The sequence below is a fragment of the Streptomyces sp. T12 genome (assembly GCF_028736035.1).
Taxonomy (GTDB): domain Bacteria; phylum Actinomycetota; class Actinomycetes; order Streptomycetales; family Streptomycetaceae; genus Streptomyces.
Genome location: NZ_CP117866.1, coordinates 9,633,096 through 9,689,008, shown reverse-complemented (window position 1 = coordinate 9,689,008; position 55,913 = coordinate 9,633,096). Strand labels below are relative to the sequence as shown.

The 55,913-nt window shown below is 71.3% G+C and carries 50 protein-coding genes and 2 pseudogenes (1 of these 52 only partly in view); 14 read left to right on the top strand and 38 right to left on the bottom strand.

Going from position 1 to position 55,913, the window contains the following annotated elements; all coding sequences use genetic code 11:
- The first annotated feature begins 292 nt into the window (after positions 1-292).
- The gene (gene gndA, locus PBV52_RS43475) at positions 293-1,732 is read left to right on the top strand and encodes an NADP-dependent phosphogluconate dehydrogenase (protein ID WP_274246744.1); all 1,440 of its coding nucleotides are present in this window, start codon (positions 293-295) and stop codon (positions 1,730-1,732) included.
- A gap of 564 nt (positions 1,733-2,296) precedes the next feature.
- On the opposite strand, the gene PBV52_RS43470 is transcribed toward gndA, so the two are convergent.
- The 5 genes from PBV52_RS43470 to PBV52_RS43450 all read right to left on the bottom strand — a co-directional run bounded on the left by PBV52_RS43470 (position 2,297) and on the right by PBV52_RS43450 (position 10,075).
- Complete coding sequence (locus PBV52_RS43470) at positions 2,297-2,935, bottom strand: aspartate/glutamate racemase family protein (protein ID WP_274246743.1); 639 nt, start codon at positions 2,933-2,935, stop codon at positions 2,297-2,299.
- Positions 2,935-3,279 (bottom strand): GNAT family N-acetyltransferase, encoded by a 345-nt coding sequence (locus tag PBV52_RS43465; protein ID WP_346283483.1) that lies wholly within the window; start codon positions 3,277-3,279, stop codon positions 2,935-2,937. The genes PBV52_RS43470 and PBV52_RS43465 overlap by 1 nt, the downstream gene beginning before the upstream one ends.
- Before the next feature lie 75 nt (positions 3,280-3,354).
- A complete protein-coding gene (gene panD, locus PBV52_RS43460; RefSeq protein ID WP_274246742.1) occupies positions 3,355-3,777 on the bottom strand; it encodes an aspartate 1-decarboxylase in 423 nt (140 codons plus the stop codon).
- A gap of 306 nt (positions 3,778-4,083) precedes the next feature.
- Positions 4,084-8,013 carry a glycoside hydrolase family 2 TIM barrel-domain containing protein gene (locus tag PBV52_RS43455; RefSeq protein ID WP_274246741.1) on the bottom strand — a complete coding sequence of 1,310 codons (3,930 nt, stop codon included), beginning with the start codon at positions 8,011-8,013 and terminating at the stop codon, positions 4,084-4,086.
- A 172-nt stretch (positions 8,014-8,185) separates the two neighbouring features.
- Complete coding sequence (locus tag PBV52_RS43450; RefSeq protein ID WP_274249939.1) at positions 8,186-10,075, bottom strand: ABC transporter ATP-binding protein; 1,890 nt, start codon at positions 10,073-10,075, stop codon at positions 8,186-8,188.
- A 150-nt stretch (positions 10,076-10,225) separates the two neighbouring features.
- Between PBV52_RS43450 and PBV52_RS43445 the strand changes: the two genes are divergently transcribed.
- The 3 genes from PBV52_RS43445 to PBV52_RS43435 all read left to right on the top strand — a co-directional run bounded on the left by PBV52_RS43445 (position 10,226) and on the right by PBV52_RS43435 (position 12,630).
- Complete coding sequence (locus PBV52_RS43445; RefSeq protein WP_274246740.1) at positions 10,226-11,191, top strand: flippase-like domain-containing protein; 966 nt, start codon at positions 10,226-10,228, stop codon at positions 11,189-11,191.
- A gap of 46 nt (positions 11,192-11,237) precedes the next feature.
- Positions 11,238-12,002, top strand: coding sequence for a crotonase/enoyl-CoA hydratase family protein (locus PBV52_RS43440; protein ID WP_274246739.1), 765 nt, complete (start codon positions 11,238-11,240; stop codon positions 12,000-12,002).
- Positions 12,003-12,114: 112 nt separating this feature from the next.
- Complete coding sequence (locus PBV52_RS43435; protein ID WP_274246738.1) at positions 12,115-12,630, top strand: MarR family winged helix-turn-helix transcriptional regulator; 516 nt, start codon at positions 12,115-12,117, stop codon at positions 12,628-12,630.
- A gap of 190 nt (positions 12,631-12,820) precedes the next feature.
- Here PBV52_RS43435 and PBV52_RS43430 read toward each other — a convergent pair whose 3' ends face one another.
- The gene (locus PBV52_RS43430; protein ID WP_274246736.1) at positions 12,821-13,213 is read right to left on the bottom strand and encodes a nuclear transport factor 2 family protein; all 393 of its coding nucleotides are present in this window, start codon (positions 13,211-13,213) and stop codon (positions 12,821-12,823) included.
- A gap of 38 nt (positions 13,214-13,251) precedes the next feature.
- Positions 13,252-14,034: an MBL fold metallo-hydrolase gene (locus PBV52_RS43425; protein WP_274246734.1), complete on the bottom strand. Its 783-nt coding sequence runs from the start codon at positions 14,032-14,034 to the stop codon at positions 13,252-13,254.
- Between the two features lie 418 nt (positions 14,035-14,452).
- Between PBV52_RS43425 and PBV52_RS43420 the strand changes: the two genes are divergently transcribed.
- Entirely contained in the window at positions 14,453-15,334 is an 882-nt protein-coding gene (locus PBV52_RS43420) for a radical SAM protein (RefSeq protein ID WP_274246732.1), read from the top strand.
- Positions 15,335-16,013: 679 nt separating this feature from the next.
- Positions 16,014-17,108 carry a mechanosensitive ion channel family protein gene (locus PBV52_RS43415; protein ID WP_274246731.1) on the top strand — a complete coding sequence of 365 codons (1,095 nt, stop codon included), beginning with the start codon at positions 16,014-16,016 and terminating at the stop codon, positions 17,106-17,108.
- A gap of 15 nt (positions 17,109-17,123) precedes the next feature.
- On the opposite strand, the gene PBV52_RS43410 is transcribed toward PBV52_RS43415, so the two are convergent.
- On the bottom strand, positions 17,124-18,689 hold the full coding sequence (locus PBV52_RS43410) for a M1 family metallopeptidase (protein ID WP_274246729.1): 1,566 nt from the start codon (positions 18,687-18,689) through the stop codon (positions 17,124-17,126).
- A 232-nt stretch (positions 18,690-18,921) separates the two neighbouring features.
- Between PBV52_RS43410 and PBV52_RS43405 the strand changes: the two genes are divergently transcribed.
- Positions 18,922-21,141 carry an NADP-dependent isocitrate dehydrogenase gene (locus PBV52_RS43405; protein WP_274246727.1) on the top strand — a complete coding sequence of 740 codons (2,220 nt, stop codon included), beginning with the start codon at positions 18,922-18,924 and terminating at the stop codon, positions 21,139-21,141.
- Between the two features lie 258 nt (positions 21,142-21,399).
- Here the strand turns inward: PBV52_RS43405 and PBV52_RS43400 are convergent, their stop codons facing one another.
- Both PBV52_RS43400 and PBV52_RS43395 read right to left on the bottom strand, forming a co-directional pair.
- On the bottom strand, positions 21,400-22,515 hold the full coding sequence (locus PBV52_RS43400) for a DNA glycosylase AlkZ-like family protein (protein WP_274246725.1): 1,116 nt from the start codon (positions 22,513-22,515) through the stop codon (positions 21,400-21,402).
- Entirely contained in the window at positions 22,512-22,841 is a 330-nt protein-coding gene (locus PBV52_RS43395; protein WP_274246722.1) for a DUF5713 family protein, read from the bottom strand. Before PBV52_RS43395 ends, PBV52_RS43400 begins: the two co-directional genes overlap by 4 nt.
- A 48-nt stretch (positions 22,842-22,889) precedes the next feature.
- Here PBV52_RS43395 and PBV52_RS43390 point away from each other — a divergent pair, with 48 nt between their 5' ends.
- The gene (locus PBV52_RS43390; RefSeq protein WP_274246720.1) at positions 22,890-23,687 is read left to right on the top strand and encodes an N-formylglutamate amidohydrolase; all 798 of its coding nucleotides are present in this window, start codon (positions 22,890-22,892) and stop codon (positions 23,685-23,687) included.
- 9 nt (positions 23,688-23,696) lie between these two features.
- On the opposite strand, the gene PBV52_RS43385 is transcribed toward PBV52_RS43390, so the two are convergent.
- Genes PBV52_RS43385 through PBV52_RS43375 form a run of 3 tightly spaced genes read right to left on the bottom strand, consistent with a single transcriptional unit; the run spans position 23,697 to position 26,253 of the window.
- Positions 23,697-24,173 (bottom strand): hypothetical protein, encoded by a 477-nt coding sequence (locus PBV52_RS43385; RefSeq protein ID WP_274249937.1) that lies wholly within the window; start codon positions 24,171-24,173, stop codon positions 23,697-23,699.
- Positions 24,174-24,181: 8 nt separating this feature from the next.
- Complete coding sequence (locus PBV52_RS43380) at positions 24,182-24,757, bottom strand: RNA polymerase sigma factor (protein ID WP_062713889.1); 576 nt, start codon at positions 24,755-24,757, stop codon at positions 24,182-24,184.
- A gap of 59 nt (positions 24,758-24,816) precedes the next feature.
- Complete coding sequence (locus tag PBV52_RS43375) at positions 24,817-26,253, bottom strand: S8/S53 family peptidase (protein ID WP_274246717.1); 1,437 nt, start codon at positions 26,251-26,253, stop codon at positions 24,817-24,819.
- Between the two features lie 148 nt (positions 26,254-26,401).
- Here PBV52_RS43375 and PBV52_RS43370 point away from each other — a divergent pair, with 148 nt between their 5' ends.
- Positions 26,402-28,969, top strand: coding sequence for a CHAT domain-containing protein (locus PBV52_RS43370; RefSeq protein ID WP_274249934.1), 2,568 nt, complete (start codon positions 26,402-26,404; stop codon positions 28,967-28,969).
- Positions 28,970-28,994: 25 nt separating this feature from the next.
- Here PBV52_RS43370 and PBV52_RS43365 read toward each other — a convergent pair whose 3' ends face one another.
- A complete protein-coding gene (locus tag PBV52_RS43365) occupies positions 28,995-30,842 on the bottom strand; it encodes a LuxR C-terminal-related transcriptional regulator (RefSeq protein WP_274246715.1) in 1,848 nt (615 codons plus the stop codon).
- Positions 30,843-30,940: 98 nt separating this feature from the next.
- Here PBV52_RS43365 and PBV52_RS43360 point away from each other — a divergent pair, with 98 nt between their 5' ends.
- Positions 30,941-32,026 (top strand): M12 family metallopeptidase, encoded by a 1,086-nt coding sequence (locus PBV52_RS43360; RefSeq protein ID WP_274246713.1) that lies wholly within the window; start codon positions 30,941-30,943, stop codon positions 32,024-32,026.
- Positions 32,027-32,219: 193 nt separating this feature from the next.
- Complete coding sequence (locus tag PBV52_RS43355) at positions 32,220-32,717, top strand: AAA family ATPase (RefSeq protein WP_274246711.1); 498 nt, start codon at positions 32,220-32,222, stop codon at positions 32,715-32,717.
- Positions 32,718-32,723: 6 nt separating this feature from the next.
- Here PBV52_RS43355 and PBV52_RS43350 read toward each other — a convergent pair whose 3' ends face one another.
- Both PBV52_RS43350 and PBV52_RS43345 read right to left on the bottom strand, forming a co-directional pair.
- Entirely contained in the window at positions 32,724-33,164 is a 441-nt protein-coding gene (locus PBV52_RS43350; protein ID WP_274249932.1) for a GNAT family N-acetyltransferase, read from the bottom strand.
- An 8-nt stretch (positions 33,165-33,172) separates the two neighbouring features.
- Entirely contained in the window at positions 33,173-33,721 is a 549-nt protein-coding gene (locus tag PBV52_RS43345; protein WP_274246710.1) for a YafY family protein, read from the bottom strand.
- Here PBV52_RS43345 and PBV52_RS43340 point away from each other — a divergent pair.
- Complete coding sequence (locus PBV52_RS43340) at positions 33,704-34,174, top strand: hypothetical protein (protein ID WP_274246708.1); 471 nt, start codon at positions 33,704-33,706, stop codon at positions 34,172-34,174. The two genes, PBV52_RS43345 and PBV52_RS43340, sit on opposite strands and share 18 nt — an antisense overlap.
- A 143-nt stretch (positions 34,175-34,317) precedes the next feature.
- Here PBV52_RS43340 and PBV52_RS43335 read toward each other — a convergent pair.
- From PBV52_RS43335 to PBV52_RS43310, 6 genes and pseudogenes are all read right to left on the bottom strand, one after another.
- Positions 34,318-34,719: pseudogene (locus PBV52_RS43335) on the bottom strand (LLM class flavin-dependent oxidoreductase); the annotation flags it as partial.
- Complete coding sequence (locus PBV52_RS43330; RefSeq protein ID WP_274246706.1) at positions 34,716-36,089, bottom strand: NtaA/DmoA family FMN-dependent monooxygenase; 1,374 nt, start codon at positions 36,087-36,089, stop codon at positions 34,716-34,718. The gene PBV52_RS43330 and the pseudogene PBV52_RS43335, both read right to left, overlap by 4 nt.
- A gap of 19 nt (positions 36,090-36,108) precedes the next feature.
- Positions 36,109-37,314, bottom strand: coding sequence for an LLM class flavin-dependent oxidoreductase (locus tag PBV52_RS43325; RefSeq protein WP_274246704.1), 1,206 nt, complete (start codon positions 37,312-37,314; stop codon positions 36,109-36,111).
- 75 nt (positions 37,315-37,389) lie between these two features.
- Positions 37,390-37,536: a putative leader peptide gene (locus PBV52_RS43320; RefSeq protein ID WP_274246703.1), complete on the bottom strand. Its 147-nt coding sequence runs from the start codon at positions 37,534-37,536 to the stop codon at positions 37,390-37,392.
- Positions 37,533-38,142: pseudogene (locus PBV52_RS43315) on the bottom strand (GNAT family N-acetyltransferase). Before PBV52_RS43315 ends, PBV52_RS43320 begins: the two are co-directional and overlap by 4 nt.
- A gap of 50 nt (positions 38,143-38,192) precedes the next feature.
- Positions 38,193-39,794 carry an FAD-binding oxidoreductase gene (locus PBV52_RS43310; protein ID WP_274246700.1) on the bottom strand — a complete coding sequence of 534 codons (1,602 nt, stop codon included), beginning with the start codon at positions 39,792-39,794 and terminating at the stop codon, positions 38,193-38,195.
- A 175-nt stretch (positions 39,795-39,969) separates the two neighbouring features.
- On the opposite strand from PBV52_RS43310, the gene PBV52_RS43305 reads away from it, so the two are divergent.
- Positions 39,970-40,722: a class I SAM-dependent methyltransferase gene (locus tag PBV52_RS43305; protein ID WP_274246699.1), complete on the top strand. Its 753-nt coding sequence runs from the start codon at positions 39,970-39,972 to the stop codon at positions 40,720-40,722.
- Here PBV52_RS43305 and PBV52_RS43300 read toward each other — a convergent pair.
- The 10 genes from PBV52_RS43300 to PBV52_RS51940 all read right to left on the bottom strand — a co-directional run bounded on the left by PBV52_RS43300 (position 40,658) and on the right by PBV52_RS51940 (position 49,470).
- Positions 40,658-41,566, bottom strand: a complete 909-nt coding sequence (locus tag PBV52_RS43300; protein WP_274246697.1) for a glutathione S-transferase C-terminal domain-containing protein — start codon at positions 41,564-41,566, stop codon at positions 40,658-40,660. The two genes, PBV52_RS43305 and PBV52_RS43300, sit on opposite strands and share 65 nt — an antisense overlap.
- A 99-nt stretch (positions 41,567-41,665) precedes the next feature.
- Positions 41,666-41,821 carry a hypothetical protein gene (locus PBV52_RS43295; protein WP_274246694.1) on the bottom strand — a complete coding sequence of 52 codons (156 nt, stop codon included), beginning with the start codon at positions 41,819-41,821 and terminating at the stop codon, positions 41,666-41,668.
- 119 nt (positions 41,822-41,940) lie between these two features.
- Entirely contained in the window at positions 41,941-42,399 is a 459-nt protein-coding gene (locus tag PBV52_RS43290; RefSeq protein ID WP_274246692.1) for an Rrf2 family transcriptional regulator, read from the bottom strand.
- A gap of 52 nt (positions 42,400-42,451) precedes the next feature.
- Complete coding sequence (locus PBV52_RS43285) at positions 42,452-43,681, bottom strand: acyl-CoA dehydrogenase family protein (RefSeq protein ID WP_274246690.1); 1,230 nt, start codon at positions 43,679-43,681, stop codon at positions 42,452-42,454.
- Positions 43,682-43,829: 148 nt separating this feature from the next.
- Positions 43,830-44,981, bottom strand: coding sequence for an LLM class flavin-dependent oxidoreductase (locus tag PBV52_RS43280; RefSeq protein WP_274246688.1), 1,152 nt, complete (start codon positions 44,979-44,981; stop codon positions 43,830-43,832).
- A gap of 58 nt (positions 44,982-45,039) precedes the next feature.
- A complete protein-coding gene (locus tag PBV52_RS43275) occupies positions 45,040-46,236 on the bottom strand; it encodes an SfnB family sulfur acquisition oxidoreductase (protein ID WP_274246686.1) in 1,197 nt (398 codons plus the stop codon).
- A complete protein-coding gene (gene ssuE / locus PBV52_RS43270) occupies positions 46,233-46,790 on the bottom strand; it encodes an NADPH-dependent FMN reductase (RefSeq protein ID WP_274246684.1) in 558 nt (185 codons plus the stop codon). The genes PBV52_RS43275 and ssuE overlap by 4 nt, the downstream gene beginning before the upstream one ends.
- 15 nt (positions 46,791-46,805) lie before the next feature.
- A complete protein-coding gene (locus tag PBV52_RS43265) occupies positions 46,806-48,023 on the bottom strand; it encodes an acyl-CoA dehydrogenase family protein (RefSeq protein WP_274246682.1) in 1,218 nt (405 codons plus the stop codon).
- A 36-nt stretch (positions 48,024-48,059) separates the two neighbouring features.
- Positions 48,060-49,190 carry a dimethylsulfone monooxygenase SfnG gene (gene sfnG / locus PBV52_RS43260; RefSeq protein ID WP_274246680.1) on the bottom strand — a complete coding sequence of 377 codons (1,131 nt, stop codon included), beginning with the start codon at positions 49,188-49,190 and terminating at the stop codon, positions 48,060-48,062.
- 199 nt (positions 49,191-49,389) lie between these two features.
- On the bottom strand, positions 49,390-49,470 hold the full coding sequence (locus tag PBV52_RS51940) for a putative leader peptide (protein WP_351078001.1): 81 nt from the start codon (positions 49,468-49,470) through the stop codon (positions 49,390-49,392).
- 137 nt (positions 49,471-49,607) lie between these two features.
- Here PBV52_RS51940 and PBV52_RS43255 point away from each other — a divergent pair, with 137 nt between their 5' ends.
- A complete protein-coding gene (locus tag PBV52_RS43255) occupies positions 49,608-50,516 on the top strand; it encodes a LysR family transcriptional regulator (RefSeq protein ID WP_274246678.1) in 909 nt (302 codons plus the stop codon).
- Between the two features lie 25 nt (positions 50,517-50,541).
- Here PBV52_RS43255 and PBV52_RS43250 read toward each other — a convergent pair whose 3' ends face one another.
- The 6 genes in view from PBV52_RS43250 to PBV52_RS43225 are tightly spaced (at most 55 nt apart) and all read right to left on the bottom strand, a layout consistent with a single transcriptional unit that may run on beyond the window.
- Positions 50,542-51,831: a sulfite oxidase gene (locus tag PBV52_RS43250; RefSeq protein WP_274246676.1), complete on the bottom strand. Its 1,290-nt coding sequence runs from the start codon at positions 51,829-51,831 to the stop codon at positions 50,542-50,544.
- A 55-nt stretch (positions 51,832-51,886) separates the two neighbouring features.
- Positions 51,887-52,873, bottom strand: a complete 987-nt coding sequence (locus PBV52_RS43245; protein ID WP_274246674.1) for an ABC transporter substrate-binding protein — start codon at positions 52,871-52,873, stop codon at positions 51,887-51,889.
- A gap of 52 nt (positions 52,874-52,925) precedes the next feature.
- On the bottom strand, positions 52,926-53,690 hold the full coding sequence (locus tag PBV52_RS43240; protein ID WP_274246672.1) for an amino acid ABC transporter ATP-binding protein: 765 nt from the start codon (positions 53,688-53,690) through the stop codon (positions 52,926-52,928).
- A complete protein-coding gene (locus PBV52_RS43235) occupies positions 53,687-54,619 on the bottom strand; it encodes an amino acid ABC transporter permease (protein ID WP_274246670.1) in 933 nt (310 codons plus the stop codon). The genes PBV52_RS43240 and PBV52_RS43235 overlap by 4 nt, the downstream gene beginning before the upstream one ends.
- Before the next feature lie 3 nt (positions 54,620-54,622).
- Positions 54,623-55,579, bottom strand: a complete 957-nt coding sequence (locus PBV52_RS43230) for an ABC transporter substrate-binding protein (protein ID WP_274246668.1) — start codon at positions 55,577-55,579, stop codon at positions 54,623-54,625.
- Positions 55,576-55,913, bottom strand: partial view of a GNAT family N-acetyltransferase gene (locus PBV52_RS43225; RefSeq protein WP_274246666.1) — the 3' portion only. It continues 178 nt past the right edge of the window; only the last 338 of its 516 coding nucleotides appear in the window; the start codon falls outside the window, past its right edge; it ends in the stop codon at positions 55,576-55,578. Before PBV52_RS43225 ends, PBV52_RS43230 begins: the two co-directional genes overlap by 4 nt.

Sequence of the window (55,913 nt, the reverse complement as noted above, 5' to 3'; positions counted from 1 at the left end):
TCAGGAGGGGCAAAAGTAAGCGCTGCGAACAGGCCATGACAAGACGGCAATTCAGCCGCCTCTTCACGCCAAGTGGCGCGGAACCGGCGCACGTTGCCCGACATCCGAACGGCGCCCGAACGGCGCCCGGGACGGCTGAGTGCGCCGGGGCCTTTCGTGCGTATCTGCCTGCGCGACATCGCGCCACCCCGGATGTGCGGTCGGGATACCGGCACGTCAGGATGGACGATGGGGCAATACTGGCGGGCATGACCGGCACCGCTGATATATCGAGGTCACTAGGAGCCAACGCATGAGCACTTCGGCGCAGATCGGCGTCACGGGTCTCGCGGTCATGGGCCGCAATCTCGCCCGCAACTTCGCCCGCAACGGCTACACGGTCGCGGTGCACAACCGGACGCCGGCGCGTACGCGGTCGCTGGTGGAGGAGTTCGGGAGCGAGGGCGAGTTCATCGCGGCCGAGACCGCCAAGGAGTTCGTGGCGGCACTGGAGCGGCCGCGGCGCCTGGTCATCATGGTCAAGGCCGGTGAGCCGACCGACGCGGTGATCCAGGAGTTCGCACCGCTCCTGGAGCCCGGCGACATGATCATCGACGGTGGCAACGCGCACTTCGCCGACACCCGGCGCCGCGAGCGCGACCTGCGCGAGCAGGGCATCCACTTCGTCGGCATGGGCGTCTCGGGCGGCGAGGAGGGCGCGCTGCACGGGCCCAGCATCATGCCGGGTGGCCCGAAGGAGTCGTACGACTCTCTCGGTCCCATGCTGGAGAAGATCTCCGCGAAGGCGGCGGACGGGGCGCCCTGTGTGACGCACGTGGGTCCGGACGGTGCCGGGCACTTCGTGAAGATGGTCCACAACGGCATCGAGTACGCCGACATGCAGCTCATCGGCGAGGCGTACCAGCTGCTGCGGGACGTCGCCGGGTACGAGCCCGCGCAGATCGCGGAGATCTTCCGGACCTGGAACACGGGCCGGCTGGACTCCTACCTGATCGAGATCACGGCCGAGGTGCTGTCCCACGTGGACGCGGCGACGGGCAAGCCGTTCGTGGACGTGGTGGTCGACCAGGCGGAGCAGAAGGGCACGGGGCGGTGGACCGTGCAGATCGCGCTGGACCTGGGCGTGCCGGTGTCCGGCATCGCGGAGGCCGTCTTCGCCCGCTCCCTGTCCGGGCACGCGGCGCTGCGGGACGCGTCCCGCGGGCTGGCCGGGCCCAAGGCGTCGCCGCTGAGCGAGGCGGAGGCGGGGGCGTTCGCCGACCGGGTGGAGCAGGCGCTGTACGCGTCGAAGATCGTGTCGTACACGCAGGGCTTCCACGAGATCGACGCGGCGCGCGCGGAGTACGACTGGGACATCGACCTGGGCGCCGTCTCCGCCATCTGGCGCGGCGGCTGCATCATTCGAGCGGCATTCCTGGACCGGATCCGCGCGGCGTACGACGCCCGGGCCGATCTGCCGAGCCTGCTGTCCGACGACACGTTCGCGCAGGAGATCGCCGCGGCGCAGGACGACTGGCGTGAGGTGATCATCGCCGCGACCCGCCAGGGTGTGCCGACGCCGGGCTTCGCGGCGGCCCTCGCCTACTACGACGCCCTGCGCGCCGAGCGGCTGCCTGCGGCGCTCACGCAGGGACAGCGGGACTTCTTCGGGGCGCACACGTACCGGCGGACCGACCGGGACGGCTCGTTCCACACGCTGTGGGGCGGGGACCGGTCGGAGGTGGCCGGCTAAGAACTCGGCAGTCGGTCGTATCGCGACTGCGATCGCGACTGACTGCGGGGGCGTGGGGACCGGTCGCACCACGCGGCGGAGCCGCATGTCGACACAGCCCACGCCCCCGGCGGCGTTGCCGTCAGGCCAGGCGGGTCAGGTCAGTGGTGGACCCGGCTCCGGGTTCGGTACCGGCTCCGGTCCTGGAGGGATCGGGGACGGGGAGGGGTCCGGGGGCGGGGTCGGGCTCGGCGGTGACGGTGCGGGCGGGGGTGGCCCCGGCGTGGGAGGCGGGCCCGGCGTGGGGGGTGGTCCCGGGGTCGGAGGCGGGCCCGGGGTCGGAGATGGCCCGGGCGTAGGAGGCGGCTCGGGGGTCGGCGGTGGCTCCGGGGGCGGGACCGGGTGCGGCTTCGGGGGCTCTGGCACCGGGCCCGGTGTCGGGTCCGGGTGGACCGGGTCCTGGTACGGGTTCGTCATGGCGTCCTCCAGCCAATCGGTGCGCGTCGGCTCTGGACTACTCCCCCGCGTACCCGACGGCCGCGCCGCCAGTCACTCACCCGCGTCACGGCGGGCGCCCAGGTGGGCCTACCGCGAGTGCAGAGCCTGAGCTCCCGCCGCCAGCCCCGGGCGCGGGCTGGACAGTACGGGCACCGGTGTCGTGGTCAGTTGCTGGGCCCGGGTGATGGAGACCTGGGCGAGGACGACCGCGTCGGCGTCCGTGACCTCGTCCGCCGCCGATGCCACCAGACGTGCGCAACCGTCGATGTCCCCCGCCTCGAAGCGCTCCCACGCGCCCTCGACGAGGTGGGTCCGCACCTCGACGGAGCGCCCCGCACGGCGGGCCTCCTCCTCGATCAAGGACACCGTCGGACCGAACGTGCTCTCCACCGTGGCCAGGACGACGACACGGGACCCCTCGGCCACCGCGGCCGCCGCCATCGGACGGTCCACACGCACCACCGGCACCCCGGCCTCGGCGGCCGCCGCTTCCGCGATGCCGCCGATGGTCGAGCAGGTGCACAGCACGGCCCGCGCACCGTCGGCGACGGCCTTGCGCAGCGCGTCCCGGACGTCGTCCACGACGGCTTCGGGACCCTCGCGGCGGGCCCGGGCCAGCAGTTCCTCGTCGACGAAGTGCCGTAGCTGCACGCCCTGATGGTCCTCGTCGCGCAGCGCGTCGAAGACGGGGACGTGCAAAGGCGATGTGTGCAGGAGGGCGAGCATCAGAACCTCCCCGGGTGCGCCCGCAGCCAGTCCTGCGCCGCCTCCAGCAGCCCGGGGTCGGCCGCCGGTGCCTCGTCGGGGTGGCGCTCGGCCCACTTCACGACGTACGGGCACAGCGGCGCGACGACGACTCCCTCGCGCGCCGCCGTGCGGTACAGCTCGCGCGCCAGGGAGCCCGCGATGCCCTGCCCCTCGTGGGCCGGCTCCACGATGGTGTGGACGGGGACGAGGGCGCGTGCCGGGGATTCGAGGACGAAGTACTCGATGTGGCCGACCACTTCGTCACCCTGGAGCGCCTCCAGGCGGCCGCCCGGCCGGTCGTCGCGGATCTCGATCTCGCTCATGGCGCGCTCCTGGTCCGTCTTCCGTCTGAAGATGCGTGACGTCTGAAGATGCGTGACGTCTGACGAAGCGTGGCGTCAGGCCGTCGGGACGGCCTGCGGGCTGCGCTCCTGGTCGGAGCCCGGCACCGGCTCGGACGGGTCGGCGCCCAGGGCCACGATCCGGTTGGCGCCGTCCACGTGCACGACCCGCGGCTCGAACTCCCGCGCCTCGGCGTCAGTCATCTGAGCGTAGCTGATGATGATCACCAGGTCGCCGGGGTGGACGAGATGGGCGGCGGCACCGTTGATCCCGACGACCCCCGAGCCGCGCTCGCCCTCGATGACGTAGGTCTCCAGACGGGCGCCGTTGGTGATGTCCACGATGTGGACGAGCTCGCCGGGCAGCAGGTCGGCGGCATCGAGCAGGTCCGCGTCGATGGTCACCGAACCCACGTAATGCAGGTCGGCCTGGGTGACGGTGGCGCGGTGGATCTTGGACTTGAACATTGCACGCAGCACAGAGGTACTCCCGAACCTAGGCTCCCTGCCTGCGTTATTGCAGGTCAAGGGCTGTTTCCGTACTCTACGACGAGTCGCATGTCCGGGCAGCAAGCGCCGGGTCTCCCAGGGCTCATGCTGACCGATTGCTGACTTTCGTGACGACGGTGACCAGCCTACGCACCGGCCTTCTCCGACCTCCGTGACCTTCGCCACTCCAGGCGCCCGCGAGGGCGAGCGGGCACGCCACATGGTGCGGTCGTACGGCGGTACGGCCCTCGCGGCGGCGATGGGACCGGTCTGCGCCGAGACCCCGGTCCCGTCGGATCACTCCATCGCGGTGGGCCTGCGCGACGCCGCCATCGCCTCGTCGACGTCGGTCAGCGGGCGCAGTCGGTAGGTGTAGGAGTAGTCGCGGCTCGCGAACAGTTTGTACTCGTCGTGGGTGTGGGCGCCCCAGCTGTTGTCGCCGCCCAGGCCCATCTGCCGGTGGTTCACGCGGAGGACGACCTCGTCGCGCGGGGTGAGCTGGTAGTCGTGACGCACCCCGGACGACAGGTCCTCGGGGGTGAAGTGCGAGGCGTTGACCTCCAGCAGGGGCTCGCCGGAGACGAGCAGGCCGGTGCCGGTGCCGTCGGTGAGCGCGATCCAGCGGACGTCGGTCTTGTTGCCGTTCTCCTGGGGGCGGATGTAGGGGGTCCACTGGCCGGAGACGGTTCCGGAGTACACGCCGACGTCGGTGGCGTCCTTGCGGTCGCAGTAGTTCTCCTCGGGCCCGCGGCCGTAGTAGCGCAGCCGCTCGAAACGCCCGGGCAGGAGCAGCAACGTGCCGACCTCCGGGATGTACGGCAGGGACGCCGCGCCCGGGCGCAGGGTGTTGTCGACCTTGATCTCGCCGTTGCCGAACACCGTGTAGGTGGTGGTGTACGTCGACTCGACCGTCGTGGGCAGTGTGCCGCTGACCTTGATCTCGACGGCCTTGTCGCCCAGGGCGCGCACGCTCACGTCCGTCACCTTGCGCCGCTCGCCCGCGTCGCGCCAGGTCTGGTTGCGGGTGTGCTGGCCGTTGCCGCGGTCGTTCTCGGTGGGCGCCCGCCAGAAGTTCGGCACGGGCCCGGAGGTGATGAGCCGGGTCCCCCGGGCCTCGTACGACGTGATGACGCCGCTGTTCTTGTCGAGGGTCACGGAGAAGCCCTTGCCCTTCACCGTGACGCCCTTGTCCGCGTCCTCGTACCGCAGTACCGGCACGCTTGCCAGCGGTACGGGGGTCACGGCCGGGCTGTCGGCGGCGACGGGGAGTTGCTGCTTGGCCACCTCGAATCCGGCCTTCGCCCACGGGGTGGGCTCCTTGGTGGTGAAGGACAGCTGGAGGAAGTACTCGGTGCCCGGCGCCGGGTCGTCCGGCAGCTGCACCGGCAGCGTGATGTCCTTGCTGCTGAGCGGAGGGACGTCCAGCTGGCTGCGGCTCAGCCTGCCGCGCCGTACGACATCACCGTCGGCGACCAGGGCCCAACGGCCGTCGAACTCACGGAGGTTGGTGAACAGGTACTCGTTGGTGAGGGTGATCGCCGCCCCGGGAGCCAGTGAATCGCCGGAGGCCGGTGCCGCGCCCACGGCCTGGTAGACCTGCTTGACCTCGGCCGCCTTGCCGGTGAGCCGGCGGTCGGCGGTGACGATGCCGTCCGCGTTGGAGGTCCCGTCGTTGGGGTTGTCGCCCCAGTCACCGCCGTACGGGAAGAAGGTCTTCTCGCGCGGCCGCTTCTCGGCGAGTTCGACGGTGGCCGCGTCGAACCAGAACCGTACGCCTTCGTCACCGGGGCCACGGCTGTCGGAGCCCAGCTCGGCCGCGCTCAGCGCACGGGCGTACACGCGTGCCCGGCGGATCGTGCCGCTGAACTCCCGGGTGGGGTTGTCGACGTCGGTGGCGAGCGCGAGCGGCGCGGTGTTGCTGCTGGGCTTGCGCGTGGTGGTCCGGGTCGCCTTGACCGCGCCGTCGACGTAGAGGGTCAGCGTGCCCGCGTCCGCGTCGAAGACACCGGCGATGTGGTGCTCGCTGCCGGTCCAGTCGTCCGGGAGGGCCCAGTTCGCGGCGATCCACTGGCCGCCGCCGTAGATGAAGAACTCCAGGGTCCGGTCCGACTGTTTGAGGGCGTACTGGGTGTCGCCCTTGGCGAGGATCGGCTGGTGGTAGCCGGTGTAGTGCGGGGTGACCCAGGCCTCCAGGGTGAGCGAGCCCGTGAGGTCGAGCCGCTCGTCGCGGGCGAAGACGGTGGCGCCGGAGACACCTTTGGCACGATCGAAGGTGCCGCTCGCGGTGAGGACCTCACCGCGCACCCCGCCGGGCCCGGACTCGGTGAGGATCTTGCGCGCGGGCACGGGCCAGCTCAGTGACTGGTCGACGAAGTCCCAGATCCAGCCGCCTTGGAGGACGTCGTAGCGGCGGACGAGGTCCCAGTACTTCGTGAGGTTGCCGTTCGAGTTCCCCATCGCGTGGGCGTACTCGATCATGACGTACGGCCGGGTGTCGGCCGTGTCCTTCGCGCGCTGCTCGACGCGGGAGGGGCTGTCGTACATCTCCGAGCGGATGTCGCTGATCGTCGGCCGGTCGTCACCCTCGTACTGGATGACGCGCGTCCGGTCGTACGACTTGATCCAGTCGTGCATGGCGACGAAAGTGCTGCCGCCCCCGGCCTCGTTGCCGAGCGACCAGATGACCACCGAGGCGTGGTTCTTGTCGCGGTGGACCATGCTCTGGGCCCGGGCCACGCATGCCTTGGTCCAGTCCGCGTGGTTGCCCGGGTACTCGCCGCGGATGCCGTGGGTCTCGAGATTGGTCTCGTCCACGAGGTACAGGCCGTACTCGTCGGCGAGTTCGTACCACAGCGGGTTGTTGGGGTAGTGCGAGGTGCGGACGCTGTTCATGTTCATCCGCTTGATGATCTCGATGTCCTTGACCATGTGCGCTCGGGTGAGCGCCATGCCGCTGTCGGGGTGCATCTCGTGCCGGTTGGTGCCGCGGAAGGAGACGGGCCGGCCATTGATCCGCATCAGGCCGTCCTTGAGCGCGAACTCGCGCAGGCCGACGCGGTGCGAGAGCGTCTCGATCACCCTGCCGGCCGGGTCACGGAGGCGGAGGACGGCGGTGTAGAGGTTCGGGTGCTCGGCGGACCACAGCTCGGGCGCGGGCACGGCTCTGCTCGCCTGGACGGTCACGTCCTCACCGGCGGTGGCGGACGCGAGGTCGACGGCCTGCTGGAGCGGGCGAGACCAGACGGCGTGGCCGCGGGCGTCGTACAGCTGGGTCTCGACGGAGTAGCCGCCCTCGCCCCGGTCCCCGTACGAGCGCACGCTCGCGGTGACGGACAGCTCGGCGGCCGTGTAGTCGTCGCTCAGCGGGGTGTCCAGCTTGAAGTCGCGCAGGTGGACTTCGGGCGTGGAGTAGAGGTAGACCGAGCGGAAGATCCCGCTCAGCCGGATCATGTCCTGGTCTTCGAGCCAGTCCCCGTCGGAGAAGCGGTACACCTCCACGGCGATCTGGTTGGTGCCCGGCTTGAGGTGCTCGGTGATGTCGTACTCGGCGGGCGTGAAGGAGTCCTCGGCGTACCCCACCAACTCCCCGTTGATCCACACGTAGTGCGCGGACTTGACCCCTTCGAAGTGCAGGAACGTACGCCGTCCTGCCCAGCCGCGCGGCACGGTGAAGGTCCGCCGGTACTGCCCCACCGGGTTGAACCGGGTGGGCACCGCCGGGGGCTGTGCCTCCTCGCCGAGCCCGTTGGGACCCCACCAGGGGTAGGTGATGTTGACGAAGATCGGGCGGTCGTAGCCGTGCATCTGCCAGACGGAGGGGACGGGGATGCTGTCCCAGTCGCTGTCGTCGACGTCGGTGCGGTAGAAGTCGGTGTCCCGGTCGTCGGGCCGGTCCGCGTAGGCGAACTTCCACTTCCCGTCGAGGCCGAGTCTGTACGGCGAGCGCGTCCGGTCCGCGTCCAGCGCCTGTCTGACGTCCGCGTACGGCATGAGGGTGGTGTGCGGCGGCTGGGTGCCGATCCGGAAGACGTCGATGTGCCCGTTCCACTCCGGGGTGCCGGCCGCCGCCCCGGACCCGTCGGCCGCGTGCACCGTGGCGGCGGACGATCCGGACAGGGCGAGCGCGCCGAGGACGGCGGCTCCTCCCTCCAGGAGGCGGCGCCGGCTGACCGGCACGCCCTGGGGGCGGCTCGGGTGGCCGGCGGGAGACTCGGGAGCGTGCGGCATGACCGTGGCCTTCCTCGGGACGACAGTGCGCTGCGCGGGACTTGAGGGAGCGTCAGATCGTGTGCGGTGCTGTTCGTAAACCGAACGAACCCTAGGATGCGAACAGAAACGAAGCAATGATCCTGTCGGACTTTGTGTGATCCTGCGGGGTTGACGCGCCCTGTAGTTCCGCTTACGCCGCCGTCTCGACCTCCGTGACCTCGCGCTGCCGCTCTTCGAACTGCGTCCGGTACAGCTCCGCGTACCGCCCGCCGGCCATGAGCAGTTCCTCGTGGGTGCCGCGTTCGACGATCCGGCCCGCCTCGACCACCAGGATCTGGTCCGCCGCCCGCACGGTGGACAGCCGGTGGGCGATCACGACCGCGGTCCTGCCCTGCAGCGCCTCGGTGAGCGCCTCCTGGACGGCGGCCTCGGAGGTGTTGTCCAGGTGGGCGGTGGCCTCGTCGAGGATGACGACGCGCTGGCGGGCCAGCAGCAGCCGGGCGATGGTCATCCGCTGGCGTTCGCCGCCGGAGAGCCGGTAGCCGCGCTCGCCGACCACGGTGTCGAGGCCGTCGGGCAGGGACCGGACGAGATCGTCGAGGCGGGAGCGGCGCAGGGCGTCCCAGAGTTCGTCGTCGGTGGCGGCGGGGCGGGCCAGCAGCAGGTTGGCGCGCACGCTGTCGTGGAAGAGGTGGCCGTCCTGGGTGACCATGCCGAGGGTGGCACGCAGGGACTCGGCGCTCAGGTCACGGACGTCGACGCCGCCCACCCGCACGGCGCCCTCGTCGACGTCGTACAGCCGCGGCAGCAACTGGGCGATGGTCGACTTGCCCGCGCCGGACGAGCCGACCAGGGCGACCGTCTGCCCGGGTTCGGCGCGGAAGGAGAGGCCGTGCAGCACCTCGGCGCCGCCGCGCACGTCGAGGGTCGCCACCTCTTCCAGGGAAGCCAGGGAGACCTTGTCGGCGGCGGGGTAGCCGAAGCGGACGTTGTCGAACTCCACCGACACGGGGCCGTCGGGGACCTCCTTCGCGTCCGGCTTCTCTTCGATCAGCGGCTTGAGGTCGAGCACCTCGAAGACCCGCTCGAAGCTGACGAGGGCGCTCATGACCTCGACCCGGGCGCCGGCGAGCGCGGTGAGCGGGGCGTACATGCGGGTCAGGAGCAGGGCCAGCGAGACCACGGCGCCCGGCTCCAGCGTGCCGCGCAGGGCGAACCAGCCGCCGAGGCCGTAGACCAGCGCGAGGGCGAGCGCGGACACCAGGGTGAGCGCGGTGATGAACATCGACTGGGCCGTCGCCGTCCGTACGCCGATGTCCGCGACCCGGCGGGCCCGTGCCGAGAACTCCTGCGACTCCTCCTGCGGACGCCCGAAGAGCTTGACCAGCGTGGCGCCGGGCGCCGAGAAGCGCTCGGTCATGCGGGTGCCCATCGCCGCGTTGAGCGTGGCCGCCTCCCGCTGCATACCGGCCATCCGGTGGCCCATGCGCCGGGCCGGGATCACGAACACCGGGAGCAGGACGAGGGCGAGCAGGGTGATCTGCCAGGACAGGGTGAGCATGACGGCGACGGTGAGCAGCAGCGTGACGAGGTTGCTGACCACTCCGGACAGCGTGTTGCTGAAGGCGCGCTGGGCGCCGATCACGTCGTTGTTGAGACGGGAGACGAGCGCTCCCGTACGAGTGCGTGTGAAGAACGCGACCGGCATGCGCTGCACATGATCGAACACAGCCACCCGCAGATCGAGGATGAGACCCTCGCCGAGCCTCGCCGACAGGCGCCTGGCGAGGATCCCGAGCGCCGCCTCCGCCACCGCGATCAGGGCGATCAGCAGGGCCAGACGGACGACCCTGCCCTCGTCGCCGCCCGTCACGATCGCGTCGACGACCGCGCCGGCCAGTACGGGGGTCGCGACGGCGAGCAGCGCGGTCGCCACCCCGAGCACGACGAAGAGCGCGATCCTACGGCGGTGCGGGCGGGCGAAGGCGACGATACGGCGCAGTGTGGCGCGGGCGAACGGGCGCCGCTCCCGCTGGGCGTTCATGACGCTGTACAGCTGTGTCCAGGCTGTGCTCTCCATACTCATGGGCAGGAAGGTAGAACCTCAAGCAGTGTTGAGGTCAATATCGGCGGCCTCACGAAGATCGACAGCCGTCCGCAGCCGGTCCGTAAGACACCGTCTGCGCCCCCGCAACCCGGCGTTGTCGCAGCGCGGCGAACCTCTGCGAGTGTGACAGCCGTACGACTTCCCGCGGGACGCCTGCTCGGACGCCTCCCGCTGCGCCGGATCCTGTGCCTGCTCCCCCTCGCCCTCGTCGTCGTGGTCGCGGTGCAGCACCGGTCCGTGCTCGCCGAGGGCATCGGCCAGCTGGCGACGGCCAAGTGGCCGTGGCTGCTCGCCGCGGCCTGCGCCACCTGTTTGACCTGGGTCGCGGCGGCGGTGACCCGGCAGGGTGCGGTGATCGACCGGCTGCCCAGACTGCGGCTGCTCGTCACCCAGTTCGCGGCGGGCTCGGCCAACCACCTGCTGCCCACCGGCCTGGGCGCGAGCGCGGTCAACCTGCGCTTCATGACGGTGTGCGGGCTGCCGCTCGCCCGCTCCTCGGCCGCGCTGGCGCTGTATCTGCTCGCCGAGAGCGTGGCCCGCGTCGGCCTGCTGGCCGCGCTGTTGATCGCCTTCCCCGACGCCCTGCGGCTCGGCCCGCTCCTGCCGGAGGGGGCGTGGGGCCCGCTGGTGCTCGTCATCGGGGCGGCCGCTGTCGTGGTCGTGGCCGTCTTCGCACTCGTACGCCGGCTGCGCACCGCCGTGCTCTCGTTCCTGCGCACCGCGCTGGACGAGGCGCGCTCGGTGCACACCCGCCCGTCCCGGGCGCTGGCGCTGTGGGGCGGATCGCTGGCCTTCCCCATGCTGCAGGCGGCCGGTCTGGTCCTGGTCGGACTCGCTCTGGGGCTGGACGTGCCGCCCGCGCACATGGCGCTCGCGTATCTGGCGGCGACCGTCGCCGTCGCCCTGGTGCCCACGCCGGGCGGGCTCGGCTCGGTCGAGGCGGCGCTGGTCGTGGCGCTGGTGGCGGCGGGCGGCCCGGTGGCGGTGGCGACGGCGGTGGTGCTGGCGTACCGGATCATCACGGTGTGGCTGCCGCTGCTGCCGGGGGCGTTGACGCTGGGGGCGCTGGTGCGGTGGAAGGTCATCTGACGGCTCAGTAACGTGCGGGGTCCGACCCACGGAAAGGGGCCCCGCCATGCCGATCCGCGTCGAGCGCGACGGACACGTCAGCACCGTCGTCCTCTCCCGTCCCGAGGTCCGTAACGCGGTCGACGGCCCGACCGCCGCCGAACTCGCCGCCGCCTTCAGGGAGTTCGAGGCGGACGACGAGGCCCGGGCGGCGGTGCTGTGGGGCGAGGGCGGCACGTTCTGCGCGGGCGCCGACCTCAAGGCACTCGGCGGCGACCGGAGCAACCAGGTCACCGAGGAGGGGGACGGTCCGATGGGGCCGACCCGGCTGCGGCTGTCCAAGCCGGTGATCGCCGCGGTCGCCGGGCACGCCGTGGCCGGGGGCCTCGAACTGGCCCTCTGGTGCGATCTGCGGGTCGCCGAGGAGGACGCCGTGTTCGGGGTGTTCTGCCGTCGCTGGGGTGTGCCCCTCATCGACGGCGGCACGGTACGGCTGCCCCGGCTGATCGGCACGAGCCGCGCGCTGGACATGATCCTGACGGGACGGCCGGTGCCGACGAGCGAGGCCTACGAGATGGGGCTCGCCAACCGTGTCGTGCCGACCGGACACGCCCGCGCCGAGGCCGAGGCACTGGCCGCCGCGATCGCCGGGTTCCCGCAGGCGTGTCTGCGCGCCGACCGGGCGTCCGTGCTCGACCAGGAGGGGCTGGACGAGAGGGCGGCCATGCGGGGCGAACTCCGGTACGGCATGGGCGTGTTGACGCAAAGCCTGGAGGGCGCGGCACGGTTCGCCTCCGGCGCCGGGAGGCACGGCTCGTTCACGGACCTGTGATGCCTGACGGCGGGGTGGTGCCTCCAGGTGGTCTGCGCAATGGGCCACGTCAATGACCTACAATTAACCATCTATGGAAGATAATTCTTCGGAAGATGTCGGAAGATGAGTGATGGGTGACGCTGACCTGAAGCGGCTGTACCGGGAGCTGGTCTCGCTGGAGATCGAGCTGTGGGATGGCATCGAAGGGCGGTTGCGGGCCGAGTACGACCTGCCGCTGACCTCGTTCGAGGTGCTGCACCTCCTGCTGCGGCGTCCCGGGCGGCGGATCCAGGACATCGCGGAGGAGTTCTCGATCACGGTGGGCGGCACCAGCAAGGTGGTCGACCGTCTGGAGGCGGCGGGCTTGTGTGAGCGGCGGGCCAATCCGAACGACCGCCGTTCCTCGATCGTCGAGCTGACGCCTGAGGGGCGCAAGCTGGTGGACGGGGCGCTGAAGGTCTTCGAGGACGAGCTCGAACTGCGGATCGGGTCGGTGATTCCCGAGCAGTCCGTGCGCGAGGTGACGGCGGTCCTCAGCACGCTGCGCGCAGCCGGACGGGCCCTGGACGCGGAGCGGAGGGCCGCCGGGCAGACGCCGGTGCCGGGTATGCGGGCGCCGAAGCAGCCTGGCCGGCCGGCGTCCTGAGCCGCGACGGCTCCGCAGCACCCGCATCAGCCCACGGTTCAGTCGGCGATGCAGTCGAAGGCGATGACTTTGTCGATGCGGCCGCGGACGAGGAGGCTGCCGGGGCCTCCGTTACATGTGGGTACCTTTCGCGTTCGTACGGATCGCCGCTGTGGGGCCCGAGGCCGTGTCGGCCCCGGGCCTCACAGGGTCAGCCCCAGAAGGCGTCTTCGGCGGCCGGGTCGCCGGAGAAGAGCCACATCTCGGTGATCTTGCCGTCTGCGATGCGCAGGAGGTCGACGCCGTCCATGCTCATTGACGCGTTGTCGTGGCGGCCGCCGAAGTGGATGGTGGCGGCGACCAGGTCACCGTTGCCCATGAGGGTGTGGATCTTGTCGATGGCGAAGGTGCCCCGGCTGGCCTCCATCATGTTGCCGAGCATCTGGAAGACGGCGTCGCGGCCCTGGTGCTCGCCGGAGAACTGGTTGGTGCCGGGCTGGTGCCAGACGATCGCCTCGTCGAGGAGTTCGCCGAGGGTGGCCATGTCTCCGGTCTGTACGGCCTGGAAGTAGGTGCGGGCGATGTCGATGTTCGCGCTGGTCATGATGGTTTCTCCACGGGTGCTTTGTGCGGGGGCGGTGGCTATCGGGCGAAGTCGAGGCGGTCGGCCAGGCCGGCTTCGGTGAACGCGGCCTCGATCTCGTTTCGGCCTTCTTTGAAGTGGGCCCAGCTGTCGAAGTGAGCGGGGACGGCCCGGCGGGCGCCGAGGATCTTCGCGACCTCGGCTCCTTGGGCGCTGTCGAGGGTGCGCAGGTCGTTGTCGAAGGCGAAGGCCATCCGGGCGCCGCCGAGGAAGAGGATCGCGGTGTCGACGGGAGCGAACTTCTCGGCGATCTCCTTGACGTGTTCCAGGGCGGCGTTGTCGCCGCTGACGTAGACCGAGGGCAGGTCGTCGGAGGTGAGCATGAAGCCGATGACGTCGCCGGTGATCGGTTCGCAGCCGACGGGGCCGTGCCGGGCGGGCAGGCCCGTGACGGTCACGGTGGCGCCGTCGGGCCGCTTGAGCTCGGCGGTCTGCCAGAAGGTCAGCCCGTGTGCGTTGCGGCCCAGACGACCGGCGCCGCTTTCGGTGGTGAAGACGACCGACACCTCCGGCAGGAAGGCGCGGCCGGCGTTGTCGAGGTTGTCGTCGTGCTCGTCATGGGAGAGCAGGACGGCGTCGACGCGGCCCAGGTCGGCGGCGGTGACGGGCGACGGGTCGGTCTTGACGAGCTTGTGGTCGCCGGGGAGGGGCATCGGGTACTCGCCGGGCGGGTCGAAGGTGGGGTCGGTGACGAATCTGAGCCCGCCGTATTCGATGAGGGTGGTCGGGCCGCCGTAGACACGGACGGGGATCTTTTCGCTGGCGGCGTTGGCGCCGGACATCGGGAACCTCCAGGCGGAGAACAGTGCAGACGCGGTCCTGCGGAACCGGTCAGGGGGCGGGTACGGAGAACACGCCGAAGTGGTTGCCGGAGGTGTCCTGCAGCCGGGCTCCCACACGCCGCCCGCCGGCTGCTGGGCTCCCGGCGTCATCACCAAGGCGGGACCGGTCATGACACTCACTCCTCACCCCGTACCGGGGTTTCAGTAACTCTCTGGACTGGACTGGATTCGGAGGGCGACGAAGCTTCTCCGGACGCGGCGAACCTTCGGAAAACGGTGGCCGCGCGTGCTCTGGTCGGCCGTCGCTCAGCCAACCATTTATATTCCATGGAAGCAACTTCCAGAGATTATTGTTCCCTGTCACAGAGAGCTGGGCCGTCCCGGACGCGGGCGGCCGACAGGAGAGAGGAGCACCGTCGTGCAACCGGTCGAGATCGAGGCGAAGACCCTGATCCAGAAGTCGAAGACCCCGTCGAACGACTACGTGATCAACCCCTACACCGGCTGCGTGCTGGGCTGCGCGTACTGTTTCGCCTCCTTCGCGGGGCGGCAGTTCGGCCGGTCGGTCAAGGAGTGGGGCGACTACCTGTACGTGAAGAAGAACGCCGTCGAGCTGGCCCGCGAGGAACTGGCCAGGATGCCCGAGCCCAAGCGGCGCGGCACGATGCTGCTCAGCTCGGTCACCGACCCCTACCAGGGGCACGAGACGCAGTACCGGCTCACGCGCGGCATCCTGCGCGAGCTGACGGGGATCGAGTATCCGGGCCTGGTCCGCATCCTGACCAAGTCGCCGGTCGTCACCCGCGACATCGACCTGCTCACCAGCCTGCCCCGGGCGGAGGTCGGCATGACCGTGACCACCGCGGACGACAAGGTCAGCCGCTGGCTGGAGGTACGCGCCCCGCTCGCCTCCCGCCGCCTGCGCACCCTCGCGGAACTACGCGAGGCCGGCATCCCCACCTACGCCTTCGTCGGACCACTCCTGCCCCACTTCGCCGCCCGGCCCGAACTCCTGGACCACCTCTTCGGGCAGCTCGCCGACGCAGGTATCACCGAGGTGTTCATGGAGCACATCAACCTCAAGCGGTACATCCGCGAGCGCATGGACCAGGTCCTCGCCGGCGAACCCGACGAGGTGCGCGAGGCGTACCTGCAGGCCCGCACCAAGGAACACCGCGAACGGCTCGACGCGATCGTGGCCGACCTCCTCGCCCAGCACGGGCTGCGGCTGCGCTTCGACGAGGTCGTCCACCACGACGACAACGACGCCCTGCGCCAGAGGCTGGCCCGCCCGGCGTGAGCGTGTGGCACCACCGGGAGGGTCAGGCGGTGGCCTCGGGCTGCAAGGCCGGATCGGGGACCGCCATGGCCCAGTTGCCCATGGCGTTGAGGACGTCGCGCAGCCCTTCGCCGAGGGAGGTGAGCGCGCTGAGCCGGCGGACGAGTCAGGCGTCGCTGGTGGTGACGACTCCGTCGCGGGTCAGCCGGGGTCGGATCCAGGCCATCTCGGGTGCGGCGAAGTACGGGTCGAGGGGCAGGCCGGTCAGCCGGCGTAACTCGTCGGCGTGCGGGGCGAGTTACGCGTACACCGGACCTGTCATGGCACCTCTCGTCGTCGACTCCCTCGAACATCTCGAATGTCTCGACCGCCAGGCGATCCCCCGCGCCAGCCTCCCGCCGGGGTGCGCGGGCGTCGAGCGGCGCTCTGCGCACCCAGGTCGGGGGCGGGGAGTGCCCCTCTGCCACCGGCCGTTCGGCGGAGAATGCCCGAAACCGGCCCAAGACGCCGTCCCGCCGCCGATCCTGGTACGAACACCTGTGCACGATGCGGCAGGATGAGCCCTCGTGCCGACCTCGGGGGGACGGGTGGCCGGCACGACGGCACATCGCGGGAAACGAGCAGGTGACAACGTGACGAGACTTCACATCCGGCCGTCGGCGAAGGGGTTCGCCGCAGCTCTTCACCATGGAGGTGACCGGTGAAGCGAGCGCTCACTGTGGACGACCTGGTCATCGCCGGGATCGCGCTGGCGGCGGGGCTGCTCGCGGCCTTCCTGCTGCGCATGCTGCTGCGCTGGCTCGGCAAGCACGCCGACCGCACCCGCTGGAGCGGCGACGACCTCATCGTCGACACGCTGCGGACCGTGGTGCCTTGGGCGGCGTTCCTGGGCGGCGCGGCCTCCGCGGGCGCGGCGCTGCCGCTGACCCGGACGGTCCAGCACAACGTCAACAAGACCTTGACCGTGCTGCTCATCTTCGTCGTGACGCTGGCGGTGGCCCGCGGGGTCGCCGGACTGATGCGGACGGTCACCCAGTCCCGCCCCGGCGTCGCCGGCTCGGCCACGATCTTCGTCAACATCACCCGGATCCTGGTCCTGGCCATCGGCTTCCTGGTGGTGCTCCAGACCCTGGGCATCTCCATAGCGCCCCTGCTCACCGCCCTGGGCGTCGGTGGTCTCGCGGTCGCGCTCGCCCTGCAGGACACGCTCGCCAACCTCTTCGCGGGCATCCACATCCTCGCCTCCAAGACCGTCCAGCCCGGCGACTACATCCGGCTGAGCAGCGGCGAGGAGGGCTACGTCGAGGACATCAACTGGCGCCAGACGACCGTACGCGCGCTCTCCAACAACCTGATCGTCATCCCCAACGGGGAGCTCGCGAAGACGAACATGACCAACTTCATGCGTCCCGAGCAGGAGTTGACGATCCTGGTCCAGGTCGGTGTCGCCTACGACAGCGACCTGGACCACGTGGAGCGGGTGACGAACGAGGTCATCGGCGAAGTGATGACCGAGGTCGAGGGCGCCCTTCCGGACCACGAGCCGATCATCCGGTTCCACACCTTCGGCGACTCCCGGATCGGCTTCACGGTCATCCTGGGCGTCGGCGAGTTCAGCGACCAGTACCGGATCAAGCACGAGTTCATCAAGCGCCTGCACAAGCGCTACCGCACGGAGGGCATCCGCATCCCGGCGCCCACGCGGACGGTGGCGATCCAGCAGGGCACGGTGGCGATACCGCAGCAGCGCCTCCCCGAAGAGGCGGACGAGGTGGCCGCCGTCCGCCTCGACTGACGTACCCGGACGTCGCTACAGGGTGGCCGAGCTCTCGTGGCGGTCGGCGCCCTTGCGGCGGCGCGGCGCGGTGAGCGCCGGGTTCACCGGGGTGACCGTCCAGTCCGGGTGCCCCGGCATCCGCGGCGTCTTCGTGCCGTACAGCCAGTCCCGAAGGAATCCGGACAGGTCCTGGCCGGTGACCTCCGAGGCAACGGCGATGTAGTCCTCCGTCGACGCCGAGGAGTTGCGGTACCGGGCGAGGAATGCGCGTTCCAGCGTGTGGAAGGGCTCCTCGCCGACGAGATTGCGCAGCGCGTACAGAACGAGGACGCCGCCCAGATAGCGCTGGCCCTCGAAGAGGTTCACCGCGTTCGGCGCCGCGACCGGCCCCCAGTCGTGGCGCCACTGGTCGCCCTGCGCGTAGGTGTTCTTCATCCGGGCTTCCAGGGTGGTCAGGCCCAGGGAGTCGGGCCAGCCGCGCTCGTAGCGGTAGAGCAGCCCGTAGAAGTCGGCGTGGCCCTCGTTCAGCCACAGGTCGGCCCAGGTGGCGGGGCTGACGCTGTTGCCGAAGTAGGAGTGGACCAGCTCGTGCATCATGTGCGAGCCGATCTTCTTCTCCTCCTGGAGCAGATAGTTCGGCCGGTAGAGGGTGAGGGTCTGGGTCTCCAGACCGGTGAAACCGAAGGGCTCCGGGGCGTCGGAGTTGCAGGGCAGCAGTCCGTACGTCTCGAAGGGGTACGCCCCGAGCCGCGCCTCCACCCACTCCACCAGCTTCGGCGTCAGCGCGAGCGCCGGCTCCAGCGCCTCGGCGCGTGCGACCGGGACCACGTCCCGCAGGGGGAGCCCGTGCGGGCCCTGCCGGTCCTTCACCACGTAGTCGCCGACCGTGATCTGCACCAGCTCGGTCGCCATGGGCTCGCACGAGCGGTACGTGTACGCCGTACGGCCGCCCGACAGGCTCTCGGTGCGCACGAGGAGGCCGCTCGCCACGCCGCGCAGGCCGCTGGGGACGGTGAGGCGGAAGGTGAAGTCGGCCTTGTCGGAGGGGTGGTCGTTGCAGGGGAAGACGGTGTGCGCCGAGTCCGCCTGGCAGGCCACCGCGAACCCGTCCAGCGTGTCGACCCAGCCGGTGTGCGGCAGGGTACGGCGCGGATCCGCCGCGTACTCGACGCAGACGGTGACCGCGCACTTGGCGGGCAGGGTGCGTGCGGGCGTTATGCGCAGCTTCTCGTCCACCTGCTCGAACGTCGCCGTACGGCCGCCGACTCGGACGGAGCGGATGTCAAGACCGAGGGAGTCGAGGGAGAAGCGGGTCAGGGCCTGGGTGGTGCGGATCTTCAGGGTCGCGGTGGCGTCGACCAGGCGGGTCGTGGCGTCGTAGGAGAAGTCGAGGTGGTAGGCCGCGACGCGGTAGCCGTCGTTGCCGAGCGCCGGGTAGACGGTGTCGCCGAGGGTCTCGGGGCCCGGGGTGCCGGAGGTCTTGGCGGCCGACGTCCCCGTGCGCGTCGGTGTCGCGTGGGCGGAGGGGGCGGCGGTCAGGGCCGCTGCCGTGCCGATCAGGGCGGCCGCGGGGGCCGTCACTCGGGTGCGATATCTCATGGTCCGCTTTCGCTGGGGCGGCCGGGTGGTCAAGGCCGGCCGCCGGATCGGTGATCTCCCTACATGACTGTGGGATCGGGCGATCGGGTTGCACGGAGGCGGTCCATCCGTTTGCGCGGATCCGAGATCTCGGCCAACATCCCGCACCGGTGTGCGGACCCCTGTCGAGCCGAGGTCGATCACGAGATATCTTGATGTCGAGCAATGTTGCAGACGTGGAGCGGAGCACCCGGTGACTGACTCGACCATCATCTATACGCACACTGACGAGGCCCCGGCCCTGGCGACGTATTCCTTCCTGCCGGTGGTCCAGGCGTACGCCTCGCAGGCGGGTGTCGCCGTGGAGACGCGTGACATCTCGCTGGCCGGCCGCATCATCGCGGTGTTCCCGGAGTACCTGACCGAGGACCAGCGCATCCCGGACGCCCTCGCCGAGCTCGGTGAGCTCGCGAAGACGCCCGCCGCCAACATCATCAAGCTGCCGAACGTCTCGGCGTCGGTCCCGCAGCTCAAGGCCGCGATCGCCGAGCTCCAGGGCCAGGGCTACGCGCTGCCGAACTACCCGGACGAGCCGAAGACCGACGAGGAGCGCGAGATCCGCGCCCGCTACGACAAGATCAAGGGCTCCGCCGTGAACCCGGTCCTGCGTGAGGGCAACTCCGACCGCCGCGCCCCCGCCTCGGTCAAGAACTACGCCAAGACCCACCCGCACCGCATGGGCGCCTGGACCGCCGAGTCCAAGACGAACGTGGCGACCATGGGCGAGAACGACTTCGCCTCCACCGAGAAGTCCGCGGTCATCGCCGAGGACGGCGCGCTGCGCATCGAGCTGCTCGGCGAGGACGGCACCACCACCGTCCTGCGTGAGTCCGTACCGGTCCTCAAGGACGAGGTCGTCGACGCCGCCGTGCTGCGCGTCGCCGCGCTGAACGAGTTCCTCAAGGCTCAGGTCGCCCGCGCCAAGGCGGAGGGTGTCCTGTTCTCCGTGCACCTGAAGGCAACGATGATGAAGGTCTCCGACCCGATCATCTTCGGCCACGTGGTGCGTGCCTTCTTCCCGAAGACCTTCGCGCAGTACGGCGAGACCCTCGCCGCCGCCGGCCTGTCCCCGAACGACGGTCTGGGCGGCATCCTCAAGGGCCTGGAGGCCCTGCCGAACGGCGCCGAGATCAAGGCGTCCTTCGACGCGGAGATCGCCGAGGGCCCGGAGCTGGCCATGGTCGACTCCGACAAGGGCATCACCAACCTGCACGTGCCGTCCGACGTGATCGTCGACGCCTCGATGCCGGCCATGATCCGCACCTCCGGCCACATGTGGGGCCCGGACGGCCAGGAGGCCGACACCCTCGCGGTGCTGCCGGACTCCAGCTACTCCGGCGTCTACCAGGTCGTCATCGACGACTGCCGCGCCAACGGCGCCTTCGACCCGGCGACGATGGGTACGGTTCCGAACGTCGGTCTGATGGCGCAGAAGGCCGAGGAGTACGGCAGCCACGACAAGACCTTCGAGATCCCGGTCGCGGGCACGGTCCGTCTGGTCGACCAGGCCGGCAACGTCGTGCTGGAGCAGCCGGTCGCCGCCGGTGACATCTTCCGCGCCTGCCAGGCCAAGGACGCCCCGATCCGCGACTGGGTCAAGCTGGCCGTCTCCCGCGCCCGCGCCACCGGCGACCCGGCCGTGTTCTGGCTGGACGAGAACCGCGCCCACGACGCGGTGCTGATCGAGAAGGTCAAGGCGTACCTGCCGGAGCACGACACCGAGGGTCTGGACATCCGCATCCTCGCCCCGGTCGACGCGACCAAGCTGTCGGTGGAGCGCATCCGCCGCGGCGAGAACACGATCTCGGTCACGGGCAACGTCCTGCGCGACTACCTCACCGACCTCTTCCCGATCCTGGAGCTGGGCACCAGCGCCAAGATGCTGTCCGTCGTCCCGCTGATGGCGGGCGGCGGCCTGTTCGAGACGGGCGCCGGCGGCTCCGCGCCGAAGCACGTCCAGCAGCTGGTCAAGGAGAACTACCTGCGCTGGGACTCCCTCGGTGAGTTCTTCGCGCTCGTGCCGTCCCTGGAGCAGTACGCGACGGCCACCGGCAACACCCGCGCCCAGGTCCTCGCCGACACCCTCGACCGCGCCACGGCGACCTTCCTCAACGAGGACAAGTCCCCGACCCGTCGCGTCGGCGGTATCGACAACCGCGGCAGCCACTTCTACCTGTCCCTGTACTGGGCGCAGGAGCTGGCCCAGCAGACCGACGACGCGGACCTGGCCAAGGCCTTCGCCCCGCTCGCCGAGACGCTCAGCGCCAACGAGCAGAAGATCGTCGACGAGCTGAACGCCGTCCAGGGCAAGCCGGCCGAGATCGGCGGCTACTACCAGCCCGACCCGGCCAAGGCCGCCGCGGTCATGCGCCCGTCGGCCACCTGGAACGAGGCGCTCGCGTCCCTGAGCTGACGCCAGGGGCCAGACAGGCCCGCCCGTTCAAGTGACTCTGCCCCGGTCGGCGTACCGCCTGCCGGGGCAGAGCCATGGTGTCCGGCGGATCCGATGCGCGGTCGCCGGGAGCCGACGCCCGGCACGAACGGCGTACCACGATGGGAGGCCCAGGCGAGCCGGCGTCACTGGTGAGCCCGAGGCTCGCTTCTCGCCGCTCCACCGGCGTTTCGTCGCTTCCGGCGTCAGTGGCGCCGCCTGACAACCTCCGGACAGCGCCTAGTCGGGCAGCACGAGCTCCAGCTCCAGCCAGCGGGCCAGGTCTGCGATCTCCCGGCCGATCTCCGCGCTCATGGGCTTGGTGAACGGCACGTCCTGGTGGATCGCGTCGACGCGCAGCGACCCGCCCTTGCGGTCGGCGGTGGCGTCGAGTTTTCCGACGAGCCGGTCGCCGTACAGGATCGGCAGCGCGAAGTACCCCCAGCGGCGCTTGGCCGCGGGCTTGTACATCTCCAGCTGGTACTCGTACTCGAACAGCTCGACGGTGCGCTTGCGGTCGTGCACGAGCCGGTCGAAGGGTGACAGCAGCGCGGCGCGTCCCTCGAAGGCCGAGCTCAACTGGGCCGGATCCACCCGCCACTTGCCCCGCACGCCCTCGACGACGGCCGGCTCACCGGCCTCCCCCACGTCCGCCGGCTCGACCTGGCACTCCGGGCCTCGCGCGCGGGCGATGCCCAACGCCCGCAGCCGCCGCTCGTCCCGGATGCGCAGCGCCTCCTGCACGGGGACCGCGGGCGTGTCGGGGTAGACCCGCTCGGCCAGGTCCCACAGGCGGTCACCGCCGCGGCGTCCCGCCACGGCGACCTCGCCGCGCTGCACCATGAGCTCCAGGAGCTTGGTGACATTGCGGTTGTTGGTCCACCCGCTCGACTTCCACGGCAGTGCGCAGGTGTCGGGCAGCTCGCGGGAAGGCAGCGGCCCTGCGGCGCCGAGCCGGTCGAGTATGTCCCGGCGGCAGGCGTCGTTGGCGCCCACCCACGTGCGGTGATACTCACGCCAGGAGGAAGGTGTCCCCCGCTCGGGCCACTCGGCCATCTCGGCGCGGTACAGCGCGAGATCCTCACCGGGCCGGATCATCGCCTGCAACTCCAGCAGGCTCCGGTCCGCCAGCGCGTCGGTCAGGTCGGTGCGTGAGTACCCCGCGGAGCCGAGCCGGCTCCACGCCACGAGGTCGGCGTTGGGCGCGACGGCGGCGGTCGGGTCGACCTGGAGCAGGGTCAGCCGCCGTACGGCGTCCAGGAGCCCGCTGGGCCGGGCGCAGTCCAGCAGCTGTGCGCGTACGGCGATGCGGCGGGCGTCGGTTCGGGAGAGCTCGTGCACGGTCACCTGCGTCACCAGTCCCGGGTCGCGATCAGTTCCTCCACGTCCGCGTCCGCGAAGCCGTAGGCGTGGGCCACGAACCAGAAGTCCTCGGCTATCTCCTCGCGGGCCACGGTCTCGATGTCGAAGTCGTCGTCCTGCAGGTCGTTGAACTCGTCCGTGGCCGCCTGGGTCAGGAGGTACAGCGCAGCCAGGTCGGCGGGCCGCTCCGCCTCGATGCGCTCGCACAGGCGCAGCAGGATCGCCTTGCCCCGGTCCACCGCGGGGTCGGGGTAATAGCCGTCCTCGTAAAGCCCCTTGAGGAACGGGTGTGCGGTCACCTGCTGGTTGCTGATGTTCATGCTGTGATGGTGCACCACGCCACTGACAACGCCCCGGGAGCAGCCGTCATGACCTCTGCCGTGCCGTCGTTCGAACTGCTCCCCGGAGCCGAGGGATCGCCGGTGATCCTGCATGTGCCGCACTCGGCACGGGAGATACCGTCCGATGTGCGCGCGGGGATCGTGCTGGACGACACCGCGCTGGAGCGGGAGCTGGACCACATCGTCGACGCGCACACCGCGCAGCTCGCTCAGGAGGCGGCCGGGGCGTCGCAGATCACCCCGTGGCGGTTCGTCAACCGGCTCTCGCGGCTGGTCGTCGATCCGGAGCGGTTCCCGGACGGGCGGGAGCAGATGCTGGCCGTGGGCATGGGCGCCGTCTACACGCGGACCACGCACAAGGCACCGCTGAGGCCCGCGGACGCCGACCCCGAACCCCTCGTCGAGCGGTATTTCCGGCCGTACGCGAAGGCCATGACGCACGCCGTGGCCGATCGGCTCGCCGTCGCCGGCCGGGCCGTGATCATCGACGTCCACTCCTACCCGACCGCCCGGCTCCCCTACGAACTGCACGGCGAGGGCCCGCGGCCGCCGGTCTGCCTGGGCACCGACTCCTTCCACACGCCGCCCGAACTGCTCGCCGCGGCCCGGGAGGCGTTCGCGGCGTGCGGGGACACGGGGCTCGACAGCCCGTTCAGCGGCACGTACGTCCCGCTGGAGTTCTACGGCACCGAGCCCCGGGTGGCCGCCCTGATGATCGAGATCCGTCGGGACACGTACATGGAGGAGCCGGGCGGTCCGGCCGGTCCCGGACTCGCCCGGCTCGCGCAGGCGCTGGCGGCACTGGTGGACGCCGCCTCCCGCTGACGCGGTGGGTCAGGCCCGCAGCCACTCCGTGACCACGAGCTCCCCGCCGGTCCGCAGCCGCAGGGCGAAGGGGCCGCTCGGCGGTGCGTCGCTGGTGAATCGGCCCATGTCGTCGGCCACGACCGGCGTGGCCGTCTGCGGGCCGCCGAGCACCTCGATCCGCGCCTGCTGCGGTGGCAGCACCTGCCCCATCAGCCCGTGCGCGCTCACCTCGACGTCGACGGTCACCTCGCCGGCGCGGAAGGTCAGCATCCGCGGCACGTCCGTCGCTCCCCTGACCGCAATGGCGTCCACCACCGAGTCGAACGTCAACTCGGCGATACGGGCGTCGAGGTCGTGCAGTGCGAAGGCCGCGACGGCGATCTGGCGCAGCTGGGCAGGGACGGGGTCCAGGATGGCGGCGGCCTGGCGGAGTTCCTCCTCCAGCAGCCCGACGTCGACCCCGTCGTCGCCGAGGGGCTCTTCGCCCGTCACTTCGTCGTGCATGTCGTCGTTCACAGCGCTCCCCGTGCGTCGAGTCGGGCCCGAAGTCGGCGCAGACAGCGCTGGCGCAGCGGCCCGATGCTGCCCACGGCGATGCCCAGTGCGGCGGACACCTCCTGGTAGCTGGGCGGCGGCGAGGCCATCAGCACGCGCAGCAACTGGCGGCAGCGGTCGCCGAGTTCCTCGAACTCCTGCCACATCCAGCGGATGCGCTCACTCTCGGCGGCCGCCTCCTCGGAGTCCAGGATCGACTGTTCGGGCGTACGGTCCTCGCTGACCCGGTCGAGCAGCTGCGGATCGCTCGTCACCGTCAGCCGCCTTAAGCTCTTGAGCACCTTCAGACACTCGTGCCGTGCGGTGCTCGCGAGCCAGGATCCGGCCTTCTCCGGTTCACGGATGCGCCCGAGGTGCTGGGCAAAGCGGAACCAGACGGTCTGGTAGACCTCATGGGCGTCGGCGTCGCCCAGCCGGTGCGCGCGCACGACGGACCACACCAGTGGGCTCAGCCCTTCCACGAGCGCCTTCCAGGCCGCCGCGTCACCGTCGACGGCGGACTGGACCAAGGCACCGACATCTGCACGGTCCACAGCCCCACCCCTCGTGTACGGCAAGTCATCGTACGCCGCGGAGGGGGCGGTTCCGACCCTCATGTGCGAGGAGCCGGGGGCGCTACGGGGGCAGGGCGCCAGGTCGAGGGACGAAGGGCCGGTACGTGCGCCCCCCGCACCTCCGCGAACCCTGAGTTCGCCGCGAGCATCTTGTACCGGGCGACACGCGGGTCGCGCTCCTGCTGCGCGGTCATGTGGGCGGCGATCATGCCGGCGGCGAGGGGCGTGGCGAACGAGGTGCCGCTCCAGTACGCGAGCCCCTCGAACATCACCTGGTCGGGCTTGGTGGTGCCTTCCTGCTCGCTCAACACGCCGGTGTGGCGCGGGGACTGGCAGGTGCAGGAGTAGCCGAAGCCGTACCGGCAGGCGTCGTAGGTGGAGTGCTGGTACACGTACGGCACGGGCGCGTCCAAGCCGGTGAAGACGCTGGTGAGCCGCTCGCCGGGCGCGTACGCCTTCACCCAGGCGCCGTGGTTGCTGAAGCAGGCGCCGAACTCGCCGTCGCTGCGCAGTGCTCCGACCGACAGCACGACGTCCTGGTAGTCGGGCAGGTCGGCGTAGGCGGCGGGCCAGAAGGGCGTGGCGCTGCCGTTGTTGCCGGCCGCCGCGACGAGCAGGGTGCGCTGGTCGCGGAGTTCCTGCATGAAGGCCTCGACGCCGAGCAGGCCGTCGGTGCGGCCGTTGGAGGTGCCGGCGGAGAGGCTGAGGATGTCCGGCCAGCCGCCCGCGTCGACGGCGTCGAAGAGCTTCTCCCCGAACTCGGACTCCAGGATGGCGCCCGCGTCGTGGAGGGTGTTGCGGACCGTGATGGTCGTGTTGGGCGCCACGGCGGCGACGAGCCCGGCGATGAAGGTCCCGTGGCCGACGTACTGCTGGAGGATTCCCTGGCCGTCGCACTCCTGGAGCTGGGCGTCGCCCTCGGTGTGGGCCAGCAGCGGGAAGGAGCGGTAGTCGTGCACGAGGCCGGTGTCGATGACGAGGACGCCGACGGCGGTGTCCGGGTCGTGGACGCCCTCGGCCGCCGCGGGGTTGGTTCCGTCGGCGAGCGGTGCGGGCGCGGGTTCGTCGCCGGGACAGGAGTTGACCCGACCCGTGATCCCCACCAGGTGGTTGCGGCTGACGAGACGTCGTCCGGCCCGTCCTTCCGTCTGCCGCAGGGCGCGCAGGGCGTGCGCGACAGTGGGGTCGCCGCTCCGGTCGCCCTCGCCGGGGTCGCCGACCTGGATGCGGGTGATGCCCGAGCGGTTGGTCTGCGGGCTCGCGCGGCGCACGTTGTCCTGGACCAGGTCGGGGTGGGCGGTGAAGTGCGCCCGCACGGTGTCCTCGACGACGCGGGCGTCCTCGCCGTCGCGGACGAGTACGTAGCCCTTCTCGTAGATGAACTCGGCGGAGTCGTCCGGTCCCATCGCGAGGGGGACGTCGGGCATGGAGCGCTGGATCTGCTCGAACTGCTCGTGGAATCGCTGTGGTGCCATGGCGTGTCCTCCCACTGAGGCGACGGTCGTCAATCAGAGCCGCGCGGTCACTGATTGATACAGCGCCAAACCTGTGTGGCACGGTTCCGGGGCAACTACCATCCGTGGAGTGACAGCGGGAAGCGACTCGGTTCTCGAACTGCTGCCGATGGTGTTCGCCGCCCCGAACGACGCGCTGGCGAGGGCGGAAGGGGTGCTCGACGCCGATCCGTCGCCGTGGCACGCCTCCGTCGCCCACCAGGTGATCGGCATCTGGCAGCGGGACTGGGGCGACATGCGCATCGCCCTGTATCACCTGCGGCGTGCCCGGGATCTCGCGGCACGCGCGGATTCGGCCGACCGGGAGGCGGACGCCCTGGCGGCGCTCGGGGTCGCGTTGGTGCACGCGGGGCGCACCCAGCAGGGGCTGGCCGCGCTGGAGCGCGGGGTCGAGCGCGGCAGCGGACACACCCGCGCGCGCGTGCTGTTCCGCCGGGCCTACGCCCGCTGGGTCCTGGGCCATCACCGCGAGGCGCTGGAGGACGTACGCCGGGCGATACCCGTGCTGCGGCAGGTGGACGACGTCATCTGGACGGCGCGGGCGCTGACCCTGCGCGCGACCGTGCATCTGGCGCTCGGCGCGATGGACCGTGCGGATGCCGACTTCACGGCGGCCGAGGCGCTGTGGGACACCACGGGCCAGGAGCACGACAAGGCCGACGCGGTGGAGAGCCGGGGTCTCGCGGCGTTCCGGTCGGGCGACATCCCGGCGGCGCTGCGGCTGCTCGACGAGGCGGAGGAGCGGTACGCCAAGCTCGGCACGCCGACCTTCATGCTGAACATCCGCCGCTGCGAGGTGCTGATGGCCGCCGGGCTGGCCCCGGAGGCGCTGGCCGAGGCGGACGCGGCGATCTCCGTGCTCGACGGCATCGGCGGCCAGTCGACCCGCAAGGCCGAACTGCTGCTGGCCGCCGCGCGTGCCGCCCGGCTGGCGGGCGACGCGCACACGGCGATCGCGCGCGCCGACATGGCCGTACGGCTGTTCGCCGGGCAGCGGCGCATGTGGTGGGAGACGCACGCCCGGCTGGTGCTGATCGAGGCGCGGGTGGCCGCCGGGCGCAGTTCGGGCCGGCTGGTGGCCGACACGGCGGCCGTCGCCGAACGGCTGGCCTCCTTCGGCGCGCCGGCCGCGCCGGAGGCCTCGCTGCTCGCGGGCCGGATGGCGCTCACCCTGGGCTGGCGGGCCGACGCCGAGCAGCATCTGGCCGTCGCCGCCCGCAGCAGGCGCAGCGGGCCGCCGCTGGCGCGGATGACGGGCTGGGCGGCACAGGCACTGCGGGCACAGGCCGCCGGGTCGGGGCGCGGCGTCCTGGAAGCCTGCCGGCGCGGCCTGGACGTGCTCGACGCACACCGGATGACGCTGGGCGCCTCCGAGCTCAGGGCCCGCGCCACCGCACAGGGCGCCGAGCTCGCCGCGCTGGCCCAGCAGGCCAGCCTCGACTCCGGCAGCCCGCGACGTCTGTTGGTGTGGAGCGAGCGCTGGCGGGCCACCGCGCTGTCGACGCCGCCGACCCGGCCGCCCGCGGATCCGGAGCTGCAGAGCGACCTGACGGCGTTCCGGGAGATCGCGGCGCGCGCCGAGGAGGCCCGCAGCGAGGCCCGTCCGGTTCCGGCGCTGGAGCGTGAACAGCGGCGCCTGGAACGGGAGATACGCTCCCGGACCCTGCACCTGCGCGGCGACACGCCGGGCGACGGCTACCGCTTCGACCCGGGCCGGCTGCTCGAGCGGCTGGGGGACGACGTACGGCTGGTTGAACTCGCCGTGCTGGACGGGCGGGTTCAGGTGCTGTTGTGCGGACAGGGGCGGGTGCGGCGGTTCGAGGCCGGGCTGCTGGCCGAGGCGGAGACCGAGGCCGAGCACGTCCAGGCCGGGCTGCGGCGGCTGGCGCACCCGGGTGCGGAGGGGCGGCTGCCGGTGGTGGAGGCGGCGGGGCGGCGCCTGGAGGAGCTGCTGCTCGGTCCGGCGGCGGCGCATCTGGGTGACGGCCCCGTGGTGGTCGTACCGCCGGCCCGGCTGCACCGTGTGCCGTGGGCGCTGCTGCCATCGCTGCGGGAGCGGGTGCTCAGCGTGTCGCCGTCGGCGAGCAGCTGGCTGCGCGCCCGGGAGACCGAGCCGCCGCCGGGCGGCCGCCCTGTGCTGGTGCGCGGGCCGGGGTTGGCGACCGGCGGCGCGGAGGTGCCCCACCTGGCCGGCCGGTACGGCGGTGCGGTCGTCCTGGAGCACGCCGACGCGCGCGTGCCGCGCGTACTGGAGGAGCTCGACGGCGCCGCGCTGGCCCATATCGCCGCCCATGGCACGTTCCGCGCGGACAGCCCCCTGTTCTCGTCGCTGCGGATGGCCGACGGGCCGCTCATCGTCCACGACTTCGAGCGCCTGGACCGCAGCCCGTACCGGATCATCCTCTCCTGCTGCGACACCGCCCGGTTCGCCTCCGTCGGCGCCGACGAACTGCTCGGCCTGGTCACCGCGCTGCTGCCGCTGGGCACGGCGGGGGTGGTGGCGTGCACGGCCCCCGTCAACGACGCCGCGGTGGTTCCGCTGATGCTCGCGCTGCACAAGGGGCTGAGCGAGGGGCTCTCCCTTGCGGAGGCCCTGCGCGACGCCCGGGCGGCACTTCCGGGCGACGCGCTGCACCAGGCGACGGGGTGGGCGTTCTCGGCGTTCGGCGCGGCCTGATCGATACGGAGGGGGACCGACTCCCCTACGCCGGCTGCGCGTGCGGCAGTTCCACCAGCCACGGCAGTGCGCCGCGGTCGCTCGCGCCGAGGCGGGCGTAGGCGCTGTAGAGGTGGTTGCCGACCGTGCGGACGGACAGGGTGAGCTTCTCGGCGATCTGCCGGTTGCTCAGTCCCGTGGCCGCAAGGGTGACGATCTGCCGTTGCCTGGCGGTCAGTTCGCCCAGGACGAGGCCGGACAGTGCCGGGGTGCGGGCGCCCTGGCAGCGGCGGGCCAGGGCGACGGCACGCGTGCGTGCGGTGCGGGCGGCGCGCGGGTCGCGGTGGGCCCGTACGGCCTGGGCGTGCGCCTCGGCCGCGAACAGCAGGAAGCCGCGCTCCGCCAGCTCTTCGGCCACCTGGTCGAGCGCGAGGCCGTCGCCGCGGGCGAGCGCGTCGGCGTGCGCGGCGAAGACGCCGGTCAGGCGGCCTGCGGCACGCTCGGGGGCGCCGAGGCGGACGGCGTCGTACGCGTCGCCGGTGAGCGCCTCGACGCTCCCGTCGGCATCGCCGGTGAGCGCCTCGACAGCCCCGTCGGCGTCGCCGCGGGCCGTTGCCGGCCGGGTGACCGCCCCACCCCCGTGGGGGCGGCCACCCAGGATCTTGTGCGCGGCCGGAGTGTCGCCCGACTGCGCTGTGGCGAGGGCGAGTTCGAGACGGCAGGACGGATCGTCACCGCCGTCCCACAGCCCCTCCCGTGCCCACGCCACGGCCTCGCGCAGCTCCCCGCGCAGCCGCGCGAACCGGGCGCGTACGGCCGCGTACCCGGCCGGCACCGGCGCGCCCTCCGCGACCAGCCACTCCCCCACGGGCGTCGCCGTCGCCCGTACGTCGGCCCGCTCGATGCGGCGGGTCAGCGCGGCCCGCTCGGCGTCGAGGGCGGGGCGGCACTGCTCGGGGGTACGGGACAGCCGCCTCGCCCGCAGCCGGCCGGCCGCGGCCCGCAGCACCGGGCCGTGCAGGGGGTGGGCGAGGCGGACGGCGCCCTGGTCGTCGACGTGGACCAGGGAGTCGGCCTCGAGGTGTTCCAGGGCAAGGAGGTGGAGTTCGTCCAGGTCCAGGGGCAACGGCTCGGCGAAGGCGAGGCGTTCGAGGGTCTCGCGCTCTTCGGGGCAGGTGCGGTCGAGGACGTGGGCAGTGCGGTCCCGTACGGTCGCGGTGACCGGCACCGGGCCACGCCACGCCCACTCGTCCGAATCGGCCACCCGGCCGAGCAGCCCCCGCTCGCCCACCGCGCCCACCAGGTCGCGCAGCAGCCGCAGGTCCCCCTGGCACAGGCGGTGCAGCCGGTTCACGGTGAGCGGCTCCAGGCGACCGCCCCCGGCTCCGCCCGCCAGCAGTTCAGCGGTCTCCTCGCGGGGCAGTGGTTCCAGGGTGAGGCGGGGCAGGAGTTCGCCGGTCCACAGCCGGGAGATCGCGCCCGGGGCCGGGGCGCCGTCGGTGGTGACGACCAGGAGACGGGTGCGTCCGTGCACGGCAAGCTGGTGGACGAGGGCGGCCGAGGCGTCGTCGAGCAGGTGCGCGTCGTCGACCAGGAGCTGACGTACGCCGGACAGGTGCTGGAACGCGCCGTGCAGGGAGGCCGTCTCGGGCACGAGGTGCGCGAACGCGGCGAAGCGGATCCGGCGGGTCTCGGGGGTGCCGGCCACCTTGGCGCAGTCGGTGCCGCGCACGGCCTCGGTGACGAGCCGGGTCTTGCCGCAGCCCGCCGGTCCCGTGATCACGATGCCGTGCCGACCGGCGGTCAAAGACCCACGGACCAGTTCGAGTTCGTGCTCCCGGCCGGTGAACGGCCAGGGCAGTTCCAGGGTCTTCGCGTCCCGTTCGAAAGTCATCACGGCAATGAGAGCGCGGTGACTCACACTTGATACACAGGGACTTGAGTAGCCCTCGACTCAAGCGCCCGCGGCGGGCCGACGGCAACCTGTTCGGCATGACCGCTCGCTACTGCTCCCTCGCGCAGCAGTCGGCGCCCGCCTTCGCACCGGGGCTGGCCGCCGAGCGGCTCAGTGCGCTCATCAGCCAACGCCGGATGTGGGTCAACGGCACCGTGCTGCACTACTGCTTCTTCGACCGGGACTCCGACGGATCCGTGATCCCCGATCCGGCGACCGGCAAGGCCCAGCGCGTGTCATGGGTCGGCAGCAAGGAACAGCAGGATGTCGTGCGCGAGTGCTTCCAGGAGTGGCAGGGCCTCGGCATCGGCGTGTCGTTCGTGGAGGTGCGCGACCGGTCGGAGGCCGAGCTGCGCATCGGGTTCCAGCTGGGCGACGGCTCCTGGTCGAACGTGGGCAGGGACTCGCTCCAGGTAGGCCTCAACGACCGCACGATGAACTTCGGCTGGGACCTGACCGCGCCCGGGGAGCGCGGGACGGCCCTGCACGAGATCGGGCACGCGCTCGGCATGCTGCACGAGCACCAGAGCCCGTTCGCCGGCATCCACTGGGACGACGAGGCCGTGTTCGCCGATCTGGCGGGCCCGCCGAACTTCTGGAGCCGGGACAAGACGTTCTTCAACATCCTGCGCAAGCTCGACCCGAACGAGGTCAACGGCTCCGTCTGGGACCCGCACTCGATCATGGAGTATCCCTTCTCGGCCGGGCTGATCCTGGAGCCGGAGCAGTTCCGCGCGGGCCTGAACCCGCCGGGCGTGCTGTCCAGGACCGACAAGGAGTTCGTCCGGCGCTGGTACCCGCCGGCCGAGACGCCTGGACCGCAGGAGCTGGTGCCGTTCCGCTCGGTACCGCTGCGGCTCGGGCCGGCCGAGCAGGCCGACTTCGTCGTCGAGCCGCCGGAGACCCGCGAGTACACCGTGGGCACCTTCGGCGACAGCGACACCGTCGTCGTGCTCTTCGAGGAACGGGACGGCGAGCCCCGCTACCTCACCGCCCAGGACGACGGCGGCACGCCGCACAACGCCACCGTCAAGGCCCGCCTCGTCAAGGGCCGCCGCTATTTCGTCCGAGTGCGCCTGTACGCCACCTGGGGTTCGGGTGAGACGGCGGTCATGTGCTGGTGACAGCACGGATCCGCTGACGCGCACGGACGCGACAGTCCACTGTCCGGCGCCGGGGGAAGCGGCCGGGGAACGCCACCTTCGGGGGAGGGTGACGTTCCCCGGCCCAGCCGGTGCCGCGGGCCGGGTACGAACGACCGGCACACCTGCATGAACATTCAACGGTGCCGTCGGAGGGCTCCGGCAGGATGGCCGCATGCTCGTCGTCCTCGGCGGTCTGCCCGCCAGCGGCAAGACCACGCCGGCCCGTCTCCTCGCCGTCCGCACCGGCGCGGTTCATCTGCGCGTCGACACCATCGAGCAGGCGCTGGTCCGCTCCGGACTGGCGCGTCATCCCGTCGGACCGGCGGGCTACGTCGTCGGGTACGCCCTCGCCGAGGAGCATCTGCGGCAGGGACTGTCCGTGATCACGGAGTCGGTGAATCCGCTCGCCGTGACTCGGGACGCGTGGCGCGACGCGGCGGTGCGTGCGGGCGTGCCCTGGCTCGAGGTGGAGGTGGTCTGCTCGGATCCGGACGAGCATCGGCGGCGCGTGGACTCGCGGTCGGTCGACATCCTGGATCTGCCACTGCCGGGCTGGGAACAGCTCGTCGAGCGGGAGTACGAGCCGTGGCACCGCGAGCGTGCTGTGGTGGACACGGCGGGGCGCACCGTGGAGGAGTCACTGGGCTCGCTCCTGCGCCTGCTCGGCTGACATCGGTTACAGCGTCCGCGTGAAGACGACCATCGGGCGGCCGGGACCGTCGTAGTCCTCCACCACGCGCGCGTCGAAGCCGAGCGTGTGGTGGAAGGCGATCGACCCCTTGTTGGTGACCGATGTGATCGCCTTGAGGCGGACCGCTCCCTGGCCGCGGGCGACTCCGGTGAAGTGGGTGTAGAGGTGGCGGCCGAGGCCGGTGCCGCGGCTGTCGTCCCGGGTGGCGATCAGGTGGACGTACCCCGTGTGGTCGGGGGTGACGAAGCCGATGAGATAGCCCCGAATGCCGTCCTCGGCACGGGCTACCAGGCAGGTGGCGCCGAACTCCCGCACCAGCACCGGCTGATGGAGTGCGCGCAGGTCCCGCCCGCCCCAGTAGCGGGCGTGGTCCTCCACCACCTGGTGGAGGTCGGTGACGTCGGCGGGGACGATCTCGGGCGGCATGGCGTCGATCACCGCACGGGAGGGTCATAGCGGGCCGCTGTCTTGGCTGCTGTCTCGGCCAACTGTGCTCGCACCTGGGGCGGTTCGAGGACCTCCGCGTCGGGGCCGAAGCCCAGCAGGCGGCGGATCGCTGCCGTCGGGGAGTCGAAATGCAGGACCAGGCGGTGCCGACCGGGTTCCGGGTCGGGGGTGGCGCGGGCGGCGGACGTGGTGTCTCCCAGCACCTCGGGCAGAGCAGCCAGGCTGGCCCGCCGGCCGGCCGCGGTGAGGCGTACCGTCACCGGGAGTTGATCGAGGCTCGCCTCGAACTCCGCGGTCCAGCGGGTCCAGAACTCCGCCCGGTCGAAGCCGGCGGGGCGGGTGACGGACCGGGGAGCGGGATGGCCCTGGTGATCCGAAACCAGCGGGTTCGAGGGATCTGGACGGTGTTCTCGTGAGAACCCGCTGGGGGCGCGGTTGTTTTGGCCGGGGTGCCGCGCGAGTTCGGTTTCGACACGTGCGCCAAGATGGGGCCTCCGATCGGTGGAGGGGACGTTGGGATGGGCTATGACCTGCAAGCAGTGATCGCCGGCAGAGAGGTGTTGCGCGCCGCTGCGCGGGATCTGCCTGCTGCTCGGCTGGCATCGCTCGGACAGGGCATGTCGCTGATGCCGATGACAGACGCCCTCTTTGATTCCGTCACGGATGGCAGCGATGCGGGCCCTTTGGGGTTCTGGCGGCTGCCGGGAGGGTTCGAGAAGACCCTCGCTGACTGGTCGACTGCTGGGCCGGTGGCCTACGTGGAAGCCGAGTACTTCGGCGGCGTGGGCGAGCAGCAGGCTGCCGTGTGGGATGGCGGCACCATCGTGCTGGGACCGCTCCAGGTACCGGAGGGCCAGCCTTTCCCGCCGGCCGGCAGCGCCATCTCACAGGCTCTTCGACGGCTGGGCGTCGTGGCGAGCACCGGAGAGGATGAGTTCTCCGCTGTGGGATTGGACCGTCACCGACACGGTGAGGGATGGATCGCCTGAGCAGCGGCTTCCGGATTCCCGCATGAACGAGCAAGTTCCCGGCTCCGCCAGCGGAATTGCCCGTAAGCACGAGAACCTCGCGCCATCTTGGGATCGCCCCGCGCAGGACGCTCACCTGCACACTTGCGCCGATGCGGCTGCCGAGCATCTTGGTCCCACTGGTCCTCGGGCGTGACGTGGAACAGCTCGCGCTGGGCCGCGCCGTTGCCCTTGCCGATGATCAACTCCAGGCGGCCCCCGGAGTGGTGGTCGAGGGTGGCGTAGTCCTCGTAGGCGCGCACCGGGTCGAGCAGGCTGAGCGTCGTCACGGCGGTGAAGAGCCGTATCCGCTTCGTCAGGGCGGCGACGTGGCTGAGGACGACCGTCGGGGACAAGGAGATGAACGGCCGCTCGTGCCGCTCCCCCACGCCGAAGCCGTCGAAGCCCAGTTCCTCGGCGAGCACGGCGTTGTCGAGGACCTCGCGGAAGCGGTCGTGGGTCGGCTTCTGGATCCCGGTGACCGGATCGGGCCGGTGCACGATCAGGGTGATGGCGATGAACTTCACGACGCGATCCGCTCGTCGCGGGCGTCGTCAGGGTGGGCGAGGCCGAGGTGGTCGCGCAGGGTCGTGCCCTCGTACTCGGTGCGGAACACGCCCTGTTCCTGGAGCAGCGGGACCACCTTGTCGGCGAACTCGTCGAGGCCCGTCGGGGTGATGTGCGGGACCAGGATGAAGCCGTCACTGGCGTCGGCCTGGACGAAGTCGTTGATGGTCCGGGCGAGGGTGGCCGGGGAACCGACGAAGTTCTGCCGGTTGCCGGTGTTGATGACCAGGTCGCGGATGGACCACTGGTTGGCGGCGGCCAGTTCGCGCCACTCGCGGGCGGTGGCCAGCGGGTCCCGGTACATGCGGACCTGGGCGCGGCCCTTGGAGATGTGGTTGTCGCTGACGTCCGGGTCGACGTCGGGGAGCGGCCCCTCCGGGTCGTACGCCGACAGGTCCCGGTTCCAGACGAACTCCAGGTGCTTGAGCGCGGTGGCCCCGCTGACCTGTTGGCGGCGCACCTCGCGGGCGAGTTCCTCGGCCTCGGCGTCGGTGTCGGCGAGGGCGAAGGTCGCGGCGGGCAGGATGAGCAGCTGGTCGGGGCGGCGCCCGTACTTGGCGAGCCGGGACTTCACGTCGGTGTAGAAGGCCTGGCCCGCCTCGAGGGTGCCGTACCGGCTGAAGATGGCGTCCGCTTCCGCGGCGGCGAACTCACGGCCCTCGTCGGAGTCGCCGGCCTGGAAGACGACCGGGCGGCCCTGGGGCGAACGTGGCACGTTGAACTGCCCGTGGATGTCGAAGTGCTGACCGGTGTGGACGAAGGCACCGGCCTTGGCGTCCCGCAGGAAGGTGCCGGTCTCCTGGTCGGCGAGGATCTCGTCGCCGTGCCAGGAGTCGAAGAGTTCGTTCGCCGTGGCGAGGAACTCCTTGGCGCGGGAGTAGCGCTCCTCCTGCGGCAGGAAGCCGCCGCGGCGGAAGTTCTCGCCGGTGAAGGCGTCCCAGGAGGTGACGACGTTCCAGGCGGAGCGGCCTGCGGAGAGGTGATCGAGGCTGGCGAACTGGCGGGCGACCTCGTAGGGCTCGTTGAAGGTGGAGTTGATGGTGCCGGTCAGCCCGAGGTGCTCGGTGACGGCGGCGAGCGCGGCGAGCACGGTGAAGGTGTCGGGGCGGCCGACGACGTCCAAGTCGTAGATCTTTCCGCCCTGTTCGCGGAGCCTGAGTCCCTCGGCGAGGAACAGGAAGTCGAACTTGGCGCGTTCGGCGGTCCGCGCGAAGTGAGCGAAGGAGCTGAACTCGATGTGGCTGCCGGCCCGCGGGTCGCTCCACACGGTGGTGTTGTTGACGCCGGGGAAGTGAGCGGCCAGGTGGATCTGCTTCAGCGGCTTGGTCATGGTGGTGACGTCCCTCGGCTCAGGCGGTGGCTGCGTAGCGGTTGGCGGGGCGGTCCAGGCCCAGCAGGCCGCGCAGGGTGTCGGCCTCGTAGGCGCGGCGGAAGGCTCCGCGGCGCTGGAGTTCGGGGACCAGGCCCCGGGTGATCGCCGGGAGGTCGTGGCCGGCGACGGCGGGGCGCAGCCGGAAGCCGGACAGCCCGGCGGTGTGCAACTCCTGGAGCAGGTCGGCCAGTTGGGACGGCGCGCCGGTGAAGACGAGGGCGTCACTCGTGTACGGCCGCCCGGCGAGCGCGTCGAGCCGTTCCCGGCGTGCGGTCGCGGCGGCCGGGTCGTCGTCGAGGAAGACCACCAGGTCGCCGAAGACGTGCAGGGGCTCGGCCGCTCTCCCGGCCGCGTTCTGTTCGGCACGGATCTGGGCGACGACGGCGCGGGCCTCGTCGGCGTCGTACGGGGTGACGTAGCCGATGTCGGCGGCGCGGGCCACGAGCCGGTAGGGGACGGTGTCGTGGGCGAGGGCGGTGACGATCGGCTGGCCCTGCGGCGGGCGGGGCGTGATGGAGGGGCCCTTGACGTTGAAGTGGCCGCCCTCGAAGTCGATGTAGTGCAGTTTGTCGCGGTCGATGAAGCGCCCGGTGGCGGCGTCCCGGATCTCGGCGTCGTCCTCCCAGCTGTCCCAGAGGCGGCGCACCGCCTCCACGTGGTCGGCGGCCTCGTCGAAGAGGTCGGTCACCACCTCGCGGGCGGCCGGGCTGTCGTAGGCCTCGATGCGCGGGATGGTGCGGCGACCGAAGTGCGCGGCCTCGTTCGGGCGGGCGGTGATCTGGACGCGCAGTCCGGCGCGGCCGGTGCTGACGTAGTCGAGGGTGGCGATGGCCTTGGAGATGTGGAACGGCTCCGTGTGGGTGGAGACCACCGTCGGCACCAGACCTATGTGGCGGGTCAGAGGGGCCACGCGGGAGGCGATGAGGACGGCGTCGAGGCGGCCACGTACCTGGTCGGTGCGCTCGTCCGGGTCCAGAAAGTGGGAGGACTGCGGGCCGAGGCCGTCCTCGATGGTCACGAAGTCGAGCAGGCCGCGCTCGGCCTCGGTGACCAGGTCGGCCCAGTACGCGGCGGTGAACAGGTCCCGGGGGCGGGCCACCGGCTCGCGCCAGGAGGCGGGATGCCAGCCGGTGCCGTCCAGCGCGACGGCGAGGTGCAGGGAGGAAGAGGGTGTTGAGGACACGAGTCAGTGCCTTCCTGGAAGTCCGTACGAGATCGCCGGCCCTCGTTCGAGTGGGGCACGGCGGGTGAGGGAACGTCAGGAACAACAGAGCGCGCCGGACACGCGCTGGAGGTCGATGTGGGGCCGGGAGTGGAGGTGGACGGCGTGGAACATGTGCGTCACGTCCGCCACCTCCGTCCATCGCATCGCGCGCGGCACGCCGCACATCTCGTCGTGCGTCACAACGCCCCGATCTCCGCGGCTGTTCCCGGTGTGCGCACGAGGCGGTTGGGCGAGCGGCGGCGCAGGGTGAAGCCGATCGATTCGTACAGGCGGATCGCCAGCCCCCGGCCACGGTGCTCGGGGTCGGTGCAGACCGCGCCGATCTCGGTCCGGCCGGGCAAACGGAGGCGTTCGCCGGCCAGGACGATCAGCCGGCCTCGGTGCCGGATGCCGAGATAGGTGCCCATGCGGATGGTCCGCGCGAGGAACGGTCCCGGTTTCGTGCGGGCGACGAGGTCGAGGATCTCCGGCACGTCGGCGGGTCCGAGACGGACCGCCTCGGGGGCGTGCTCGGCACGCAGTGCGGTGTCGGCGAGTTGCACGCCTTCTCCGCCGCCGACGATCGCCCAGCCGTCCGGCACGTGGTCGACAGGCTTGGCGCGCACCTACGGCGCCCGGCCCGACGAGCGTGTGCACGTCGGCCCAGGCGGCCCGCTCCGCCGGGTCGGCCGGCGCGGCGAAGGCGTAGACGTCGGCCGGGTAGCGGGCAGCACGGCCGACGCGTTCGGCCAAGTGGGTGTGCGGCTCAGCGTGCATAACACCCGGGCGCCCGACGGTTCCGAGCAGGCTCGGCGGGCGCGGGAGTGGTGGTTTCCGGCTCCCGCGTCCGCCGCGCTTCAGGCCGCGCGTACCGAAAGGGCGTGGTGGAAGACGTCGCGGGGATCCCACTTCGCCTTGATGCGCTGGAGGCGGCGGTAGTTGTCGCCGAAGTACAGGGTCTGCCACGGAGCGCCGGTGTTCCGGGCGGGATCGGCCAGGTCGGTGTCCGGGTAGTTGATGAACGCGCCGTCGGCTGCCGCGGGGGCGCCGCCGGTGTCGGCGTACAGGTCCTCGTAGAGCTCGCGCAGCCAGCCGATGTGCCGGGCGTCGTCGCGGGGGTCCTCCCATCCGTTGGCGTAGAACATCTTGATGCTCGCGTCGCGGTGGGGTGTCGCGGTCGCGTCCGGGGCCACGGTGTTGACCTTGCCGCCGTGCGTGTAGAGGCTCAGGCTGCCGCCCGGGTAGTCGTAGTCGGAGCGGGTGAGGTGGTGGTGCAGGGCGTCGATCTGGCGGTCGGTGAAACGTCGGCGCAGATAGCCCGACTTGACCTTCAGCCGGTAGACGGGGCCGGGGTCGCCCGGTGAGCCGGCCAGGGCGGCGGCCAGCCAGGCCTGGTTCCTCAGCGTGCGGACCGGCTGGACCGGGACGCCCTGGTTGATCGCCGCGATGTGCTCGTCCAGCATCCGTTCGGCGCCGGAGTCGGCGGCCACCTGGCCGATCATGAGGACCGTGCCCGACGGGCGGCGGGTGAGGGCCAGTTCGCTGTAGAGGGCGAGGTACGGGGAGTCGGGGGCACTGTGCCGTTCGGCCCATGCGCCGTGGTTGCGGACCAACCGGGCGAACGACGTCTTGTCGAGCTTCTGCCAGTCCCAGGAGACCGAGAAGCTCAGCACACCGGACGGCGGGGCGGGCAGCAGGCCGGACGGGTCGTCGCCCTCGGCGCCGGGCGTCCGGAACCAGTAGCGGGTGACGATGCCGAAGCTGCCGCCCCCGCCGCCGGTGTGCGCCCACCACAAGTCCCGGTGCGGATCGGAGAGTTCGCGCGTGGCCACCACACTGCGCGCCCTGCCGTCGCGGCCGACGACCACCACCTCGACCGCGTACAGATGGTCCACGGACAGGCCCAGCAGCCGGGACAGCGGACCATAGCCACCGCCCAGCACATGCCCGCCGACACCGACATCGGCACACCAGCCGGCCGGGATCGTCACCCCCCAGCCGAGGTACAGCCTCCGGTACACGTCGCCCAGCAGGGCACCTGCCTCCACGGCGAAGGCGCGGCGGCCCCGGTCGTAGGAGACGCCCGTCATGGCGGACATGTCGACGACCACCTCCACGGCCGGGTCGGCGACGAAGTTCTCGAAGCCGTGGCCGCCACTGCGGACCGTGATGCGCCGGCCGCTGTCCACCGCCTGCTGCACGGCCCGTACGACGTGCGCGGTCGTGCCGACCACCCAGACGTGCTCCGGCCCGCCCACGAACCGGCGGTTGTAGCCCCGGGACGCCAGAGACCGGTACCGCGGATCGCCGCGCCCGACCATGGCCGGCCCGGGAGCCGGCGGGCAGGACGTCCCGTCCGCCGCCGCGGCCACCCCCGTGCCCAGCCCGGGCACCACGACCCCCGCCGTCGTGGCGACCAGGCCGCCGCGCAACACGTTCCTCCTGCTCAATGCACTCATGCCGTCTCCTAGGACTGCCTTGGAACTCTCCGCTTCCTTCAACCACGAAGCTAGGTGGCCAAGTCGGCGAAGGCAGTCGTCCCAGCCCCCCGCTCACGGTGGTGCCAGCACCCCGATCGACAGGCCTGCCGAAAATCGCGTGCCCGGGGGCGGCGGCCGGCAGTACGGTCCCGGCGTGATCGATGACGACGGCTGTTTCGGAGACAACATCGCGGCGGGCTACGACGAGTCGGCGGCGGACATGTTCCGCCCCGACGTGGTGGGCCCGGCGGTCGACCTGCTGGCCGACCTCGCCGGCGACGGCCCTGCGCTCGAACTGGGCATCGGCACCGGCCGGATCGCGCTGCCGCTGTCCGGCCGCGGCGTACCGGTGCACGGCATCGACATGTCCCGCGCCATGGTGGACCGGCTGCGCGCCAAGCCCGGCGGCGGCGCGATCGGCGTGACGATCGGGGACTTCGCCACGGCGAGGGTGGACAAGACCTTCTCGGTCGCCTACCTGGTCTTCAACACGCTCATGAATCTGACGACCCAGGACGCCCAGGTCGACTGCTTCCGCAACGTCGCCGCGCACCTGGCCCCCGGCGGCTGCTTCGTCGTCGAGGTCATGGTCCCCGAACTGCGCAAGCTCCCGGCCGGGCAGAGCGCCGTACCGTTCCACATCAGCGACACGCGTTGGGCGTTCGACAGGTACGACATCGCCAGCCAGGCGATGAGCTCCAACTACGTCACCATCGCCGACGGCCGCGCCGAGCACTGGTCCATCCCGTTCCGGTACGTCTGGCCGGCCGAGCTGGACCTGATGGCCCGGCTCGCCGGCCTGCGGCTGCGCGACCGGTGGGAGAGCTGGACGCGCGAGCCGTTCACGAGCGAGAGCGGCAAGCACGTGTCGGTGTGGGAGAAACCGGCCGACCGACCGGCTGACTGACCTCGCGTGCGGCGGCCGCCCAGTCCACGATCTGCACCGCCGCGCCCGCCGCTTCCTCGCCCCGGCAGTCGGCGTGGTGCCTGCGGGCGATGCCGTCCAGGTCGAGGTGGGCGCCGAAGGCGGGGTGGGCCGCGAGGCGTCGTGCGTAGGCCCACAGCTGCGGATGGTCGGTGATGCGGGTGACCGCGGCGGCGTCCAGGTGATGGCGGTGCACGGTGTCCAGTTGCACCAGCGTCACCCACAACTCGACGTCCGCGAGGGTCGGTTCGCCGCCGAGCAGGTACTCCTGGGAGGCCGGCCGCCGCTCCAGTGCGTCCAGTGTGCGCAGCAGGGCGGTGAGCGCGGTCTCGCGCGCCGCCGGGTCGCCGTCCGACTGTCCGGCGCGCTGCGCGGCCGCGGTGATGCCCTGCTCGCAGAGGCGGCCGATGTTCTCGACGGCCTCCTCGGCGCCGTACGGGAAGAGATCCGGGCCGTGGCCGCCGAACCGCCGGGCCAGGTCCCGCAGGATGTCGGGGGCGTGTGTGCTCACGATCGTGCCGGTCCAGGCGTCGCTGAGCACCGGCGCCGCGGCCGGTCCGGGGTGCTGGTGCGAACTGGCCTCGTACAGCGGGCGCAGCTCCAGGTGCCCGCCGTCCGGGGCGTCGGGGACGGCGGGCAGCAGCGTCACCGGGAGGACGTCGTCGAGGCCGAGCAGGCTGTGTGTGACGGCGATCCGCAGCGAGCGCGGACACGAGAGGGACAGGTGGAGCCGGTAGCGGCGGGGCGCGGCGTAGTAGCCGCTGCGCGTGTCACAGCCGATCCTGCTCCGGAAGGACGGCACGGCGGTCGGGGATGGGGCGGACATGCGTCTCCCTGGGGTGCTCGGTCACGGGCATACGACGGCGAGGGCGCGCGGCGGCTTCGGCGCGGCCGGGATGCGGTAGATGAGCGTGGGGGGTGAAGTTCAGGCGCGGGCGGGGACGACGCCCTCACCATGCGGGGAACTTGCCGCACTGCACACACGCACGAGGTCGATGTGGCGGCGGGACGTCAGCAGGGGCAGCGGCCGGACGGCGACACGGACCGTGTCACTGCCGAGGTCCAGCGCGGAGCGACCCATGTTTCCCTACCAATTCACTAGGATTCCCGTAGTGGAGTCTCGGGCCACATGCCAGCCGCGTCAAGAGGGCCGCCGAGCAGTGAGACGTGGGGCAGGGATTCGTCGAGACGAGACGCCGGTCAGGGATTCGTCCAGGCCTCGGGGTCGTCCGCGAGGCTCAGGACGTCGTCGGGCAGCTTGGCCGCGGCCACGTCGGCGAGGGTGACCTCACCGAGGATCTTGCGGACGTTGGCGCGTACGGCGATCCACAGCGGGAGCAGGGACTGCGCGGGGCCGATGTAGGAGAGGTCGGGCGGGCGTACGCCGCGCACCGAGACCAGGGGGCCGTCCGCCACGCGGATCACGTCCGCGATGGGGATCGAGTCGGCCGGGCGGGCGAGCCGATAGCCGCCCTTGCCGCCGCGCTGGCTGACCACGAGGCCGCCCCGGCGCAGGTCGCCGAGGATGCCCTCCAGGAACTTGTGCGGGATGCCCTGTGCCTCGGCGATCGCTTCGGCCTTGAGCGAGGTGTCGTCACCGGCCGCGGCCAACTCCAACGCCGCCCGCACCGCATAGTCCGCTCTCGCCGAGATCCGCATGCTGAGATTATCCATCACCGCCGTGCCCGATCCTCGCCCGCCGGCCCCTCGGTCAGGCGGGGAGGCTGAACGGAGGGTGCGCGCCGTTGAGGAAGTAGTCCCCGACCTCGCGCAGCCGGTGGGCGACCGGCTCGCGCAGGGTGTGCGTGCGCGTGTCGCGCCAGAAGCGGTCCAGGCCGTGTCGCGCGAAGGCGGCAGGCACGCCCACGGCGTCCATGGCGTGGGTGGTGATCTCCTGCGCGGCCCGGGAGGCGGCGGCCTCGGCCGCGCTCGCGAGGACGGCGATCTCCGCGCACTCCTCGTCGTCGAGCTCCTCGCCCCGCGCGAGGCCGTGGGTCAGGGCGGCCACCGCCTGGTCGGCGAGGGCGGACGCGGCACGTGCGGCGACGGCGAGCTCGCCGTACGCGGTGAGCACGTACGGGTCCTGCGGCGGGCTGCCCGGCCAGGGCTGGGGTGAGAACGGCTGCCAGGCGGACTGCGCCGCCCGTCCGTGCTCGCGGACTTCGCCGAGCAGCCCCTCGGCGACGCCGAGACAGAACTGGGCGGAGACCAGCCGGGCGGTCGGCGCAGCGAGGCCGGCGAAGGGCGACAGGGCGCCCTCGTCGGCAGACAGGGAGCCGAGCACGTCGTCGGCCGCGACCGGCACGGAGTCGAACCCCACACCTCCGGCGGCCGCCAGCCGCTGACCGAAGGTGTCACCGCCGCTGCCGTTCACGAGGCCCGGGTGAGCGGGGTCGACGAGGACGGCGAGGGGCTCGCCGGTGCCGGGCACGGCGGCGCGGACCACGAGCCGGTCGGCGACGCCGACTCCGGAGCCGTACCTCTGATGGCCGTCCAGCACATAGCCGTTGGCCGTCGGGGTCAGCATCAGGGGCGGTTCCTGCGAGGCGATCCCGCCACCCCAGTACCACTGCCCCGCCGTGAACGCCCGCTCCACGCGTGCGGCTCGGTCGGGGCCGGCGAAGAACCGGGCGCAGTAGGACAGGAAGTAGTGGCTGCCCAGCAGGTGGCCGACGGATCCGTCGGCCGCGGAGAGGGTCCGTACGACCGTGTAGGCGGTGCGCCAGTCCGCGCCCCCGCCGCCGTGAGCGGCCGGCACCAGCAGTGTCAGCAGCCCCGATTCGCGCAGCCGCGCGACCTCGTCGAGCGGTGGCTTGCCGGCCTGCTCGCGCTCGACCGCGTCCGTGGCCAGGTCGTCCGCCAGCTCACGGGCTGTGTGCAGCCAGTCGGCCGGCTCGGCTCCCGCCGCGGTCGCCGCTTCGGCCGGGGGTGCGCTTGTCATGGCTGGCTTCCTTCAAGGCAGAAGAGAACGCGATCCCGGGTGGCCCGGCCGACCGGTCAACGTCATCCTCACTCGCTCACCCGAGAGGGGTCAACACTTCCCTAGTAATTCGATAGGAAATCTAGGGAATACCCGCCGCTCTGGCTGATTACCGCTCCGCGAAGGGGATCTGGGCCACGGGCTGTGCGGCCGTCGCGCTGCGGAACGGGTGGTTCCACAGCCCTTGCGCCGCCAGCCGCGGCAGGACGCCCTCGCCGAACCAGTACGCCTCCTCCAGATGCGGGTAGCCGGAGAGCACGAACTCATCGATGCCCAGCCGGTGGTACTCGGCGATCCGCTCGGCGACCTCGTCGTGGCTGCCGACCAGCGCGGTGCCCGCGCCGCCCCGCACCAGCCCGATGCCGGCCCAGAGGTTCGGATGGATCTCCAGGCCGTCCCGGCCGCCGCCGTGCAGGGCGAGCATGCGCTGCTGCCCCTCCGACTCGCTGCGAGCGAGTCCGGCCTGTACGGCCCGTACCGTCTCCGCGTCGAAGCCGTCCAGCAGCCGCCGGGCCTCCGCCCACGCCTGCTCGCCGGTGTCCCGGGTGATGACGTGCAGGCGGATGCCGAAGCGGATGCTCCGGCCCTCCTTCTCGGCCAGCGCCCGGATCCGGGCGATCTTCTCGGCGACGGCGGCCGGCGGCTCGCCCCAGGTGAGGTAGACGTCGACGTGCCGGGCGGCGATCTCACCGGCGATGGGCGAGGAGCCGCCGAAGTACACCTCCGGTATCGGGTCGGGCACACGGGCCAGCTTCGCGTCCTCGACCTGGAGGTGCTCACCGGCGAGATCGACGGTCTTGCCCTCCCACAACTGCCGCACGATCTCCAGGAATTCACCGGTACGGCGGTAACGGTCGTCCTTGTCGAGGAAGTCGCCGTAGGCGCGCTGCTCGTGGCTCTCCCCGCCCGTGACCACGTTGAGCAGCAACCGTCCGCCGGTCTGCCGCTGGAAGGTGGACGCCATCTGGGCGGCGAGCGTCGGCGAGACGAACCCGGGCCGGAAGGCGACCAGGAACTTCAGCCGCTCGGTGTGCTGGCTGACCATCGCCGTGGTCAGCCACGCGTCCTCGCACCAGGCGCCGGTCGGCGTGAGCGCGCCGACGAAGCCCAGGTCCTCTGCGGCGCGGGCGATCTGGCTGAGGTAGGCGACCGTCGGCGGCCGGTCGCGGCCGGACACCGTGGCGGGCGTGCCGTGGCCGCCGCCGACGACGTGGCGGCTGTCGCCGTTGGTGGGCAGAAACCAGTGGAAGGTGAGGGACACCTCGGGTCTCCGATCAGGAAGGCCGGGCAGGAAGGTCAGGAGCGTGCGGGGTCGTGCGTCACAGCAGGCCGTGCCGGGGCGGCCTGGTGCCGCTGAGCACGTAGCGGCCGATGTGCTGGACCTTCCAGCGGGCCGGGTCGTGCAGGGTGTGGGTGCGGGCGTCGCGCCAATGGCGATGCAGGCGCAGGGAGTCGAGCGCCGAGCGGGTGCCGGCCACCTCGAAGAGGGCGCTGCCGACCTCCACGGCCACCTCCGCCGCGGTCACCTTGGCGGCCGCCACCGCGATCGAGGCCTCGGCGGCCGAGTCGTCGGTCAGATCGGCGCGGGCGGAGTCCACGGAACGCGCCACTGTGGCGAGCAGCGCGTCGGCGGCCCGTACCCGGATCGCCAGTTCACCGAACCGCTGGATCAGCAGGGGGTCCTCGGCGGCAGTCGCATGCCCCTCGCCGACGCTCTCGAACCAGGGGCGGCTCTTCGTACGGACGAACTCCACGGCCTCGGCCAGTGCTCCGGAGGCGATCCCGGCGTCGATGGCGGCGTGCAGCAACTGGGCGACGGCACCGTGGAGTTGGGGCCCCTGGAAGGTGAGGTGGTGCGGCACCACGCGGTCGGCGGGCACGGGCACCGACTCCAGGCGGACGGTCCCGCTGGCGGTGGTGCGCTGTCCCATGCCGTCCCAGTCGTCCACAACCGTGAGGCCGGGCGCGTCCCGCGGCACGTACGCCACGTGCAGGTTGTCGTCGTCGGCGCGGGCGAGGACGGGGATCCAGTCGGCGAACAGGGCGCCGGTCGAGTAGTGCTTGACGCCGTCGAGGACGTACGACCCGTCGGGGTGCCGCCTGAGCCGCGTACGGATGTCCTGCACATGGCTGGTGCCCGCCTCCGACTGGGCGTTGCCGAACCGCTTCCCCGCCAGCACCTCGCCGAGGAAGAACTCCTGCTGCTCCCGCGTGCCCTGCCGGCGCAGCACGCCCACGTACACGAAGTGACTCTGCGGGATCTGCGCGAGGCTGGCGTCGGCCGAGGCCAGCAGCCGGAAGATCTCGGCGAGCGTCTCCGTACGGACGTCCGCGCCGCCCAGCTCCGCGGGCACCGTCACCCCGAGCAGCCCGGAGGCGGACAGCCGCGCCAGCTCCCCGTGCGGAAGCCGGCGCCGCGCGTCCCGTTCGGCCGCGTCCTTGCGGAAGTCGGCGGCCAGTTCGGCGGCGACCGCGAGGGCCTCGGCGTCGTCGGCGATCACGGTCGCGGCGCTCATCCGGTGGCCGCCAGCAGGGTCGGACGGCCCCCGAGGGCGAGCGAGAACTGGTCGGTGACCTGGGCCAGGGCCTCGGCGGTGCCGGGCGCGACGGTCAGGGTGCCGTCGTCGCCCACGGTGATGTCCTTGTCGAGGGTGAACCAGCCCGGCGTGATGTGGGCGGGGCCCATGGAGTTCAGTACGGGGCGCAGGGCGTAGTCGATGGCCAGGACGTGGGCGGTGGTGCCGCCGGTGGCCAGCGGCAGGACGGTCTTGCCCGCGAGTGCGTACTGCGGGAGCAGGTCGAGCAGCGACTTCAGCAGTCCGGAGTAGGCGGCCTTGTAGACGGGGGTGCCGATCACGATGCCGTCCGCGCGCTCGAACAAGGCGGTGGCCTCGACGATCGCCGTATGCCGGAAGTCGGCGTGCAGCAGGGCCTCGGGCGGGAGGGTGCGGACGTCGAAGGGGATCACGTCGTGGCCCTGGGCCCTGAGCCGGTCGTCCAGGTGGCGCAGCAGCCGGGCGGTGCGGGAGCTGGCGGAGGGGCTGCCGGAGACGGAGAGGATGGTGGCCATGGGAGGACCGACCTTTCAGGAGTACCAGGTGGGCTGCGGCAGTTCGCCGGTGAGGACGTGGCGGCCGATCTCGCGGCGCTTGTAGGCGACGGGGTCGTGGAGCGTGTGTGTGCGGACGTTGCGCCAGAAGCGGTCGAGGCCCTCGGCGGAGGCGGTGGCGCGGGCGCCGGTCACCTCGAAGATCCGGTTGGTGACCTCCAGGGCCACGTCGGTGGCGCGGGCCTTCACGGCGGCCACCCGCACCTCGAACTCGCCGCGGGCCTGCTCGGTGACGGCGTCCGGGTCGTCGTGCAGCTTCTGTCCTTCGGCGGCGACGGCGTCGGCCAGCGCTTCGGCGGCCCACAGCTTGGCGGTGAGGTCGCCGTAGGTGTCGATGACGTACGGCTCGTCGACGGCCTGCTCGTGGCCACCGTGCAGCCAGGCGCGGGACTTGGTCCGGGTGTAGGTGGCGGCGGTCTCCAGGGCGCCGGCGGCGATGCCGAGGTAGAAGTTGACGAAGACGAGCTGGATGGTCGGCACATTGAGGGTGTTGTAGATACGCGGCCGGAACTGCTTGTCCACGTAGCCCGCCGCGGCCGACCAGGGGACGCGTACGGCGTCGAGGGTGACGCCGCCGCTCTCGGTGAGGCGCTGGCCGATGTTGTCCCAGTCGTCGTGGAAGGTCAGGCCCTCGCTGTCGGACGCGACGATGGCGAACACGTGGTCGTCGGTGCCCTCCAGGACGCCTTCGAGCACGGTGACGTCGGAGACCTTGCTGCCGGTGGAGAAGGACTTGCGGCCGGTGAAGGTGAGGGTGTCGCCCTCGTCCCTCACCACCACGTCCGCGTCGCGCGGGTTGACCGCGCCGCCGAAGAACCACCGGTTGCGGGCGGCCTCGGCCTCCACGTGCTCCCACTGTTCGCGGGTGGCGACCAGACGGGCGGCCCAGTTCCACAGGTAGTGGTAGCCGAGCAGCTGGCCGATGGAGCCGTCCGCCTTGGCGACCTCGCGGACGACGCGGTAGGCGGTGGCCCAGTCCTGGCCCGCGCCGCCGTGCTCGACGGGGCCGAGGAGGGTGACCAGGCCGGAGTCCTTCAGCAGCTGGACCTCGGCGTACGGGGTAACGGCGGCCTTGTCGCGGGCGGCGGCGTCGGTGGCGAGGACGGCGGCGACCTCAGCGGCGCGGGCGAGCCAGCCCTCGGCGTCCTTCGGGGCGGGGGCGGTCTTCCAGTCGGCCGGTGCGGCGGTGCTCATGGGGAACCCCTTTTCAGCTGTGGGTACGGGCGGCGGTCAGGCGCGGGCGGCGGCGACGGGCTCGGACTCGGCTTCCTGGGCCTCCAGTTCGCGTACGAGGGGCAGCACCCGCTTGCCGAAGTACTCGACCTCCTCCAGGTAGTGCAGGAAGCCGAGGAGGAAGAGGTCGACGCCGAGCCGCTTGTAGGCGACGATCCGCTCGGCGATCTGCTCAGGGGTGCCGATCAGGCCGGTACGGAAGCCGTCGTTGTACTGGACGAGGTCCTCGAAGCTGGAGTCCTGCCACATGCCCTTGCCGTCGGCGGTGGACGGACCGGCCTGCTGGACGGCGTCCCGGAAGCCGTGGACGGCCTCGGTGTTGGCCTTGGCGACGATCTCGCGGAGCGTGTCGCGGGCCTCGGCCTCGGTGTCGCGGGCGATGAGGAAGCCGTTGAGGCCGAACTTCGGTGCCGTACGGCCCACTTGGGCGGCGGAGGCGCGGACGTCGGCGATCTGCTCGGTGACGCCGTCGAAGTCCTTGCCGTTGCTGAAGTACCAGTCGGAGACCCGGCCCGCCATCGCGCGGGCGGCGCTGGAGTTGCCGCCCTGGAAGATCTCCGGGTGCGGGCGCTCGACGGTGTTGAGGGGCTTGGGCTTGAGGGAGAAGTCACGCAACCGGTAGAAGTCACCGGCGAGTTCGGTGTGGTCCTCGGTCCAGATCTGGCGCAGGGCGCGAATGAACTCCTCCGAGCGGCGGTAGCGCTCGTCGTGCTCCAGCCACGGCTCGCCCAGCGCGGTGAACTCGCCCTTGAACCAGCCGCTGACGACGTTGACCGCGAAGCGGCCGTTCGACAGGTGGTCGGCGGTGGCGCCGAGCTTGGCCAGGACGCCGGGGTGCCACAGGCCGGGGTGGACGGCGGCGATGGCCTTGAGGCGCTGGGTGGCGAGGAGCAGGGCCAGGCTGAAGCTGGTCGACTCGTGCTGGAACTCCGCGCCGTAGCTGGCCATGTAGCGGACCTGGCTGAGGGCGTAGTCGAAGCCGTTGTTCTCGGCGAGGACGGCCAGTTCGCGGTTGTAGTCGTAACCCCAGTCGGTGCGCTGCTCGATGGTGCTGGTGACCAGGCCGCCGCTGACGTTCGGCACCCAGTAGGCGAAGCGGACGGGGTCGGATCCGGGCGGTACGGGCATGGGGAACTCCTGGCATGGCTGCGCACGCGAAAAGGGCGCGTGCGTGACAGGGAAATGTGTTCAGTGATCGGGATTCAGGCGTGCGGGAACGCCGGCCCGGGGAAAGCCGAAATCAGCACGGAAATCGGCCGGCAGTGAAATGCGTGAAGGGAGATCGGCACGAGTGCGAGGGTTTCCCTCGGAGGCCGAGCTGGTGGGGTCAGACCCGACAGCGACAGCAGGAGCTGGAGACACGCGCGAGGTCGACATGGCGTCGCCGCGTGAGGTCCTGTCGCTTCATGTCATCGATCAAAGCAGTGGGAAGTCCGGGCGGTCAAGAATGCCCGGAGGTGATTCCACATGCTGAGAGTCGGTATTCACGAGGTTGTGACAGGGTTTCCCTTGAACGCGGTGCGCGGCGGGCGGCACGCTCCTGTCGTGCGTATCGAACAGCTCGAATACATCGCCGCCGTCACCCGATCGGGGTCGCTGCGGCGCGCCGCCGAGGAACTGCATCTGTCCCAGCCGGCGCTCAGCGAGACCGTGCGCAATCTGGAGCGCGAACTCGGCGTGGATCTGCTGGAGCGCAAGCGGTCCGGGGCGAAGATCAGCGACGAGGGCCGGGAGCTGCTGCCGCACATCATGCGTGTGCTGGACGCGGTCGACCGGCTGCGCGGCGCGGCCGGCGACCAGCACCGCATCAGCCGCATGGTCCGGCTCGGCACGGTGAACACGGCCACCGTCCCGCTGGTCATCCCGACCGTGCGGGAGTTCCGGGCCTCGCACCCGCTCACCCAGGTCGAGTTGGTCGGCGCCCAGCAGTCCGAGATCCAACGCGGGCTCCTGGAGGGCGCGTTCGACCTGGGGCTGGTCAACTACCTCGGGGGCGACGACATGCCGCCCGGCTTCGAGACCACCGAACTCCTGCGTGGCCGACCGGTGGTGTGCGTACGTCCGGACAGTGCGCTGGCCGCCCTGGACACGGTGGACGCGGACAGCCTCCTGGCCGAGCCACTGGTGGTGATGCGGTCCGGCTATGTCATGCACCGTTTCCTGCACCGGCTGCTCGACGGCCGTACGCCGTCCTTCTCCTACTCCACCGACGGCGCCGAGATGGGCAAGCTGATGGTCGCCGAGGGACTGGGGTCGACGGTGCTTCCCGACTTCAGCGTCATCGGCGACCCGCTGGAGCGGCGGGGCGCGATCACCGTACGGCCCCTCGCCGGTGACGCGACCGACGTGCTGCTGGTGCTGCAGAGCCGCCCTTCCTGTTCGGTACCCCGGGCGGTCCGCGATCTGCACGAGCTGTTCGTGCGCAACGCCCGTGCGTACAGCGGCCCTTCGTGAGGCGGCCCTTCGTGAAGCGCCCTGATCAGATCACGGTCACCGGATGCCGGACCACCGCGTCGAACAGATAGCCCTGCGTGTTGGGCACGGCGGCGTCCGGCTGGCGGCGACCGGCCGTGTCGGTGGCGCGGGCCAGGAGGTGGGTGGCACCGGGTGCGTCGGGCTTCCAGGTGACGGACCAGCGCGTCCAGGTGTCGGCACGGGGCCGGTCGTGCAGTCGGGCCTTGCGCCAGCTCGCGCCGCCATCGGTGCTGACGTCGACCCGCGCGACACCTCCCGCGCCCGACCAGGACCGGCCGTGCAGCACCTGCCCCTCTCCCACCGGGAACGTGGCGCCGCTCGCCAGCTCGAAGGCGCTCTTGATGGTCTGCCGGGTCAGCGGCGCGCTGCCCTCCTGCGGGTGGGCGGGGCCGAACAGCCGGTAGAAGGTGGTGTTCCACGGCGAGAACAGCGGCTGCGCGGACACCTCGATGTCGCCGACCCACTTGATCGACGCGATCCCCACCCACGAGGGCACCAGCACACGCACCGGATACCCGTGGTCGTACGGCAACGGCTCGCCGTTCATCTCGTACGCGAGCAGCACGTCCCCCAGGGCCTTGGCCAGCGGCAGCGGACGGCGCACCCGGCCGAGGCTCTCACCGCCGCTGACGTACTCGGCATCCAGCCCCCGCGGCTGCACGTCCACCGCGTAGGGGGACAGCCCGGCCCTGCGCAGCACGTCGGCCAGCGGCACCCCGCGCCAGCGGGCGACACCGACGGCGCCCAGCGTCCACGCGGTGCCGGTGACCGTGTCTCCCTGCTGGGTCGTGTAGTAGCTGCGGCCGTTTCCGGCGCACTCGACGAACGCGGTCCGGGTGACGGCGGGCAGGGCGCGCAGATCGTCGTACCCGAACTCCACCGGCCGGCCCTCGCCGGGAGCGCCCCGCAGCCCGCTGCCCCACAGTCGTAGCCGCCAGTCGTGGGCGTCCAGGACGGGTGTGGTGGTGTGGTTGCGCACGAAGAACAGCTTGTTGGGGGTGTGGTGGCCGGTTCCGTGCAGGGCTTCCCAGCGGGTCTCGGCGTTGGTGCCGCGCTGGATGAACCACTCGGGCGGCAGCGGTTTGACGATCGGGGTGTCGGCCGCGTGGGCCGGACGCGGCGCGGGGAGCACGGTCGCGGCGGCCGTCGCGGCGAGCAGGGTGAGCAGCCGACGGCGGCTGACTCCGTCCGCCCTGGCTTCCCCGGCGAGCCACTGGCGCAGCCTGCGACGGTCGTAGGCGGTTTCGTCGGGGCGGGATGCGGGATGCGGTGAAGGCAGGGCGGATGCGGGCATGACCTCGTGTCCTGTACGAAGGGGCGACTACGAACGGGCGCCTGCGAAGGGCCGGCTACTTGTTGGTCCTGGGCAGGCCGGGCGGGTTGATCTCCGACTTGGTCACGGCCTCGTCGGACAGCCCCCAGCGTTGCAGCACCTTCGCGTACGTCCCGTTCCCGATGACGTGGTCGAGGGCGTCGGCGAGCGGCTTGACCAGGCCGCTGTCCTTCTTGGTGGTGGCCGCGATGAGGCCTTGGAGGGTGGCGCCGGCGCCGGAGTAGGTGCCGACGACCTCCGTCTTCGCGGTGGTGGCCGCGTGGTAGGCGGCGGTCGGGTTGGGGCCCAGGTAGAGGTCGATGCGGCCGGACTGGAGGGCCAGGTAGGTGTCGCTGTCGTTCTGGTAGTACTTGATGTCCACCGGCTTGCGGCCGGCCTTCTCGTTCTCCTTGCTCCACTCGACCAGCAGCTTCTCCTGGTTGGTGCCGCTGCCCACGGCGACCGTCCGGCCCGCCACGTCCGCGGGCCCGGTCACCTTCAGCCCGCTGCCCTTCTTCGCCTCGAAGGCCAGGTTGTCCTCACGGTAGGTGGCGAAGTCGTACTTCTCCTTGCGCTCCTCGGTGACGGTGATGTTGCTGAAACCGGCGTCGTACTTGGCGCTGTCGAGGCCGACGAAGATGTTCTCCCAGGACACCGTGTTGATGTGCGGCTTGAGGTCGAGGACGTCGGCGACCAGGTACGCGAGGTCCGGCTCGACGCCGATGACGGTCTTGTTGTCGGTGGCGTAGAAGGTCAGCGGTGCGGCGGAGCCGGACGAGGCGACGAGTTCGAGGGTGCCTCTCTTGCGGATCTTCTCCGGGACCTCGGCGGCTATGGACTCGACCTTGCCGGTGGTGATGCGGTCCTGGTCGGGACTGAGGTTGATCCTCGTCCTGGCGCCCGAGGTGGCCGCGACCTCGGTGGTGCCGCCGTCGGTGGGGTTGGCGCAGGCGGCGAGGACGAGGGCGGAGGCGAGTCCGAGCGCGGCTGCGGTGGTGCGGCGGCGGGCGAGGCTGGGGGTCACGGTCGTTCTCCTTGCGTGCGGAACAGGGCGGTGAGACAGAGGTGAGGGCCGGTCAGAGGACCTTGGAGAGGAAGGCGCGGGTGCGTTCCTGCTGCGGGTTGTCCAGGACGGCCGCGGGCGGGCCCTGCTCCACGACGACTCCGCCGTCCATGAACACCACGGTGTCGGCGACCTCGCGGGCGAAGCCGATCTCATGGGTCACGACGATCATGGTGGTGCCGGTCCCGGCCAAGTCCTTGATGACGTCGAGGACTTCACCGACGAGCTCCGGGTCCAGCGCGGAGGTGGGCTCGTCGAAGAGCAGCACCTTCGGTTCGAGGGCGAGCGCGCGGGCGATGGCCACGCGCTGCTGCTGGCCGCCGGAGAGCTGACGCGGGTAGGCGTCGGCCTTGTCGGCGAGCCCGACCCGGTCGAGGAGCCGGCGGGCCGTCTCCTCCGCCTCCTTGCGCGGGCGGCGCAGCGCGGAGAGGGGGGCCTCGACGAGGTTGTCCAGGACGGTCAGATGCGGGAAGAGGTTGAAGTTCTGGAAGACGAACCCGATGTTGGTCCGCTGCTTCAGAACGTCCTTCTCCTTCAGCTCGTGCAGCTTGTTCCCGGCGCGGCGGTAGCCGACGAGTTCGCCGTCGATGCTGATCCAGCCGCGGTTGACCTTCTCCAGGTGGTTGATGGTGCGCAGCAGCGTGGACTTCCCGGAGCCGGACGGGCCGAGGATCACGGTGACCTCGCCGGCCCGGACCGACAGGTCGACACCGCGCAGTACCTGAAGGGGTCCGAAGCTCTTGTGGACGCCGTGGACGTCGACCATGACGGCACTCATGAACTCTCCTTCGTCACGAAGCGCCGGGCGCGCTGGAGCGGGGTGGGTGGCGGGGTGCGGTCGGCGCCGCGGGCGTAGCGGCGCTCCACGTAGTACTGGGCGACCGACAGCAGGGAGGTGAGGACGACGTACCAGGCGGTGGCGACCAGCAGCAGCGGGATCACCCGGCCGTTGCGTCCGTAGATCACCTGGACCTGGTAGAAGAGCTCGCCGATGGACATCACGTAGACCACCGAGGTGCCCTTGAGCAGGCCGATGATCTCGTTGCCGGCCGTGGGCAGGATGGCGCGCATGGCCTGCGGCAGCACGATCCGGCGGATCTGCCGGAGCCGGGGGATGCCCAGCGCCGCGGCCGCCTCCAGCTGCCCGTGGTCGAGGGAGAGGACGCCGCCCCGGACGATCTCCGCGGCGTACGCCGCCTGGTGCAGGGTCAGCCCGATGAGGGCGGCGCCGATGGTGCCGATGAGGGCGTTGCTGTCGACGGACCAGAACACCGGGCCGAAGGGGATACCGATGCCCAACTCCTCGTACAGTGCACTGAGGTTGAACCAGAACACCAGCTGGACGATCATCGGGATCGACCGGAAGATCCAGATGTAGGTCCAGGCGACGGTCGAGAGCACCGGGCTGCTCGACAGCCGCATGAAGGCGAGCACGGTGCCGAGGAGGAAGCCGAGGACGGTGGCGTAGGCGGTGAGCTGGAGGGTCACCCACACCGCCTGGACGATCGTCTCGGAGAAGACGTAGTCGCAGAAGACGTTCCACTCCCAGACGGGGTTGGTGGCCAGCCCGTGCGTGAACTGGGCGACCAGCACGAGCACGGCGACGCCGGCGGCCCAGCGGGCGTGGTGGCGGGCCGGTACGACCTTCAACTCAGTCTGTTCTTCAGCCAGTTGCGTGACCGGTTCGGTGATGGTGTCGCTGCTCATGGGTCACCTGTGCTCGGGCGGGTTGATCCGCGACGCGTCGATCGCGGAGGCGGAGGTGCCCCACTTGGCGAGGATCTTGGCGTAAGTGCCGTTCTTGATCAGCTCGTTGACGGCCGCCTGGAAGGCCCTGGTGAGCGGGGAGGCCTTCTTGAAGGCGAAGCCGACGTCGAGGCGGTGGAACTCGCCCAGGAACGTGGTCTGCGCCGCGGGCTGGGCCGCCTGGTAGCGCAGGCCGTTGATCGTCGACATGATCACGTCGATCCGGCCTTGCTGGAGCGCGGTCAGCGTCGCCGCGTTCTCCGAGTAGACCTTCACGTCGTACGGCTTCTTGCCCGCCTCGGCGCACACGCCCTTCTGTGCGGTGAGGGTTGCCTCGAAGGTGGTTCCGGCGCCGGTGCCGATGGTCAGCCCGCACAGCTCGGTGAGGTCGGTGACCTTCGACTTGAGCGCGGTGTTGCCTTTCTTCACGGCGAAACCCTGGCCGTCGTTGACGTAGGTGACGAAGTCGATGGTCTTCAGGCGCTCGCTGGTGACGCCGAAGTTGCCGGTGCCGAAGTCGTACTTGCCGCTGCCGAGGGCGGGCAGGATCGTCTCGAAGGAGGCGTCCTGGCGCTCCAGCTTCACGCCGAGCACCTTGGCCACCGCGTCGGCGAGGTCGATGTCCTGGCCCGCGGGCGCCTTGTCCGTGCCGTTCGGGTAGTACGCGCCGGGCGGGAACCCGATCGAACTGCCGACCCGTAGCGTGCCCGCCTTGCGTACGTCGGCGGGCAGCAGGGCGGCGACGGAGTCCACCTTGCGTACGGCGGCGACCGGGTCGTCGGTCGGCGCGGGAGAGCCCTGGGCGCCCACGGCTACCGCGCCGCCGGTGTCGCCGGAGCCGCAGGCGGTCAGCGCGAGCAGGGGCAGCAGGGCGAGGGCGGCGGCGCCGCGCAGGTGGGTTCTGATGGTGCGGAGGTTCACTGGTCGGGGACCTTTCCCGTGCGTTCTGGGACTGCGAGGTGCTTCTCGAACGGCAGCGGGCCGATGGTCTCCGGGTCGGCCTCCGTGTCGAACAGCGGCGTGTAGCCGGTGGCCAGATACAGGCCGCGGGCCTCGGGCTGGCGTGGCCCGGTGGTCAGGTAGATCCGCCGGTAACCGCGTTCGCTCGCCTCCCGCTCCAACTCGGCGACGACACGTCGGGCGAGGCCGCGTCTGCGGTGGGCGGAGTGCGTCCAGATGCGCTTCAGCTCGGCCGTGGTCGTGTCGTACCGGCGGAAGGCGCCGCCCGCGACGGGCTCGCCGCGTTCCAGCAGCA

What these genes read in the sequence shown, in the direction of transcription:
- PBV52_RS43275 (WP_274246686.1), bottom strand. Translation starts at nt 46,236, where the DNA reads ATGAGCGCCGCGACCGTGATCGCCGACGACGCCGAGGCCCTCGCGGTC.
- PBV52_RS43455 (WP_274246741.1), bottom strand. Translation starts at nt 8,013, where the DNA reads ATGCCGCACGCTCCCGAGTCTCCCGCCGGCCACCCGAGCCGCCCCCAG.
- PBV52_RS43440 (WP_274246739.1), top strand. Translation starts at nt 11,238, where the DNA reads ATGCCGATCCGCGTCGAGCGCGACGGACACGTCAGCACCGTCGTCCTC.
- PBV52_RS43240 (WP_274246672.1), bottom strand. Translation starts at nt 53,690, where the DNA reads ATGAGTGCCGTCATGGTCGACGTCCACGGCGTCCACAAGAGCTTCGGA.
- PBV52_RS51940 (WP_351078001.1), bottom strand. Translation starts at nt 49,470, where the DNA reads ATGAAGCGACAGGACCTCACGCGGCGACGCCATGTCGACCTCGCGCGT.
- PBV52_RS43265 (WP_274246682.1), bottom strand. Translation starts at nt 48,023, where the DNA reads ATGAGCACCGCCGCACCGGCCGACTGGAAGACCGCCCCCGCCCCGAAG.
- PBV52_RS43340 (WP_274246708.1), top strand. Translation starts at nt 33,704, where the DNA reads ATGGGCTATGACCTGCAAGCAGTGATCGCCGGCAGAGAGGTGTTGCGC.
- PBV52_RS43310 (WP_274246700.1), bottom strand. Translation starts at nt 39,794, where the DNA reads ATGAGTGCATTGAGCAGGAGGAACGTGTTGCGCGGCGGCCTGGTCGCC.
- gndA (WP_274246744.1), top strand. Translation starts at nt 293, where the DNA reads ATGAGCACTTCGGCGCAGATCGGCGTCACGGGTCTCGCGGTCATGGGC.
- PBV52_RS43465 (WP_346283483.1), bottom strand. Translation starts at nt 3,279, where the DNA reads ATGAGCGAGATCGAGATCCGCGACGACCGGCCGGGCGGCCGCCTGGAG.
- PBV52_RS43450 (WP_274249939.1), bottom strand. Translation starts at nt 10,075, where the DNA reads ATGGAGAGCACAGCCTGGACACAGCTGTACAGCGTCATGAACGCCCAG.
- PBV52_RS43435 (WP_274246738.1), top strand. Translation starts at nt 12,115, where the DNA reads ATGGGTGACGCTGACCTGAAGCGGCTGTACCGGGAGCTGGTCTCGCTG.
- PBV52_RS43425 (WP_274246734.1), bottom strand. Translation starts at nt 14,034, where the DNA reads ATGTCCGGCGCCAACGCCGCCAGCGAAAAGATCCCCGTCCGTGTCTAC.
- PBV52_RS43330 (WP_274246706.1), bottom strand. Translation starts at nt 36,089, where the DNA reads ATGACCAAGCCGCTGAAGCAGATCCACCTGGCCGCTCACTTCCCCGGC.
- PBV52_RS43250 (WP_274246676.1), bottom strand. Translation starts at nt 51,831, where the DNA reads ATGCCCGCATCCGCCCTGCCTTCACCGCATCCCGCATCCCGCCCCGAC.
- PBV52_RS43365 (WP_274246715.1), bottom strand. Translation starts at nt 30,842, where the DNA reads ATGACTTTCGAACGGGACGCGAAGACCCTGGAACTGCCCTGGCCGTTC.
- PBV52_RS43390 (WP_274246720.1), top strand. Translation starts at nt 22,890, where the DNA reads ATGACCTCTGCCGTGCCGTCGTTCGAACTGCTCCCCGGAGCCGAGGGA.
- PBV52_RS43295 (WP_274246694.1), bottom strand. Translation starts at nt 41,821, where the DNA reads ATGGGTCGCTCCGCGCTGGACCTCGGCAGTGACACGGTCCGTGTCGCC.
- PBV52_RS43370 (WP_274249934.1), top strand. Translation starts at nt 26,402, where the DNA reads ATGGTGTTCGCCGCCCCGAACGACGCGCTGGCGAGGGCGGAAGGGGTG.
- PBV52_RS43375 (WP_274246717.1), bottom strand. Translation starts at nt 26,253, where the DNA reads ATGGCACCACAGCGATTCCACGAGCAGTTCGAGCAGATCCAGCGCTCC.
- sfnG (WP_274246680.1), bottom strand. Translation starts at nt 49,190, where the DNA reads ATGCCCGTACCGCCCGGATCCGACCCCGTCCGCTTCGCCTACTGGGTG.
- PBV52_RS43235 (WP_274246670.1), bottom strand. Translation starts at nt 54,619, where the DNA reads ATGAGCAGCGACACCATCACCGAACCGGTCACGCAACTGGCTGAAGAA.
- PBV52_RS43395 (WP_274246722.1), bottom strand. Translation starts at nt 22,841, where the DNA reads ATGAACATCAGCAACCAGCAGGTGACCGCACACCCGTTCCTCAAGGGG.
- PBV52_RS43410 (WP_274246729.1), bottom strand. Translation starts at nt 18,689, where the DNA reads ATGAGATATCGCACCCGAGTGACGGCCCCCGCGGCCGCCCTGATCGGC.
- PBV52_RS43350 (WP_274249932.1), bottom strand. Translation starts at nt 33,164, where the DNA reads ATGCCGCCCGAGATCGTCCCCGCCGACGTCACCGACCTCCACCAGGTG.
- PBV52_RS43355 (WP_274246711.1), top strand. Translation starts at nt 32,220, where the DNA reads ATGCTCGTCGTCCTCGGCGGTCTGCCCGCCAGCGGCAAGACCACGCCG.
- ssuE (WP_274246684.1), bottom strand. Translation starts at nt 46,790, where the DNA reads ATGGCCACCATCCTCTCCGTCTCCGGCAGCCCCTCCGCCAGCTCCCGC.
- PBV52_RS43470 (WP_274246743.1), bottom strand. Translation starts at nt 2,935, where the DNA reads ATGCTCGCCCTCCTGCACACATCGCCTTTGCACGTCCCCGTCTTCGAC.
- PBV52_RS43385 (WP_274249937.1), bottom strand. Translation starts at nt 24,173, where the DNA reads ATGCACGACGAAGTGACGGGCGAAGAGCCCCTCGGCGACGACGGGGTC.
- PBV52_RS43290 (WP_274246692.1), bottom strand. Translation starts at nt 42,399, where the DNA reads ATGCGGATCTCGGCGAGAGCGGACTATGCGGTGCGGGCGGCGTTGGAG.
- PBV52_RS43360 (WP_274246713.1), top strand. Translation starts at nt 30,941, where the DNA reads ATGACCGCTCGCTACTGCTCCCTCGCGCAGCAGTCGGCGCCCGCCTTC.
- PBV52_RS43300 (WP_274246697.1), bottom strand. Translation starts at nt 41,566, where the DNA reads ATGTCCGCCCCATCCCCGACCGCCGTGCCGTCCTTCCGGAGCAGGATC.
- PBV52_RS43430 (WP_274246736.1), bottom strand. Translation starts at nt 13,213, where the DNA reads ATGACCAGCGCGAACATCGACATCGCCCGCACCTACTTCCAGGCCGTA.
- PBV52_RS43285 (WP_274246690.1), bottom strand. Translation starts at nt 43,681, where the DNA reads ATGACAAGCGCACCCCCGGCCGAAGCGGCGACCGCGGCGGGAGCCGAG.